The organism is Dokdonia sp. R86516 (genome assembly GCF_044596715.1).
Classification (GTDB): domain Bacteria; phylum Bacteroidota; class Bacteroidia; order Flavobacteriales; family Flavobacteriaceae; genus Dokdonia.
Genome location: NZ_CP138998.1, coordinates 1,702,734 through 1,760,404, shown reverse-complemented (window position 1 = coordinate 1,760,404; position 57,671 = coordinate 1,702,734). Strand labels below are relative to the sequence as shown.

The following is a 57,671-nucleotide window of genomic DNA, read 5'->3' as shown; positions in this document are numbered from 1 at the left end:
ACAAACACCATTGCTACTTATAACGCTGAAGACGCAACAGCTTTTACAATTGCAGAAACAGTTACTACAATCTCTGATGAAACTGACGGAAACGTTACATTCACAAATGAAGCAGGTGCAACAATCACTGTGGCTAAAGCTGACATCACAGATAACGCAGACGGAACGTACACATTCACAAACAATGATGGGTCTGATGTAATTATTGACACTAACGGTGTTGCTATCACAGATGTCATTGCTGGTAACCTTATCGCAACAGTAACAAACGCAGATGGAACAGCAGTTGAAATTGATGAAACAATCACAGACGTTACTGACTTAAATGCAGCGGCAGTCACAAACACCATTGCTACCTATAACGCTGAAGACGCAACAGCTTTTACAATTGCAGAAACAGTTACTACAATCTCAGATGAAACTGACGGAAACGTTACATTCACAAATGAAGCAGGTGCAACAATCACTGTGGCTAAAGCTGACATCACAGATAACGCAGACGGAACGTACACATTCACAAACAATGATGGGTCTGATGTAATTATTGATACTAATGGTGTTGCTATCACAGATGTCATTGCTGGTAACCTTATCGCAACAGTAACAAATGCAGATGGAACAGCAGTTGAAATTGATGAAACAATCACAGACGTTACTGACTTAAATGCAGCGGCAGTTACAAACACCATTGCTACCTATAACGCTGAAGACGCAACAGCTTTTACAATTGCAGAAACAGTTACTACAATCTCAGATGAAACTGACGGAAACGTTACATTCACAAATGAAGCAGGTGCAACAATCACTGTGGCTAAAGCTGACATCACAGATAACGCAGACGGAACGTACACATTCACAAACAATGATGGGTCTGATGTAATTATTGATACTAACGGTGTTGCTATCACAGATGTCATTGCTGGTAACCTTATCGCAACAGTAACAAACGCAGATGGAACAGAAGTCGAAATTGACGAAACAATCACAGACGTTACTGACTTAAACACTGCTACAAATACAAATCTTATTGGAACATATAACAATGAAGGTGCAACTCCTTTTGCTATTGAAGAGACAGTTACTTCACTAACCTTTGACGATACTACTAACGAGTTAGAGTTTATAGATGAAACTGGCACTCCAAACCCAGTAGATTTAAGCTCACTAGAACATACAGGAACTGAAGGTTCTATTTTCTTTGCAGGAGCAGACGAAACTCCTACTGAAGATAATGACCAGTTATTTTGGGATGCTGCAAATAATAGATTGGGAGTTGGTACTAATACACCAGATAACAAGCTACAAGTAACGGGAGCTATTCGTTCTGCAGGTTTTTTAAATTCTGATGGTAATGCTAGCGAACCTGCGTATAGATTTACAGATGACACAAATACAGGAATGTACAGTCCAGCAGCAGATGAAATAGGCTTTACAGTAGGAGGATTTGAAGCAATGAAAATCGATGAAGCAACAACCGGAAACACCGTTGTTATAATCAATCAGACATTAGATCTAGACGGACCTGTACTAGACGAAAATGATTTACCTGGAACAGCAGGGCAAGTACTAACAGCTACTGCAACCGGCACAGAATGGGCAGATGCCGCAGCAGAGACAGTAACAACTTTTGTACAAGACGACACCCCTACTACTACAGATGCTACAGCAACAGGAGAAATTACTTATACTGATGAAGCCGGTAATCCTTTTACCGCTCAGGTTGTAAGTGCAGATGCAGATAATGCACTCTCTGTCGGAACAGATGGTGGAGCATTTATGTCAGTCGCTCCTACGGTTTATTCAGTAGGAAAAGTGGGTGCTGCTGGTGGAGGAGCACTTTTTAATGCTACCGTAGTAAATACAGGTACAGGTACGTACCAAGTAACATTTACCACTGCACTACCAAATGCAAATTACATCATTCAGTTAAGCCAGCCAGGAAGAGCAGGCGCAGGAAATGATGATCCAGGTATATCATACTCAGGACAATCTGCAACTGGATTTACAGTTAATATTGGAGATAATGATAATGGTGGTTCTGATCGCGCATTCTTCAATTCAGAATTTATGTTTACCGTATTAACCATCCCAGGATTTTAAGGACTCCCCCCTACTATGAAAAAAGCAATTTTTATAATTCTCTTAAGTTTTTACGCTTTCGCGAAAGCGCAAACCACAGACCCTGCATATTTAATAAATGTGCAAAAAGCATCACAATCAGAAATAGACGCCTATGACCCGGCAGATCTAGAAATAGGTATGCTAGTATACAATACAGATGTAAATAGAATATTTGAATATACCACATCAGGCTTTTTAGCAATACTAACCGATGTCGATGTATCTGAAACAGTAACTACTTTTGTAGATAATGGTAACGGTACGGCCACGTACACAAATGAAAATAACACCGCTGTCACTGTAGGAATTGTAGGTCCACAAGGACCGGCAGGTGCAGATGGAGCAACAGGTGCAACTGGACCGCAAGGACCAGCAGGTGCAGATGGAGCTACAGGCGCAACTGGACCGCAGGGACCAGCAGGTGCAGATGGGGCAACTGGACCACAAGGACCAGCAGGTGCAGACGGAGCAACAGGCGCAACTGGACCGCAGGGACCAGCAGGTGCAGATGGGGCAACAGGCGCAACTGGACCGCAAGGACCAGCAGGTGCAGATGGAGCAACAGGTGCAATTGGTCCACAAGGACCCGCAGGCGCAGATGGAGCAACGGGTGCAATTGGACCACAGGGACCCGCAGGTGCAGACGGAGCAACTGGAGCGATTGGACCGCAAGGCCCCGCAGGTGCAGACGGAGCAACAGGTGCAACTGGGCCACAAGGACCAATAGGTCCAAAAGGAGCTGACGGTGCGACTGGCGCTACAGGACCGCAAGGACCACAAGGGCCAGCCGGTGCAGATGGCGCAACAGGTGCCACTGGCCCGCAAGGAGATGCTGGACCGCAGGGACCTACTGGTGCAACCGGAGCAGATGGCGCAACTGGACCAGCTGGACCTACTGGAGCACAAGGCCCTGTAGGACCTCAAGGACCAGCTGGACCCACAGGCGCTCAAGGAGTAGAAGGACCACAGGGACCCGTAGGACCATCAGGAACATACACCGGATTTTTTATTATAGACAACAGCACATTAACCACCACTGGAACATATAGCCAGAGTATATCTGGCATCCCTTTTGAGCCATCACAAGTTACTTTTAAGGCGCATCCTAATATAGGGTCGTTTAACATTAATGATGATAATGCGCTAGGAGCAAATAATACTGGATTGCTTGAAAACACCTTTGGCGCAATGAATGGATTTGCTCGAGCAGGCAGTCCTATTGCACAGGCGGTTATATTTTCTGGCGGAAGTGGTAGCTCTATTAATAACATATCTAGATATGCAAATAACACGCAATGTATAGGCTTAAGATATACTAACAATAACGGTAATAATCTAGGTGTTATCTCAGCATCTCTTGCTAGCTTTACGGCTACAGGTTTTAATCTTAATGTAACTTATACCATAGGAACAACAGGAGGCCCTGCTTTTAGTGATGACATACTTGATGAGTCAGTTATTGTGTTATTTACCGCCTACGAATAAAAAACTATGAAAAACAACCCTTTATATATAACTATACTTCTTGTTTTTGTTTATGCTTTCGCGAAAGCGCAAACCACAGACCCTGCATATTTAGTTAATGTACAGAAGGCATCACAGTTAGAAATTGACGCATACGATCCCGCAGATTTAGAGATTGGAATGCTGGTTTATAATACAGATGAAAATAGGATTTTTGAATATACAAATAATGGGTTTTTAGAGCTTCTTACAGAGAAGAATATATACACTGGATGGTTTATCATTTCTGGAGAAGGAGTGGTCACAGTAAGCGACATTCCATTTACGCCATCACAGGTAACCTTCTCGGCGGCAGCAAATGTAGAGAGTCGGGATATTGATTCTGATAATGGCGTAGGGAACAATGACAGAGGTATTGACAACTCTTTTGGGTCAATGAAAGGGTTTGCAAGAGATGATGACGGCACAATAACGCAACAAGTGATGTATTCTGGAGGACACGGAAATTCTATAAATGACAACTCTAGATATGCCAGCAGGAGCAACTGTATAGGCATACGCTACGGTGATCAAAATGGTAGTAGTCTAGGTAAAATAGAAGGAGCATTTACCTCTTTTACTGCAGATGGGTTTACTATTACTGTAAATTATACAGATGGTGTTATTACCGCAAATAGTACAAACGTTCTAGTAGATGTTCAACCTGGAGATGTAAATAATGAAGCACTACTCGTATTATACACGGCTTATAAATAATAAAAATCTAACAATATGAAAAGTTACCTATATATTTTCGGTGTTATATTTTCTATCGCTTTCGCGAAAGCGCAAACAGTAGATGCCCAGTTATTACAACAACTTAAGCACGACGATGGTGTAGGAACCTCTAATGTTACTGGAACACCTCTTGAGGGGACTATTATTTACGACGATAATCTAGACTCTATTTACTACAGAAACACTACACAATGGGTACGTCTACTAAGTACAAATGACCTTGGGTCAAATAACAGCAGTACTCCTACTCTTAACGTTACCAAGCAAACCATTGGTTATTCCTTTGCTGCTGCTCAAACAGCTGCAAATGGAACAAATAACTATAATACTAACTGTACTGTGACAAAAATTGCAGGAACAACTGGAAGATACAGTGTCGCATTTACATCTCCACACCCTAATGGAGCATCATACCCAATAACTCTAGGCATACAAGAAGATTTAACTAACAGAGACGGTCGCATCGCACAAGTAGTGACAGGCACACAGACTGCAAACGGGTTTGATGTATATATAGGCACTGGTGATAACGGTGGCACTGCAGATGTTTATGTAGAGGAAGTTTGGTATTTTAATGTAACAGCAGAGATTGAGGTTGTTACAGATGTATCCTTATCTGGAAGTACCTCACCCCCTAGTGGCGTGACCTCATTAACTTCTAGCGGAACTCCTACGGGAGACTTCACAAACATACAGCTCAATGATAACAATGCATTTTACTGGGCATTACAATTTAATGCGCCTAATGCTCCCGGGACATACAATTATGAAATATTACTAGATAATGTACCTTATGATATAGGTACTTTAAACCTAGGCAATCACACAGTAGTAGAGCAGGATAATCTAGATGGAACTTTTGACTATTTATTTACTAGCACTAGCCCTATAAATGGTAATAATGCTTATCGTGAGATATCTGCAAGCTCAGTTAATTTTGTTACAAGCACGGGAACAGGTACTTCTTGCGGTTGTATTACCTTTTACTTATTACCCTAAATTATGAATGATATAAAAACATATGCAATTGTAACATTAGTTCTTCTAGCTACAGCTTTAAGTACTTCTGTCACATATGCTCAAGAATCTTTGCACAACTTTGGTAATATGCAGATACATCAAGATGGGGCTATAGGTTTTCACGGTGATTTAATTAATGATGGAGACTTTGACAGTAATCTTGGTCTTGCTGGTTTTTACAATCCAACAGAAGAACTTTTTGTACTAGGTAATAACAAGCCTGTATTCTTCAACATGGAGGTAGATGTTCCAGAAGATCTCAACTTTGAGGTGTCTGTAGGTGTTACAAACTTTTTAGATTTTATAAACGGGAGAATTACGACCCCAAGAGAAGACTTAGGAATTAATCTTGACCTTACTAATGATGCAATTTACTTAGGAGAAAGTGATGACAACCATGTGGACGGTTATGTTACAAATCAAGGTAATCTAGAGTTTGACTTCCCTATAGGTGATGATTTTAAAATACGCCAACTCACAGTAGTTCCTCTAGATCCTGCTGGGGACGTGTATCAAGCAGCATATTTCTTTGAAGATCCTAATACTCCAAGTACGCTTTCTGGATCTTTTGATAGGGATTCTTTTCAAAACACATTATCTATTATTGACCCTAATGAATATTGGGATTTAAATGGCACACTACCCGTTCAAGCTAGACTTACTTGGGATGAGGACACACAGGTACCCGTACTAGCAGACGGCATTGAGTCTCTGAGAGTCGTAGGTTACTCTGAAGCTCTAAATAGATGGGTTGACTTAGGAAATACACAGATTACAGGAAGTGAAACTAATGGCCAGATTACATCTGACATCTTTGAGCCAAATGGTTTTTCTGCGCTTACGCTTGGGTCTGTTTTGAGAGGAGGAAGCTCTATAAATGTTTACACTTTCTTTTCTCCTAATGGTGATGGCATCAATGAAACTTTTGTCATAGAAGGATTAGCTACCAGTCCAGACAATGAACTATTTATTTTTAATAGATGGGGCGTAGAGGTTTTCTCAATGAAAAACTACGACAATTCCTTTGACGGAACCTCGCAGGGAAGGGTGACTGTATCTCAAGACGATAAACTGCCAGTGGGAACTTACTACTATGTACTCAAACTTAAAGATCAAAAAGATCTAGCAGGTGCATTTTATATAAATCGCTAAATATTTCCCAAAAACGGACTTTGTTAGGCTGCTTTGCGCTTTATTTATATTTTTAAATAAAAAAGTGATGACCATACAGCATAAAGAAAGAGAGGATAGAGGTGTCTTTTACATAAAGGGTGAAAATGGTATTATATCCGAACTCACATACTCTAAAGACGATAACTCTGTGATTACTATAGACCACACAGAGACAAAAATCCCACAAGAAGGGCAAGGTTATGCATCAAAACTTGTAGCTCGTACTGTAGCATTTGCAAGAGAACATAATCTTAAAATAAATCCGCTATGTCCGTTTGCAGAGGTTCAATTTGATCGTAACCCAGAATTTAAAGACGTGCTTGCTTAATGACTTCTATTCTGGAAACAGAACGTTTGTATTTAAGAGCATTTACCTATAAAGATGCTATGCATCTTTATGCAATGAATAATGATCCAGAGGTCATTAAATATACTGGAGATAGGGCATTCAAGAGTCTCAAGGAAGCCCAAGATTTCGTAAGTGAATATATTAGGTTGCGCACTATTAAAGCAACCAAAAATTCATCAAAAGAATCTTTAGCGAGATATGCTGTGATTAGAAAAGAAGATGATGCTTTTTTAGGATGGTGTGGGCTTAAACTTCACAAAGAAAAAGGAGCAGTAGATATAGGTTTTCGATTTTATAAAAAATACTGGAAGCACGGATATGCTACAGAAAGTGCCAGAGGTTGTATAAGCTATGCTTTTTCTAATCTACAATTACCATTTCTAATTGCTCACGCACATGTAGATAATGCACAATCTCGCAAAGTTTTAGAGAAGTGCAACATGATTGAAATAGAGAAAATTGATTACGACAATAATCCTTCAATCTTATATCGTCTAGACAATGAGGATTACACGCTTCGGGAAATTGTTGCTCAAGATACATGGCCAGTAAGACATCCTGTTTTACGAGCTGGAAGACCCCTTGAAGATGTATATATGGAGGCAGATGAAAAAGCTTCTACTTTTCATCTAGGTATGTATCATAAGCACACCATTGTAGGTGTAGCAAGCTTTATGGAAGACACTCATGAGGCATTTACAGGCGTCCAAACACGTTTACGAGGAATGGCTGTATTACCAGAATATCGCAATAAAGGAATAGCCGCACAAATACTTAATAAGGGTGAAGAAATCTTAAAGAAAAGAAAACGCACCATCTTATGGTTTAACGCTCGTACTATTGCTCTCGGCTTTTATAAAAATCTAGGTTATACTATGATAGGGGAAGAATTTGATATTCCGCAAGTAGGCCCTCATGTTAGAATGAAAAAAGACTTAATATGAACAGACGCACATTTTCAAAATTAACATTGCTAGGAGCCGTTGCTGCTTCCCTCCCACTTCCCGCAACGACTTCAATTTTTCAAGGTATTTCTGAAGATGAATTACTTGGTAAAGGTGCTCCACTTCTTACTAAGACCTCAGCATACCGACTTCGGCCGGAAGCTGCAGTTGCTTATGAAGAGATGAAAAGTGCGGCGCTTAAGGAAGGAATCAAATTCCAGGTAGTATCTAGCTATAGAGACTATAACCACCAAAATAGAATCTGGGAACGCAAGTACAATCGCTTTCGCGAAAGCGGACTCAACCCTACTGCGGCAATTGAAAAAATAATTGAATACTCTACCATCCCTGGAACTTCAAGACATCACTGGGGCACAGATATAGATATTGTAGACGCCACTCCAAAAGTTTCTGGAGGACTACTCGTACCATCTAAATTTCATGGCAATGGTCCCTTCTGTAAGTTTAAAGAATGGATGGATAAGAACGCAAATACCTACGGCTTTTACTTGGTCTACACAGATGACCAAAATCGTAAAGGTTTTAACTATGAGCCTTGGCATTACAGTTTTAAAAGCTTATCTCTTGACTATCTTAAGAAATATCAAGAGTTGCCTATTAAAAACAAATTACAATCGGCTAAATTATTAGGAAGTGAGCATTTTACAGAGGCGTTTATAGATCGCTATCTTCAGGATAATGTAATGGATATTAATCCGGCTTTACTCACTTAAAGCAACTGGATTTCCTTGCGTTCTAGCAATGCTTCCTTAAAGTCAGAGCGGCTAGCTAAGGCTTTGCCTATCCATTGCTGTGCTTTTATTTTATCTCCTTTATGCTTGTAAATCTGCGCTAGACGCAAGTAAGCCCAGTCTTTTGGGACTCCGTCTTTGGCTGTATAATTATCAATATATTTATGTAAACAAGATATTCCTTGATCTAGGCCTATACCGTATTGACCAGCGATTTTTCCGAATTGATAATGCAATCTATTATCTTCCTTATGTTTACTCTGAGCAGCCTGCACTGTAGCAAGTGCATCTTCTGGTTTATTGTTTTTTTCGTAATGCTCTTGTAATTTTTGGTAGCAGGTTAGAGAGCCACCTACTTGAACTGCCTTTCTATAATTCACCTCTGCATCATTAGGACGATCATTATATTCTGCAATATACCCATGCGCTAGATACCCGTCTACCGGTGATATATTTGCAAGCTGATCTGCATATTTCATGGCTTTATCTTCACTTCCACCTATAATACTTGGTAATTGGATATAAAACTCAATAAGCGCCCATCTGGCTTCAATATGTTTTGGGTCTAGTGAAGCGGCCGTTTCAAACGACTTCTTTATATCACCTATCATGGTCGCCGCTCTCAATTTATTTACTGCTAGCGCTTTCATACCCATCACACCACCATATTTATAATGATAGTTTGCATTCTCAGGAGACTGCTCAACTAGTTGCTCATAATATGATATTGCTTCATTCCAGTTTTCGGCATAGCCTTCTATATCGCCTAGATATTCGATAGTTTTTGCATGAGTGGGATGCGTAGATAAGTATGTTTTGAAAAATGGTTTTGCTTGTTGATATTGTTCTTTCTTAAAAAGAGTTTCCGCTTTCGCGAAAGCGGTATCATTTTGCGCTACCACAAAAAGGGGAAAACACAATAAGAGAATCCATTTTATCATTTTAAAATTTTTATCAAATATATACCAATATGATGCCAAAACTGATTTACTTCTGAGGTGGATATTTACTTAAAATCTTTTCGGCCAGCTTCTTAAAATGAGCTTCCTTTTTTTCGGGAGATGCTTTTACCTTTACATCACTCTCGCTCGTTGCCTCCCATAAGGTAGCTTGCGTATTTTGAGCTTCATAAATGGTAAAAATAAGCTGTAAGTGCCTTTCGGCTCCTCCTATAGGAATCCCACCACTTACGCCAACTCCCACATTTCCTCCACCTCCACCAAGACCTACGCCAATGGTGTTTCTAGAGTTAGTCTCAAATTCGTCAGTTTTTATTTTGATGAAAATATCATTTTCTAGCGTTTTTACAAAACCTCGAGACTGCAATATGCTATCTGTATATTTTACGAATCTACGCTCGTCAAACTCTGATAAGCCCGATGGCTCAGAGAAGTCGTAATCGTAATTTTTATAACCAGCAATATCTTTCTTAGTATCGTAATCATAATCTACATATATCGTCCTACAGCTAGTGAGTATTAACGAGACGATAAGACATAAAAAAATCCGCATATCCTTTGTTTTGTATAAAGATAACAAAGGATTATGCAGATTGTTGTATTTAAACAGTTCTTAACTACTCATTCATCATTTTCCACAATGCATCTTTAAGCTCTACAAGACCTTGTTGTGCAACAGAAGAGATAAATAAGTATGGAATTGGAAGTTCTCTATCAAGCTCCTCAGAGACTTCTGCTTTAAGTTCTTCATCGAGCATGTCGCTTTTTGTGATTGCGATGAGTCTGCTTTTATCAAGTAATTCTGGATTGTACTTTTGAAGCTCGTTGAGAAGTACCTCATACTGCTCTGCAATACTATCTGCATCTGCAGGAATCATAAACAGCAGTGTAGAGTTACGTTCTATGTGACGTAAGAAACGATGTCCTAACCCTCTACCCTCTGCAGCTCCTTCTATAATACCAGGAATATCTGCCATTACAAAAGATCTAAAATCCCTGTAAGCCACAATACCTAAGTTAGGCTTAAGTGTAGTAAATTCATAGTTGGCAATTTTAGGCTTTGCCGCTGTGATTGCCGCGAGCAATGTAGATTTTCCTACATTAGGAAACCCTACAAGACCTACATCTGCAAGCACTTTAAGTTCTAAAGTAAGGTGTACTTCATAACCGTCTATTCCTGGCTGTGAGTGCCTAGGAGTCTGATTAGTACTACTTTTAAAGTGCCAGTTACCACGACCTCCCATACCACCTCTAGCGGCAATAAACTCTTGACCGTCCTCAGTGATTTCAAAAAGCACCTTATCAGTTTCCGTGTCTTTAATAGTTGTTCCTAGTGGCACCTCGATATACTCATCTACTCCGTCATGACCCGTAGATCTTGATTTTGCACCATTACCTCCGTGACCGGCACGCAGGTGTTTCTTAAATTTTAAGTGTATGAGTGTCCACAGGTTAGTATTTCCTTTGATAATGATATGACCTCCACGACCACCATCACCACCATCTGGGCCACCCTTCTCAATAAACTTCTCACGGTGTAAATGCGCAGACCCAGAACCTCCATTTCCTGAGGTTGTGTGAATCTTAACGTAGTCTACAAAATTTCCTTCTGTCATCTTTCGGCTAGCCTTTAATTTCTTTAATAATATATAAGTACACTAGTACTTTTTATAAGGTGTCAATCACCTTACTTAATCTGTCTGTAATCTCACTTACTGTACCCACGCCATCAACTCCGTGATACTTGTTTTGCTTCTCGTAGTATCCTTTTAAGATAGCAGTTTCTGCGTAGTATACTTTAATACGGTTGCGTATCACTGCCTCATCTGCATCATCTGCACGCCCAGAAGTCTTACCTCTTTCTAGTAAACGTTGTACTAGCACCTCATCATCCACCTCTAAAGCAACCATTCCAGAAACCTCAGTATTCTTACTTTCTAGTAATTCTGCTAGTGCTTCTGCCTGTGCCTCTGTACGAGGAAAACCATCAAAAATAAATCCTTTAGCATCGGCATTTTTCTCCACCTCTGCATTAAGCATTTTTATAGTTACGCTATCTGGAACAAGCTGTCCTTTATCAATGTATGATTTTGCTAAGGTCCCTAGCTCTGTAGCATTTTTAATGTTGTATCTAAAAACATCTCCAGTACTTATATGTACTAGATTATACTTTTCTTTTAAAACTTCGGCTTGTGTTCCTTTACCGGCACCTGGAGGGCCAAATAAAACCAGATTAGTCATTGTAGATTCTTTAAGTTTATAAATGGATGTAAGATTACGTCCTAGACCATTATAGTCTAGACCATATCCTACTACAAAATCATTAGGTACTTCTAGCCCTATATAATCTATTTTATAAGGCTTTTTATAAGCCGCTGGCTTATAAAGTAAGGATGCTATCGTAAAAGAAGCAACCTCTTCGTCTTTAAGTATTTTTATAATGGTTTCAACAGTGTTTCCAGAGTCTACTATATCTTCTACCACAATCACATCGCGTCCTTTAAGTGATGGCTCTGCTCCCATTACGGTATGAATTTCATCACTTTGTTGCGTTCCTTCATAGCTAGCCACCTTTATAAAGCTCAATTCACAATCATGATCAAACTTTTTAATAAGCTCTGAGCTAAATAGAAATGCACCGTTAAGCACTGTAAGAAAGACAGGGCATTTACCCTTGTAATCTTCATTAAGACGCACAGCTACACCATTTACGGCATGTTGCACATTTGTTTTTGTAATAAATTCCTCAAACGAGAGGTCGTGTAGTGTGATGGTATTTTTCATAATAACAAAGGGCAAAGATACCAAGAGGAAATGACAATTTGCTCAAACCCAAAACCCAAATATCAAAAGGAGTTTTTTAAACCACTTCTCAAACTCCATCCTAAGGAAATTTGTACTTTTGAAAACAGTAATTAGATGCTATAAAAAATCGAGCTTTAGTGGTTAGTCTGCTGTGTTTGATCAAAGAAATAACTTTTAATTAGATCTCATAGGTCTGCACATAAAACCCCTTGAAAGGGATTTAATATTATGACAAACTACTTTTCTTCACAGTTTAAACTTGGAATTTTAGGCGGTGGCCAGCTCGGCAAGATGATGCTTTATGACACTAGAAAATATGATATCCAGACATATGTGCTTGACCCTAGTGATGATGCTCCTAGCAAGATTGCTTGTGATCATTTTGAGCAAGGAAGTCTGATGGATTACGACACGGTAGTCGCTTTTGGCAAAAAAGTAGATGTACTTACCTTTGAGATAGAAAGTGTAAATATCGATGCCCTTGAAGCACTAGAAAGAGAAGGGGTAAAGGTGTTTCCGCAGCCATCTGTGTTGCGCAACATACAAGACAAAGGGATACAGAAAGACTTTTATGCACAACATGATATTCCAACAGCGGGGTATACAAAGTACGCTTTCGCGAAAGCGGTAAAAGAAAACTTAAACACAGCATCAAGTGATATCGAGTTTCCATTTATCTGGAAATCATGCACGGGAGGATATGATGGAAAAGGAGTCTCTGTTGTAAGAACCGCCGAAGACTTAGACCACCTACCTCAAGTACCCTGCATCGCCGAAAAAATGATCCCATTTAAAAATGAGCTTGCAGTAATTGTAGCTCGTAGTGTATCTGGCGAAGTAAAGACATACCCTGTGGTAGAAATGGAATTTCACCCAGAAGCAAACCAAGTGGAGTATGTAATTTGCCCCGCTCGTATAGATGAGAATGTTGCAAATAAAGCTCGCGCAATAGCAGAGCAGGTTTCAAAAGCATTTGGCCATGTAGGTCTGCTTGCTGTTGAGATGTTTCAAACAGAAGATGATGAGATTCTTGTAAATGAAGTGGCTCCTAGACCACACAATAGTGGTCATTATAGTATAGAGGGAAGTTTTACAAATCAGTTTGAGCAACATCTTAGAGCTATTTTAGACTTACCGTTAGGAAACACAGATAGTAAAGTAGCATCTGTAATGGTAAATCTAGTAGGTGATGAAGGACATACAGGCACAGTAAAATATAAGAACATAGAACAAATTATGGCAATGGATGGTGTAACACCACACATTTATGGCAAGAAGGAAACAAGGCCTTTCCGTAAGATGGGACATGTTACCATTGTAGACCACGATCTTGTAAAGGCAAGACAAGTAGCTCAAGAGGTTAAAGAAAACATACGTGTAATTGCACAATAAAAAATTAGATATTATGAAAGTAGGAATCATAATGGGAAGCACTAGCGACCTGCCAGTAATGCAAGAAGCTATAGACTTCTTAAAAGAAATGAATATTGATACAGAAGTAGATATTGTGAGCGCACACCGCACACCAGAGAAGCTTTTTGATTATGGTAAAAATGCCCATACTCGCGGTATTAATGTGATTATAGCTGGGGCTGGAGGTGCTGCACACTTACCTGGAATGGTAGCTTCATTATCACCACTACCAGTAATAGGTGTTCCTGTAAAATCTCGTAACTCTATAGATGGATGGGATTCTGTCCTTTCCATATTACAAATGCCAGGAGGTGTACCTGTTGCAACTGTCGCGCTAGACGGAGCAAAAAATGCAGGTATTCTTGCTGCTCAGATTCTAGGGGCTAGAGATGGCGCAGTACAAGATAAAATAATAGCTTATAAAGAAGGGCTTAAGCAGAAGGTTATAGAAGGTGCAAAAAGCATTACATAGAAAAGACCACCTAAAAGGTGGTCTCTAACAATGCAGTATACTGGGAAATGATGACGTATTTATTAACCATTCTAAATATTAACCAAACCTTTTCTACACATTGATGGGGGAAATATCGTTTTAAACTAAAGTGAAAGTACTCTAGTTTTTTTCTATGTAAACAAACTTAAAAAATTCATTCTATTTATCGACAACATCACTACTTTTTTCGATAAAGTACATGTTTTCAAAAAATTACAAAATTAAAAGTCCATGTCGCTTACAAACAATCCGCTATTACAAGATTTTGATGAAGCTCCTTTTTCTTCAATTAAAGACGAGCATTTTAAGCCCGCCTTTGAAGAAGCAATACATTTAAGTCGTAAAGAAATAAACGATATCGCTACCAGCGACGAGCCTGCTACTTTTACAAATACCATCGCAGCCTTAGACTACGCAGGACAGCAACTAGATCGTATTTCAAGTATCTTTTTTAACTTAAATAGCGCCGAAACCTCTGAAGCTATTCAGAAAATAGCACAAGAAGTTTCTCCACTGCTTACAGCTTTTAGCAATGACATTACTCTTAACGAGCAGTTATTTGCTAGAATTCAAGATATATACGCTCAAAAGGACAGTTTAGACCTTACCGTAGAAGAAAAAACACTTCTCGATAAAAAATACAAGAGTTTCTCTCGAAATGGAGCCAACTTACCAGAGGATAAAAAATCCCGCTTACGCGAAATTGATACTGCGCTAGCACAATTAAAACTGAGTTTTGGCGAAAACATTCTAGCCGAAACAAACAGCTACGAGCTACATATCACCGATGAAAAAGATCTGGCAGGAATACCTGATAGTGCAAAAGAAGCATTTGCTGCCGAAGCTACTTCTAGAGAAAAGGAGGGTTGGATAGTAACACTTGATTACCCTAGCTACATTCCGTTTATGAAGTATGCAGATAATCGTGAGCTACGTAAGCAGCTATCACTTGCATTTGGGAGTAGAGCATTTAAAAACAACGAGCACGATAATCAAAAGAACACGCTGGAGATTGCAAATCTACGTCATGAGCGTGCACAGTTACTTGGGTATGCTACACACGCACATTTTGTACTAGAAGAGCGCATGGCAAAAACGCCAGAAAAAGTAATAAACTTTTTAAACGAATTGCTAGATAAAGCAAAACCTGCTGCCCAGAAAGAATTTGAACAACTAGAAAAATTTGCAAAAGAGCTTGATAACATCGACCGCTTAGAAAAGTGGGATGGTTCGTATTATTCTGAGAAGCTTAAGAAAAAACTTTTTAGCCTAGATGACGAGCAACTCAAACCTTATTTCAAGTTAGAAAATGTAATTGACGGAGTTTTTGAAATTGCGACACGATTGTTTGGACTTCAGTTTGAACAAGTATATGACGTAGATGTTTACCACAAAGAGGTGAAAACCTATCGTGTGACAGATGCAGATGGGAACTATGTTTCTTTATTTTATGCAGATTTCCACCCACGTAAAGGAAAACGTGGTGGAGCGTGGATGACTTCTTTTAAAGGTCAGAAAATAGAAAATGGTGTAAATGATCGCCCGCATATATCTAATGTATGCAACTTCACTCCTTCTACACCTAGCAAACCGTCATTACTCACATTTAATGAAGTGACTACGCTCTTTCACGAGTTTGGACACGGGCTACACGGTATGCTAGCAAATACTACCTACCCTAGCCTATCAGGGACTTCTGTGTACTGGGATTTTGTAGAGTTACCTAGCCAAGTGCTAGAGAACTGGTGTTATGAGAAAGAAGCTTTAGAGCTTTTTGCAACACATTATGAGACCGGTGAAGTAATCCCAATGGAATTAGTTCAAAAAATAAAAGATGCCGCTACCTTCCAAGAAGGAATGGCAACACTGCGCCAACTGAGCTTTGGCTTATTAGACATGTCATGGCATGGTGAAGATCCGAGTGGGATTAAGGATGTAAAAGCATTTGAAACAAAAGCGTTTGGAGATACTTCTTTATATCCTGACACTCCAGAGACGTGTATGAGTACAGCATTTGCACACATCTTTCAAGGAGGGTATTCTTCTGGATATTACAGCTACAAATGGGCAGAAGTACTAGATGCAGATGCGTTTGAATACTTTAAAGAAGAAGGGATTTTTAACAAAGATGTGGCAGCTAAGTTTAAGGATCACGTACTCTCAAAAGGAGGAACAGAGGACCCTATGATATTGTATAAACGTTTCCGTGGTCAAGAGCCTAAACCAGAAGCATTATTACGACGTGCAGGACTCATTTAAGTTCAAACATTAATCAGATTACAAAAGGAGCTCATTATATGGGCTCCTTTTTATTTTTCTCCTCAATCCACTTAGACATAAATTTGGTACTACGCATCGAGTGATGCAATAACATCTGCCCTGTAAAATTATTGAGTCGGCTGGTTTCTAGATTAGCCTTAAGAGTATTGATTCTTGTTATGAAACCTTCTTCAAAATTTACTTTTTGAAAATTTTTATTGATGATTTCTTTTCCTTGCTCCTGAGCTTTGCTCCAAACCAGCTCATCATTGTATAAGGTAATCGCCTCTCTTGCAAAAGTCGCATCATCGTCAGTTATGGCTCCACTCCACGGCAAACCTTGTTGCATTCCTTCTGCTCCTATTGTTGTGGTCACAGATGGGGTTCCACACCGCATCGCATCGATAAACTTTCCTTTTAAACCTGCCCCAAAACGTAGCGGAGCAAGTAATACACGTGCATTTAATATCACTTCATGCGCATCTTCTGCTCTTCCTTTTACAATAAATCCATCCTTCCTATTATGAAGTTGCATCACTTTTTCTGACGGATAAGCTCCATAGATATGTAACTCTGCAGCAGGAATTACTTTCCTAATTAATGGCCAGATATTCTTTTTGAGCGCTAGCGTAGCATCCCAGTTAGGGAGATGTATAAAATTACCTATCGCTATAAAATGTTGCCGCTCATTAAAAGGCTTAAAATTGGCTGGGGCTTTTGGTAACAAAAAAGGTACGTAATGTAAGAGTGAGCTAGGTACTTTAAAAAAGTCTTGCAATAATGCAATCTCTACTTGAGAAATCATTAATGTGAGATCACATCTATATATGGACGCTATTTCTCTTTTGGCAACATCAGACACAAGATCTTGTTCCCTGAAATCTCTATCCTCTTTTACTGCTTGCTGGCGTGCTTTTCTCAGGCAATGTAAATCTTCGGTGTCTAGTATTTTAATGGCTTCTGGACATTGTTCTGCGATGCGCCATCCAAATTGCTCTTCGGCCATAAATCGGTCAAAAAGGACGATATTGGGCTGGTACGCTTTCGCGAAAGCATTAAAAGATTCATCATTTACACGTATCTTTTGGGTAGTGATACCGAGCGTTTCTAGATCAAAAGCATTTTCTGAAACTCCCGCCGTGCTAGCATAAGTAATCTTCCAGCCCTTTGCTATCATTATATCTAATAGCTGCAACATCCTACTTCCCGCTGCCGAAGAGGTAGGCTCAACCCATACTGTAGAGATCACTAATACGTTCATAAAATCAAAAATACAGATAAGAATATTGCTTTGATTAAAAATATTCTTTCATTTATTATTGAAACTACAATAACATTCGTATATTTGATGTATGGAATTTAGTCAAGCAAAAAATAAGTTTATACAAACGTGGGGAGCCTTAGGATCTCAATGGGGAATTAATAAAACCATGGCGCAAATCCATGCACTATTGATGGTGTCACCAGAAGCACTTAGCATGGAAGATATCATGAGTGAGCTTCATATCTCACGCGGTAATGCGAGCATGAATTTACGTTCATTAATAGACTGGGGCATTATTTTTAAAGAATACAAAGCAGGAGAACGAAGAGAATACTTTGTAGCCGAAAGTAATATAGACGAGCTGGCAAGGAAGATTGCAAAGGAACGCAGCAAGCGAGAAATCAAACCAACGCTGAGAGTTTTAGAGGAAGTAAGCAATCTACAAGATACCGATTCTAAGGAAGCGGCTCACTTCAAAGCAAAAACAGCCGAGCTTCATGAGTTTGTCTCTAGAGCCGACAGCATGCTTGAAAAAATCACCGATTATAAAGAGAACTGGATTACTAAGACCATCTTAAAACTGATGAAGTAATACTTCTCAAACTCTACATAACAAGCACTGAAACATGTGCTTTTTATTGAATTAAATGTTTCATTCTTTTCTGAAAGTATAATATTATGGAAACCATCTACAAGATTAACAAAGTCATTGTAATCATTAACTTAATTCTAGCGTTAACCATATACTTTGGTATGCTGTTTTTACCTATTACTGGGATAGTACAAATAGCTTCTTTTGTTTACTTCTTATGCCATTGGAAAAACATCAATCCTAGATTAAAAAATCATTTTATTGGTTACGGGATATCAGTAGTAATTACACTATCTATCTTAAGTTGTATTAACTTTTTCAAATCTTCGAGTTTCTTTATTTGGATGCCTATGATTAGTGGAATTTGCCTTGCTATTTACTTTCTACTTCTTTCTAAATGGCAAATGGAGTATACATACACTCATCACAAACCTCAAAAATTTAATACTACATCATCATGAAAAAATTAATTATATCAGGTGGGAGAGGCTTTTTAGGGTCGCTCTTAACTGATTATTTCGGAAATAGCTTTGGTGAGATTGTTTTGCTTTCGCGAAAGCAAAAACCACAGCATAACAACGTGCGAACAGTATTATGGGACGCAAAAACATTCTCTGGCTGGGAGCGAGAATTTGAAGATGCAGATGTAGTTATTAATATGGCTGGACGCTCTGTAGACTGTCGTTATAATCAAAAAAACAAAGACCTCATCATGAACTCGCGTGTAGATACTACCACGATTATAGGCAAGGCAATTGCACAATGCAAAAATCCTCCTTCCACCTGGCTCAATTCATCTACAGCGACTATATATCGTCACTCGCTAGATAAGGAAATGACCGAACGCACTGGAGAAATAGGCACTGGATTTTCTGTAAGCGTGGCAAAAGCATGGGAAGATGCATTGTTCTCAAGCACGACGCCGCAAACGCGTAAGATTGCGTTGCGCACATCTATCGTGCTGGGCAAAAATGGCGGAGCCTTGCAACCAATTAAAAAAATCACCCAACTAGGACTAGGAGGAAAACAAGGTGATGGGAAGCAAAAATTCAGTTGGATTCATGAAGAAGACTTTTTACGTAGTCTTGACTTTCTAATCAATCATTCCCATATAAAAGGACCAATTAATATAGTGGCACCAAAGCCAACGACAAATGCACATCTTATGTCCATTGATGCGTGATACTCTTAGAATACCTTTTGGCATCCCTTCTCCTAAACCAGCGCTAGAAGTGGGCGCCTTTGTTATAAGAACAGAAACCGAATTATTACTTAAAAGCCGAAATGTAATCCCAGAACGATTACTAGAAGAGGGTTTTACATTTAAGCACGACCAACTAGACAAGGCTTTAAAAGATTTATTAATATGACCACTATACGCCTCACAACTAAAATAAATGCCTCTATAAAGAATGTCTTTGATAGATCACGTGATATTAATTTTCACAAAAAATCTGCGTCACAAACGCAAGAAAAGGTAATAGGTGGCATAACATCTGGACTTATAAATAAGGGGGAAACTGTTACTTGGCAAGGCAAACACTTAGGATTACGGCTTACTCATCAGAGTCTCATCACTGAACTTGAGTCGCCTAGTTATTTTGTGGATGAAATGGTAAAGGGCAATTTCAAAAACTTTAAACATGAACATTACTTTAAAGAAATGGGCAACACAACAGTAATGACAGATGTACTTTCATATAAAGTTCCTTTTAGCTTCATAGGAGAAATTTTTGACTACTTATTCATAAAAAGACACCTTACTCACTTTTTGCAAATACGTAATCAGGCTATAAAAAATAGTTTTTCCTGAATAAATTGAGTGACAAAAACATCTATTCCTACATAAGATCTCATCCCTTGATTATTCTAAAAATCAATATGCTAATCAGTTTTATGTTATTTTTGAAAAAATATACGACAGATTACTTATGTCCACTAACCAAATAGACCCCACAAAATGGGTAGACCAGTACTCGGACTACCTATTTAATTATACCATCGCCCGCGTGAATGATCGCGACATGGCAAGAGACTTAATTTCTGAGACTTTTCTCGCAGGTCTTAAGTCAATGAAAAACTTTAAAGGAGAAGCTACAGAACGCACGTGGCTCATTTCCATTTTAAAGCGTAAAATCATTGATCACTACCGCAAGACAAACTCTAAGAAAGGAAAGGCAGAAGTACATATTAACTATAAAGATGACGAAAGCGAGGGCGACTGGCTAGAAGAGCGCGTTGCAGACCCCTTTGACAAAACTGCAGAGGATAGTATAGAAAATGAAGAACTAGGCGAGGCTATTTTTAACTGCTTAGGTAAATTACCAGAAAAGCAAGCTCGCATTTTTAAGATGAAAACAATAGACGACTTTGATACTGAAGCAATTTGTAATGAATTTGATATTACTCCGTCTAACTTTTGGGTAATTATCCACAGAGCCCGTACAGCCATGGCAAGTTGTATGGAGAAAAATTGGCTATAAGTATCTAAAAAAATAAAAGTAAAAAAAATGAAATTTAAAACTGAATGTCAAGAGGCTAACCACATCTGCGACAAGAACCAGTATAAAGAAGCTTCCTTGCTAGAAAAGATAAAACTAAGCTTTCATCTTATCTACTGTAGAGCTTGTAGAAAATATTCTGCACGTAATGGAAAACTTAGTAAAGCTATAAAAAATCCATCGGTAGAAACAGTTTCTATGTCTGAAAAAGAACTCATGAAGCAACGCCTTCAAGAGCAACTTAAGCAAGTAAATAATTAAATAACAACGATAGACCTAACCAAAGTAGTGGGATTCCCTCTACCCAAAAGGATGTAAAATAACTCTTAGCTGAAGTACGCTTTCGCGAAAGCATAATGCAAACCACTACCACTACAACAATTATTGAGTGTGTAATTAACATCAGCATAGATAAGTCGTCCTTTAAGAAGTCTAGAATTAAAAATAAGAAAAGCCAAATCACACCAATGATTTTGGCTTTTTTTATGCCTACTACTTGAGGTAATGTACGTAAAGAGGCGAGGTCATAACTCGTATCTCTTATCTCAAATGGAATCATGAGAGCGATTACAAAAAGAAAGCGTTGTACACAAACAATCCACACATCCCAATACATCGAGAGACCTTGCTCTAGGACTGGTAATAACACCGTCACTCCTGCCCATACAAGACCTATGATGTAGATTTTCACACCAGAGATGCTTCTCAAATTCCCCTTATTATTATCTGTGCTTGTTGCTGGGAGAAAAAATGGAACTGCATACAGTAGCGTGATTAACCCCAAAATACCACAAGCCACCCACACTTCTAGTGGCAAAGAAAAAGCAGTGATCATCATACCAACCCCACAAAAAACAGAAAAAACTTGTATCGATTTTAATGATTTTGCTAGACTTCGATGGTGTAAACCAGCTATTTCGGCATATTTAACAAAATTATAGCCAGTCACTGTGCTAAAAAACAAAAATGCGAGCAACTCGTAATTAACGTTTATGTCTAAAGATAAGCAAGTCACCCACCCTAATGCAACTACGGCTAAGCTCACGTGGATACTACTGTTTATATAAAAGTCAAAAACACGTTTAAACAACTGCATTAGACAAAAATACTACAACTGTTAATAAGGTTGCATTTCGGTTGAAAACATTAGCTCGCTATGAGGCAAATAAGTCGTAAAAATCGATTTCGTTGCCTTATTTTTGTTCCACCTAAAAATATTCAATACGATGAATACAGATTCGTTTGCATTACGCCATATAGGCCCGCGTAGAAGTGATCTTAACGAGATGCTTAAAACCGTAGGCGCTGAAACTATTGAGCAACTCATTTTTGAGACCATTCCTGATAACATTAGACTTGAGAACAACCTTACGCTAGACCCTGCGCTAAGCGAGCATGAGTTTGCTGCACATATCACAGCACTGTCTAATAAAAACAAAGTTTTTAGATCTTTTATAGGTCTAGGATACAACCAAGCGATTACACCAGCGGTAATACAGCGTAATATTCTAGAAAATCCGGGATGGTATACGGCTTACACGCCTTACCAAGCAGAGATTGCTCAAGGACGACTAGAAGCATTACTTAACTACCAGACCATGATCACAGATCTCACAGGTATGGAACTTGCAAATGCATCTTTACTTGACGAGTCTACCGCAGCTGCAGAAGCAATGGCATTGCTATTTTCTGTACGTAGTCGTGATCAGAAAAAGGCAGACGTAAATAAATTCTTTGTATCTGAAGAGATTTTACCTCAAACGCTTTCTTTATTACAAACTCGTGCAACACCAATAGGTGTAGAACTAGTAGTAGGAGATCATGAGGAATTTAATTTTTCTAATGAGTTCTTTGGAGCCATCTTACAATATCCAGGTGTATCTGGTAAAGTATTTGACTATGCAGGTTTTGTAGCAAATGCAAATGCAGCAGATATTAAAGTAGCTGTAGCAGCAGATATATTGAGCCTGGTAAAACTGCGCGCTCCAGGAGAATTTGGAGTAGACGTTGTAGTAGGTACTACACAACGCTTTGGTATTCCATTAGGTTACGGAGGTCCTCACGCGGCATATTTTGCCACTAAGGAAGCATATAAAAGAAGCATACCAGGTCGTATCATTGGAGTAACAAAAGACACTGATGGTAAGCGTGCCCTACGTATGGCGCTTCAAACACGTGAGCAACACATCAAGCGTGATAAGGCAACTTCAAACATCTGTACTGCACAGGTATTACTTGCTGTGATGGCGGGAATGTACGGGGTATATCACGGTCCAGAAGGATTAAAAAATATTGCAAATAAAGTGCACAACACTGCAGCTACGGTAGCAGATGCACTTGAACAACTAGGATTGTATCAAACTAACGAGAGTTATTTTGACACTATCCAAATAAAAGCAGATGCTTCCAAAGTAGCTGCCGTAGCGCAAGAAATGGAAATCAACTTCCATTACCCAGACGCAGAGACTGTAGCAATCTCTATACATGAAGCTACCACCTTACAAGATGTAAATGATATCGTTTCCGCTTTCGCGAAAGCGTACTCAAAAGAAACTATCGTTGTATCTGAAATTGCCGAAGGAAACGCGATTCCTGCAAGTGTAGCTCGTGAGACTTCATTCTTACAGCTTCCAGTTTTTAACAGCTATCATTCTGAAACAGAATTGATGCGTTACATCAAAAAATTAGAGCGTAAAGATTTATCATTAAATCACTCAATGATATCTCTAGGTTCTTGTACGATGAAGCTTAATGCAGCGTCTGAGATGTTACCACTTTCTGATCCGCAGTGGGGGAATATGCACCCATTTGCACCATTAGATCAGGCAGAAGGATACCAGACTATGCTTAAAAAACTTGAAGATCAACTTACGGAGATCACTGGTTTTGCAGGTACATCACTACAACCTAACTCTGGCGCCCAAGGAGAATATGCTGGACTTATGGTAATACGTGCATACCACGAATCTCGCGGAGATAGCCACAGAAATATCTGCCTTATACCATCTTCTGCACACGGAACAAATCCTGCAAGTGCGGTAATGGCTGGTATGAAAGTAGTAGTTACAAAAGCACTAGAAAACGGAAACATCGATGTAGATGATTTACGTGAAAAAGCAGAAAAGCATAAAGACAATCTCGCTGCACTTATGATCACATACCCATCTACGCATGGAGTATATGAAAGTGCTGTAAAAGAAATCACATCACTCATACATGAGCATGGTGGTCAAGTATATATGGATGGTGCAAACATGAATGCACAAGTTGCCCTTACAAACCCAGGAGCAATTGGTGCAGATGTATGTCACTTAAACTTACACAAAACGTTTGCTATTCCTCACGGAGGTGGTGGCCCAGGAGTAGGACCTATATGTGTTGCAAAACAACTAGTTCCTTTCTTACCTACTAACCCAGTAGTTACTACTGGCGGTGAGCAGGCGATTACAGCAATAAGCGCAGCTCCATGGGGATCTGCACTTGCATGTCTTATATCTTACGCATACATCACTATGCTAGGTGAGCCAGGATTGCGTCACTCTACAGAGTATGCCATTCTTAATGCAAACTACATCAAAGAGCGTCTTGACGGCGCTTATCAATGTTTATATGTAGGAGAACGCGGTCGTGCTGCACATGAGATGATTATAGACTGTCGTCCATTTAAAGCTCATGGAATCGAGGTTACAGATATCGCAAAGCGTCTTATGGATTATGGTTTCCACGCTCCTACGGTTTCTTTCCCAGTAGCAGGAACTATGATGATAGAACCTACAGAGAGTGAAAGCAAAGAGGAACTAGATCGTTTTTGTGAAGCGATGCTTTCTATCAGAAAGGAAATAGACACAGCAAGTTCTGATGAGCCTAACCACATCATGAAGAATGCTCCGCATACCCTAGCAATGCTTACCGCAGACACTTGGGAGTTCACATATTCTCGAGAGCAAGCAGCTTACCCACTAAGCTACGTTGCAGAAAACAAATTCTGGCCTACTGTGCGTCGTGTAGATGACGCTTATGGTGATCGTAATTTAATATGTACTTGTGCTCCTATTGAGGAATACATGGAAGCATAAATGCACAATAATTGAAACATCTATTATTTTGATAAAAAATCGTCAAAATTGAGATGATCTCACTAAGTAAAGGTCAAAATCTAGTATTTTGACCTTTGCTATTTTATACATACATCAAGATTAATTTAATAACGGTAAAGTTCTCGCCGATAAGTAGCCAAAATCAGCTAATTATTATGGATTTCACAAAATAAGTAGGAACAGTAATCATCTCGGGCATTCCCATTCTGTTTCATTAACTTTACCTCCTTTCAAAATACCCTATATGGCAATTAAAATAACAGGTCTAGGCAGCTACATCCCAGAAGTCGTTACAAAAAATGACAATTTTCAAAAACATCAATTTTTGAACATGGACGGCTCTGCCATTACATCTGAAAATGGTATTATCATAGAGAAATTTAAAGCGATTACTGGCATTTCAGAACGACGTTATGCACCTGCTGGCATGCAATCCTCAGATATGGGAACGCAAGCAGCACTAAACGCTATTAAAGACTCAGGAGTAGATTCTGAAACATTAGACTACATTATATGCGCTCACAATTATGGTGACGTGCAAAAAGGATCAAACTTTAGCGATATTGTACCTAGTCTTGCATCACGTATTAAACACAACTTACGTATTCAAAACCCTAAGTGCGTTGCATATGATATTCTCTTTGGATGTCCAGGCTGGATAGAGGGTGTAATTCAAGCACAAGCTTATATCAAGGCAGGAATGGCCAAGAAATGTCTTGTAATTGGTACTGAGATGCTTTCTCGCGTGGTAGATGATCACGACAGAGACAGTATGATTTATAGTGATGGTGCTGGAGCATCTATCATTGAGCAAGATGATAGTGACACTGGCATATTATCTTTTGAGACAGCTACATTCACTTATGATGAGGCATATTTTCTTTTTAACGGATCTTCTTATAACACCGAAGCAGAACAGCAAACTAAGTACATAAAAATGTATGGTCGCAAGATTTATAACTTTGCGCTTACACAAGTACCTCAAGCCATGAAAACATGCCTTGAGAATAGTGGCTGTACAATAGCAGACATTAAGAAAATATTTATTCATCAAGCAAACGAAAAGATGGATGAGGCAATCGTAAGTCGTTTTTATAAACTTCACGACTTAGAAATGCCTGAGCATATCATGCCTATGAGCATAAATACATTAGGTAATAGCTCTGTTGCGACGGTTCCTACAGTATTTGACTTAGTGCGTCAAGGAGCTCTAGAAAATCACGAAATCAACAAAGGTGATGTCGTTATTTTTGCAAGTGTAGGTGCTGGAATGAACATCAACGCCATGGTATATCGCTACTAATAAAAGAAGCAACAAGGCTCTTTTCAAGTGTTACTAACTGTAAATCTTTATTAAACGTGTACGAAAACACTTTTCCAAACAAACGGTACAAGCACACCATCGACTTTCTCAAGGAAGTAATTCCTAATACAAATGAGCATATTCTTGATCTTGGTGTACGTAATCCATTTGTTGAATTTATGGAACGTGAAGGATACACTGTACAAAATACGTCGGGAGAAGATCTGGATATAGACACGGGTGCTGTACAAGAGTCAGACGCTTCGGTGATAACTGCTTTTGAGATTTTTGAACACCTACTCGCCCCCTTCAATGTCTTGCGTGATATAAAAGCAGATAAAATTGTAGCCAGTATACCCTTAAAATTATGGTTCTCCCCTGCCTATCGTTCTAAAACAGATATGTGGGACAGACATTATCATGAGTTTGAAGATTGGCAATTTGACTGGCTTTTTGAAAAAGCGGGCTGGGAAATTAAGAAACGTGAGAAGTTTACAAATCCCGTTAAAAAAATAGGCATAAGGCCACTACTTAGAATGATTACTCCCCGCTATTACTTGATTTACGCCGAACGCAAATCATAATGAATTTCTACATCGTCATACCTTGTCACAATGAGGCCGAGTTTATAAAACAAACACTAGACTCTTTAGTTGCACAAACATTGCCCCCCAAAAAGGTAGTTGTGGTCAATGATCAAAGTACAGATGATAGTGAGCAGATAATTTCCGCTTTCGCGAAAGCGCACTCTTTCATAGAACTGCTCAATACAACCAGCAGCGATATACATCTACCTGGCAGTAAAGTAATACAAGCCGTTCAAAAAGGTATAAACACGCTTGATGAAGACTATGATATCTTTTGCAAATTTGATGCAGATCTTATTTTTCCTGTAAATTACCTAGAGACCATTGCCCAAGAATTTGAAAAAAATCCTCGTATCGGAATGGTTGGCGGATTTTGTTATGTTGAAAAAAATGGAGATTGGGTCCTTGAAAACCTAACTAACAAAGACCATATACGTGGTGCACTTAAAGCGTATAGAAAAGAATGTTTTAAAGAAATAGGCGGTCTGAAACCAGCAATGGGATGGGACACCATCGATGAGCTTCTTGCAAAATATTATAACTGGCAGGTTATCACAAACGACACCCTGCATGTAAAACACCTGAAACCAACAGGCAATACCTACAACAAAGCAGCACAATTCAAACAAGGAGAAGCATTCTATGGAATGAGATACGGCTTTTGGCTCACTTTGATAGCCTCAATCAAGCTAGCAAATCGTAAAGGAAACCTGCTTTTAACTAATGATTATTTGCTTGGATATTTTCGCGCAAAGCGATCTAAAAAAAATCATCTTGTAAGTGCACAAGAAGGCACATTTATAAGAAACTTACGATGGAAAGGAATAAGATCTAAGCTTGGTATCTAATTCTTAACCTAATCTTTAAAATTGTCACTGAGACATTAATTACTTTTGCTTAAATTTTTACTACAATGAATATACAGTCTATATCAAAATATCTATCGCTATGTGTAATAGGTATGACCATATCTTGTGCATCTGTAAGCAGTACCGCACAAAATAAAAAACCTAAGAACATTATACTTATGATAGCAGATGGTACTGGTTTGAGCCAGATTTCTGCTAGTCAATATTACAACACGCAGCCGTCAAATTATGATCGTTTTAAAACGATAGGACTCATTAAAACTTCTTCGGCTAGTGATTTGATTACAGACTCGGCTAGTGGAGCTACGGCTTTTTCTACAGGTTTAAAAACTTATAATGGAGCTATTGGAGTTAATACAGACACCATCGCTGCACCAACTATTCTTGAAGATCTGGAAAAAAGAGGTTTTGCTACAGGTGTTATAGCAACTTCAACCATCACTCATGCAACCCCTGCAAGTTTCTATGCTCATCAAAAGTTTAGAAAGATGGAGTTAGAAATTGCCGAAGACATCGTCAACTCTGGCGTTGACTTTTTTGCTGGTGGAGGACGCAAATATTTTGAAAATAGAGAAGATGGAAATAATCTCGTAGCAACACTTGAATCTAAGGGGTACGAAATGTATTTAGACAGACTAGATCCAGCGTTATCAATGAAAAAAGATAAAAATTATGGTTTCTTACTAGCAGACAGTGGAATGCCTAAATTTTTAGATGGTCGCGGTTCTTTTTTATATGATGCTACTCAACTTGGCATCAAGAAACTTTCTCAAAACAAGAAAGGTTTTTTCTTAATGGTAGAAGGTTCTCAAGTAGATTGGGGCGGACATAATAACGACAGCGAGTATTTAATAAGCGAACTAATAGACTTTGACACGGTGATAGGTCAAGTGCTTGATTATGCTGAGAAAGATGGCAACACACTCGTTATTGTAACTGCAGATCATGAGACGGGCGGATTTACACTAGCATCAAAAGCGGGAGATTATAACACGATAGAACCATCATTTTCTACAGGTGGGCACAGTGCTACGATGGTGCCAGTTTTTGCTTATGGTCCTGGTGCTTCTGAGTTCATGGGAATCTATGAGAATACTGCTATTCATACCAAAATGAAAAAATTACTCAAACAGCAGTAGTCATAAACCTATCTTAAATACTATTTTAACAATCGTATTAATACCTACATTAGCCACTTAAACACAGTCAATGTCATACCTACACTCTATAGGTGAGTATTTCTTAATGATAAAAAACACCTTTGTAAAACCTACAAAGGGTAGAGTGTTGCGTGATCTTATTTTTAAGGAAATTGACGATTTGATTATAGGCTCTCTTGGTATTGTTGCATTTATCTCCTTTTTTGTAGGAGCCGTTGTTGCTATACAAACAGCGCTTAACCTTACCAATCCGTTATTACCAAAATCACTCATTGGGTTTGCAGCAAGACAATCCATAATACTAGAGTTTGCTCCTACTTTTGTGTCAGTAATTATGGCTGGAAAAGTAGGATCTTTTATCACTTCTAGTATAGGTACAATGCGCGTGACAGAACAGATAGATGCTCTAGAAGTTATGGGTATCAACTCCTTAAACTACCTCATCTTCCCGAAGATTGTAGCAATGTGCATCTACCCATTCTTAATCGCAATAGGAATGTTTTTAGGAGTCATAGGCGCATATACGGCAGCTGTTTATGGAGGTTTTGCACCTAGTAATGACTTTTTATCAGGACTTCAACAAGATTTTATTCCTTTTCAGCTTTTCTACGCATTTTTTAAGACGTTCTTATTTGCATTTTTACTAGCTACTATTCCCGCATACCATGGATACTACATGCGTGGCGGCGCTTTAGAAGTAGGTAAAGCAAGTACAACTTCGTTTGTATGGACCAGTGTTGCTATTATTCTCGTAAACTTTATAGTCACTCAATTATTATTAAGCTAGATGATAGAAGTAAAAGAAATACGAAAGTCATTTGGTGACAACGAAGTTTTAAAAGGCTTCTCAACCAAGTTTGAATCTGGTAAGACTAACCTTATCATAGGTACTTCTGGATCTGGTAAAACGGTATTCTTAAAAACTATGCTAGGCCTTTTTAAGCCCGACAGTGGACAAATAATTTATGACGGTAATCCATACTCACAACTTGACGATGAGCATCAACGAGAGCTTAGAGAGCAAATAGGGATGGTTTTTCAAGGTAGCGCCTTGTTTGACTCAATGACTGTGGAAGAGAACATCGCTTTCCCGCTCAAGATGTTTACAAAGATGAAAAAGAAAGAACGCATAGAAAGAGCAAATGTGGTCATCAACCGCGTTAATCTAGAAAATGCAAACCACAAGCTACCTTCAGAAATATCTGGAGGAATGCAAAAGCGTGTCGCTATCGCAAGAAGTATCGTAAACAATCCAAAATATCTTTTTTGTGATGAGCCTAACTCTGGGTTAGATCCTAATACTGCTACCGTAATTGATAATCTCATTAGAGAGATTACCATTGAGCAAAATATCACAACCATCATCAACACTCATGATATGAATTCTGTGATGGAAATAGGAGATCATATTGTATACCTTCAGAAAGGACACTTAGCCTGGGAAGGAACTAAAGATGAAATTTTTAAAACAGATAATGAGGACGTAACCAACTTTGTGTATTCCTCAAATCTTTTTAAAATGGTACGAGAAGCACAAAACTCTTAGAAGTTACGCTTTCGCGAAAACGTACTTATTACCTTAAGCAATATCAATAGCCGGTTAACAGTCTCTCTCACATACTGAAATAAAGTATGTTATTTTTTACTCCACACATTACCATTTACAACTACAGTATCAAGACTAAAACGCTCTTTCATCCATTGTCCGAGCTTCTGTTGTTGTTTATCTCTAACGCTTTGCGATAAGCTATCTGCCCACTCTACTCGCACTACCGTTAAGGTATCAATCCCTCCAGAAAAGTCTGTAGTAATCTCTGTAGCGTAACCAAATCGCTTAAGACCATCATAATTAATCTTTGCCTCATTGCGCATAGAAGCAAATGGCAGTGCTGTGCCTCTGAGCTGTGTGACCTCATTCTCTAAAAGACGTATTTGCTCATCCTTAGAACTCATTGCTTCTTGATTTTTTACATATAGATCCTCAAGAATACCAGAACGAACCTCAGTACTTAATCTTGCTGCCAGCTCACCACTTTGATCTGCCCCTTGATGCACAACTAAAGTACAATTCTCGCAGTCTTCGGTCTTTTTAAACTCATCCTCCCATTGAGCAATAAGGTTTTGAGGTACTAACTTCCCTATGAGATAAATATCAATGCGGCGCTTCTCGGCATCATCGGTTTCTTTTACAATTTCTGCTCCTTCGTATTTAATTGTATTTGTAACAAAGGCCTTTGCTTTAGTTATAAAAATTTGCTGATTAAGCAGTCTTAAAAACGTCCATACACTTGGCACTAAAACGAGTATAGCAATAAGCGTTGCCATACGTGTAGTACGCTTTCTATTTTTCTGGTTTGCATATTTAACCAGCGGAAACTTAAGAAGTTTTGATACTGTAAACGTCGCTAGCGCTATAAACACAGCGTTAATGGAGAAAAGATATAATGCTCCTAACGCCCAGTAAAGTCCTTCGCTATTTCCTATTATAGATTGAGAAAGTCCATACCCTACTGTACATAAAGGCGGCATTAAGGCAGTAGCAATAGCAACACCAAATATTACACTCGCTATGGTTCCAGACTTGGTCTTTGCAACAATAAGTGCAAGACCACCAAAAATCGCAATAAATACATCAAGAATAGTAGGCCAAGTACGCGCCATCAATTCTGGCGTTACTTCTTTAACCGGTGATAAACTAAAATATAAGGTAGCTGTAAGCACACTTAGCACTATCATCACTGCAAGGTTTACAAATGATCGCTTCATCATGATAGCGTCATTTATAGCTATAGAAAGACCTATACCAACTATAGGCCCCATAAGCGGGCTTATAAGCATGGCACCTATTACTACAGCGGCACTACTTACATTGAGCCCAATACTCGCAACAAAAATGGAAAAAATGAGAATCCACGCGTTATGCCCCTTAAAAGGTATGTCTTTACGAATAGCCTCTACCGTGGTAGATCTATCTGTATCTTCTCTTATATCAAGAAGGTCACTTAAGAACTCTTTTATGCTTTGCCAGAGACCCTTTGCCTCATCTCTCATATCCTCGTTAGGATCAATATTGAGTTCGCTGGGCTTTGGATCTGGATTTGCCCCTATATTATCTTTGTTTTCCACTATCCTAAGTTATTACCAAATTTAGATTGCACCTCATTGCGTATTTCTTTAATGTCTTGTTCTTTACTTTTAGGCACAATAACGAGAACATCTTCTTTTTCGACGATAATATAATCTTTAAGTCCGTCTACTACTACCACTTTATTACTTGCAGTTCTAATGATATTTCCTGAGGTATTTGTTGTGATGATACGCGCATTTACAACTGCATCCTTTCCAGAATCTCCCTCCATTTTATCATAGAGAGATCCCCAAGTACCTAGATCATTCCAATCAAAAGTTGCTGGAACCACTTTTACATTTTGATGCTTCTCCATCACTCCAAAATCGATACTTATATTTTCTGCTTTTGGATATGCCTCATTTATAAAATCCTGCTCTTCTGGCAGATTGTACACCTCATTACCCTCGTTAAGTAAATTGTACATCTCTGGTAAGAAAGATTTAAAACTGTTTACAACCGTTTTTACGCTCCATATAAACATTCCTGCGTTCCAGAGATATTCTCCACTGGCAACAAATTCCTTAGCAGTAGGATAGTCCGGTTTTTCTGTAAAACGTTTTACCGCTTTCGCGAAAGCGTTATCACTTTTATCATAGTTTATATAACCATATCCAGTATTAGGAAAGCTAGGCTGTATACCTAATGTTACAATGGTCTCTTCTTGTTGTGCTGCATCAAAAGCTTTCTGAAGATCTTCAACAAAGGCATCTTCATCTTCTATCCACGCATCACTAGGGGCGACGACCATCACGGCATCTGGGTTTTCTTTCTCCACCTTTAATGCAGAAAGAAGAATACACGGTGCTGTGTTGCGCATAGCTGGCTCAAGTACGATGTTTTTTTGTTTGATAGAAGGCAATTGCTCTTTTACAAGATCATTATAATCTGTATTAGTTAGTATGAGAATTTGGTCTTCTGGAACAATCTTAGCTAGACGATTAAATGTCTTTTGCAACAAGGTTTCCCCAGTGCCTAGCATATCATGAAACTGCTTTGGAAATGATTGTGTGCTCACTGGCCAGAACCTTGAACCTACTCCTCCTGCCATTAACAATGCGTAATAATTCTTAGTGTTCTCCATACTATTTAATCTATGATTTCTACCTCGGCGTTAGGCTGAAATAGATATGTTCTACCTGTACTTATCTCTATACATTCATAACGTTTTACACGCTTTCTGCCTTTTTTAAATATTTTCCCATTATAAATCTTGAATGTAGATCCCGTGGGCAACTCAAATATATAATTTTTATTACTAGGTGGGTCATAGTTCTTTAGCGCTACAGAAAGATGAGCATCTGTATCACTACTCGCTCTAGGATTTTTAAAATGTCGCGCTAAATAAGGTAATAAATCTACTGGAAATATTTCTGGTCTTATAAAAGGTAACATCAGGTATTGAAAAGTATGTTTCCATTCTTTACCATGAGGCTTGATTGCTCTACCATATTTTTTAAAAGCAACTAGATGCGCTATTTCATGAACTAAAGTGACTAAAAACCTGTATTTATTGAGACTTACGTTTACTGTGATTTGGTGCTGCCCATCTGCAAGTATTCTATAATCCCCGTGTCTTGTTACTCGTTCATTTACAATCTTGAGATAAACAGCATGCTCTTTTATCAAAGCAAAGACAGGAGCAGCCGCTCTTTCTGGAATATATTTTTTGAGGACTTCTACCACGTAAATTACAAATCGTTTTAAAGATCACTTACCACTTACGGTGTACTAGCAGAAACCTGCAATACTTTACCGTTATAGAACTGATTTCCTGTTAAGGCAAAATTAGACAGATAATCTGCCATTTGCATAGCCGTTAAGGGCGCCTCATAGCCAGGAAATGCTTCTTCTAACATTTCTGTCTGCACGGCACCTAGAGCCAGTACATTAAATGTTATGCCCTGTTCCTTATATTCTTCGGCTAAGAGTTCGCTCCATGTAATAACCGCTCCTTTACTTGAGCTATATGCAGCTAGACCCGGAAACTTCATGCTTCCTTGGATTCCGCCCATACTAGACACCGTTACTACATGTGCACCAGCTGTCATATATGGAAGTACCGTACGCGTTAACTCGGCAACGCCAAACACGTTTACTTTGTACACCATTTCAAAATCTGCAACGGTAGTCTCTGCAAATGGCTTATTAAGTAAAGCACCCGCATTATTTATGAGCACATCTACTCCTTCCCAATCACTTTCAATAAAATCTATGACTTTTTGAAAATGTGATTGGTCTGTAATATCAAATGGAAAAGCAGTGAGATTCTGTAAATTTAAATCTGCACAAGGAGTATGCTTTCGCGAAAGCGCAAGTACTTGGTGCCCTTCTTTTGCAAACTTCTTTGCAAGCTCAAAACCTATCCCTCTACTCGTACCTGTAATTATGATTCTTTTCATTAGTTCATTTTAATCTCTTTGTTAGGGCTATTTGCCATTCCCGTGATCCCTGGGATTAACTTTTTAATAAGTCCTTCCATAAAGTCGATATCCATTTTATCTGCTTCATCACCTACGCCATGATAGTGATCATAATTTGTAAAGTCAAATGAAGAAATAGTATGTGCAGGAATATTAAAATCTAAAAAGAAAGGATAGTTATCACTACGCTTGAAAAGATTAAATTCTTTTGCCTTTGGAAGAAAACCAACAACCTTTTCTCCTGCATATTGATTGAATTTTTCTGCAAAGTTAGATTTTTCATAACCTGAGGCATATAACGAGTGATCTTTACCCACCATAGGCACTCCTACCATCTCAATACTGATCATCGTGTATAAATCAATACCCGCAGCCTTGAGCCTGCTAGATAAGTCTTTTGACCCCAACAAACCTTTTTCCTCGGCAGAATAAAGAGTAAATATAATGGTACGTTTATTACTTTTTGCTTTAGTAAAATGATCTGTAAGCGCAAGTACCGTAGTGGTACCAGCAGCATTATCGTTTGCTCCGTTTGCTATGGTATCATCACCAACAGCTTTTGCAGTACCAATATGATCATAATGTGCGCCTATGATAATTACCTCATCTTTGAGCTCCGGATCATTTCCTTCCAGCACGCCTACAATATTAAATGCCTCAACACCATTTGCGTCAAACGGATCACGATAATTCTCAAAATAAGGTTTTATTCCAGCGTCTTTAAAGCGAGCTTCTATAAACTGTGCCGCCATCTCAATTCCTTTACTTCCCGTATCACGACCTTGAAGCTCATCTGAAGCTAGAAACTCCATCGTGCTTTTTACAGACTTCATTTTTTTGATGTCTGGCATAACCATCGTTACTTGGCTCGCTGGTGCAGTACTCACGTTTTCTCCCTTTACACCTACTAAAGGAGCGGGTGACCCACAGCCCACTAAAACAAGGGCTCCTACTAATACTAAGATATTTTTCATAAAGCTAAAGATAAAAAAACCCACGCAGTTGCGTGGGTTTATCATTCTATATTTGTTATTGACTACGCCAGCATTAATACTGGGTTTTCAATATACGTTTTAAGTGTTTGTAAAAATTGTGCTCCAGTTGCACCATCTACAGTACGGTGATCACAAGCAAGTGTAAGCTTCATAGTGTGTCCCACAGCAAGCTTTCCATCTTTTACCACAGGCTTCTCTACAATTGCTCCTACAGATAGGATAGCAGAGTTAGGCTGATTAATAATTGAAGTAAAATCTGTGATACCAAACATTCCTAAATTTGAAATAGTGAAGGTAGAACCTTCCATTTCTGGAAGAGTAAGCTTCTTATCACGTGCTTTTCCTGCTAGTACTTTTACCTCTGCATTAATTTGCTGCAATGTCTTTTCATTTGCAAATTCTACAACAGGGACAACAAGACCATCTGGAACTGCTACCGCTACACCAATATGTACATGGTGATTGAGACGCATTTTATCATCAAACCACTGAGAGTTTACTTGCGGATGCTGTTTTAATGCGATAGACGTTGCTTTAATGATCATATCATTAAAAGATACTTTTGTATCTGGTAGTGCATTAAACTGCTTACGGAAGCTCATCATATTCTCCATATTGAACTCTACGTTCAAGTAGTAATGAGGCGCTGTAAACTTAGATTTACCAAGTCCGCGAGCGATTGCTTTACGCATTTGAGAGTTTTCAATCTCTTCAAAACTCTCTTCACCTGTAGCAACAAATTGCTGCACTCCTGCTCCAGAAGATTGACTAGCACCAGGTGTGAAGTTTTCAACATCGCTTTTTACGATACGTCCATTTTCACCAGAACCTTTTACTTGCGCTAGGTTTATTCCTTTCTCCTCTGCTATTTTCTTTGCTAGTGGAGAAGCAAATATGCGTCCTCCGTTAGTATTTGTTGCAGGTTTTGAAGAACCAGAAGCAGAGCTTGTATTATTATCTTTCTTAGGCGCTGCCTTTGGAGCATCTGCCTTTTTATCAGCTTTTGGAGCCTCTTTCTTTTCTTCTTTCTTTGGAGCTTCTTTTTTAGTAACTCCGCCGCTTTTTACCACGCCAGAAACATCTGTTCCTTCTGGGCCTATGATTGCAAGTAGCGCATCAACATTTGCCGTCTCACCTTCATTAATACCTATGTGTAATAAAGTACCAGACTGGAATGATTCAAACTCCATAGTCGCCTTGTCGGTTTCTATTTCAGCAAGAATATCTCCCTCTTCCACTTTATCACCTATGGCTTTTAACCAAGTAGCAACTGTCCCTTCCTCCATCGTATCAGACAGACGTGGCATAGTTACTACGACAACTCCTTCAGGAATATCTGATCCAGCATCGGCAGATTCTTCTTCATCAGAAGATTCGTCATTGGCTTTATCTTGAGCTGCAGTCTCTTCTTTCTCATCAGAAGATGATGCTTGGTCTTCTCCACTTTTCGCGGAAGCGTCACCACCATTTAATAACCCAGAAATGTCTTCTCCTTCTTCACCAATGATAGCTAAAAGAACATCAACTTTTGCGGTTTGACCTTCTTCAATCCCGATGTGTAATAGCACACCTTCGTTAAAAGATTCAAACTCCATGGTTGCCTTATCTGTTTCGATCTCAGCAAGGATATCTCCTTCTTCTACTTTGTCACCTACTTTTTTAAGCCAAGTAGCAACTGTTCCTTCTTCCATCGTGTCGCTTAGACGCGGCATATTTATTACTTCTGCCATAACTTAAAGTCTATGAGGTATAAATGGATATTCTTCTTGATCGTACACTACATCGTACATCACGTTTACATCTGGGAACGGACTTTCTTCGGCAAATTTTTCACATTCTGCCACACGTGATTTTACACGTTTGTCCATTACCTTGATCTCTTCTTCGGTTGCGTATCCCTTTTCAAGAATAGTCTCTTTAACCTGAGTAATAGGATCTATTTTTTGATACTCTGCTACTTCGTCTTTAGTACGATAGTGCTGAGCGTCAGACATAGAGTGACCTCTATATCTATATGTTTTAAGTTCTAAAAATGTTGGACCATCACCACGGCGAGCACGCTCTATAGCCTCGTCCATAGCTTCGGCTACAGCAACTGGATTCATAGCATCTACAGGACCACAAGGCATTTCATATCCTAATCCTAGTTTCCAGATATCTTCATGGTTTGCAGTACGAGCCACAGATGTTCCCATTGCGTAACCATTATTCTCTACACAAAATACTACTGGAAGTTTCCAGAGCATTGCCATGTTAAACGTTTCATGTAAAGATCCTTGACGAGCTGCACCATCTCCAAAATAACAAAGTGTTACCGCTCCAGTTTTATTGTACTTATCTCCAAAAGCCATTCCAGCCCCTAAAGGTATCTGTCCTCCTACAATCCCATGACCTCCATAAAATCCTTTCTCACGAGAGAAGATATGCATAGAACCACCAAGACCTTGAGATGTACCCGTCGCTTTACCAAACAACTCTGCCATCACTCGCTTAGGGTCTACCCCCATACCAATAGGTTGTACGTGATTACGGTATGCAGTAATCATTTTATCCTTAGATAAATCCATTGCATGCAATGAACCTGCAAGGATCGCTTCTTGACCGTTGTATAGGTGAAGAAATCCGCGGACTTTCTGCTGTATATATACTTGAGCTAGCTTATCTTCAAACTTGCGCCAGAAGAGCATTTCCTCGTACCAATTAAGGTATGTTTCTTTGGTTATCTTTTTCATTTAAAAGCGTATAAATGCCGCACATTTTTGAGCGAATAACAAAAATAACCAATTAAGAAGATATGGTAAAGTTGATTTCAAAGAAAAATTACGCAAACGGTTTCGTAGATTAAAACTAGAGAGATCAAGCTTTCGCGAAAGCGTACTCAACACAAAAACAACAACTTAATTTATGATACCAAAAGGCCTAATCTAGCACTAATGAACCTTATAAATATTTTGAAGTAAACAATAGCGGAAGAATGTTTTCTAAAGAATCACTTTTTAAAACCTCTCCACGCTCTCCCATAAAATAGAGTGAAATAGGCATTTTTTGCTTTATTTCATACTCTGCAATTGCTTGTCTACAAATACCGCATGGTGGAATAGGCACCGTAGTCTCCTTATCTTTTGCTCTTGCCGTGATTGCCATAGAGACCATCGCTGCATCTGGATATTGTGAAGATGCATAAAAAATAGCCGTACGCTCTGCACACAGACCACCAGGATAGCAGGCATTTTCTTGATTATTTCCTGTGACTACCACTCCATTATCTAAAAGTAACGCGGCTCCAACTAAGAATTCTGAATATGGCGCATAGGCTTTTTCTCTTGCCTCAAAAGCAGCATCCATTAATGATGAAATCGCTTCTGGAAGTGAATCTTTTGAAGGGTACACATCTAGAAACGATTCAATTTTTATTTTTTTCATAAGCTTTTTTTGCTTTCGCAAATATCATGTTTTAATACTCGTCGTACTCATCTCCGAAATGAAAGGTAAGTCCAAAACGCAGCGTACTTTCTAGAGGACTAATAACAGATCCTGTTGAGAAAAGATAAGAAAGATCTACATCTATTGCGTTAAACTCAAAACCTGCTCCTAGTGTTGCAAACTTACGAGAACCTTTTAACTCACTTTCATTAAAATAACCAGCCCTCAACGCAAAAACATCGTTATAAGTATATTCTGTAGCAAGAGACCAAGTAACCTCCTTAAGCTCTTCACTAAATCCATCTGGCGCATCACCAAAAGACTGAAAGATTCCAGAGAAGAAGTTTACATCATCATCTTGACCCGCTAGGATCACGACGTCATCATCTTGAGTGATTTCTCCGTCTCCATTAGTATCTGCTCGACCACGAATAGGCGGTGTAGGCACTAGTAATTTATTAAATTCAAGACCAACAAAAATCTTATTATAACTATCTAGTATAAAATCAAATCCACCACCTAACTTTAGGTTTGTAGGTATAAAATTTTCTTGCCCAGCATCGTCATATTTGACCTTAGGCCCTATGTTTGAAATATTAAAACCTGCTCTCCACCTACCATCAAAATCACTATACACTTGCTCTTCAGACTGGTAATAACCTGAGATATCTACCCCAAAAGAACTCGCTGGACTTGCATCTGCAAATTGATCTAGTTGTTGCAAACGAAGGTTACTTTGCAAGAAACGTCCAGAAACCGCCATAGAGAACTGATCATCAAGTTTAAGCGCGTAGGTTGCATCTATAGAAAATTCATTAGGTTTTACATCAAGACCAGGATCTTGAGCACTGTTTCTCGTGTTGATAGTACCAAGACTAAAATATCTTACACTAGCCGCAAAAGCACTACGATCATCAATACGATTTGCATAAACCGCCTGCAGTAAACCTATATCGTTTACTAAGTTACCGAGATAAGGTGTATAGTTAATACCTACGTTATGTTTGTTAGGCAAGAATGCAAGTTTAGCTGGGTTCCACTGCACAGCATATGCATCTGGACTAGTAGCAACACCTTGCTCTCCCATTCCAGCCGCTCGCGCGTCTCCCGCTATTACCAAGAATGGCACTGCCGTTGTAATAGTATTAGGTTGATCTTGCGCTTGAAGGCTTGAGCCAAGTACGCTACATAAAACTACTCCTAATAGTGTAAAAACTTTATTCATATGTTGAGGCATTTAAAACAAATATAGACTTTTCTATGATTATGATTAGAGGATCACGAGCTTCTCTATTTTCTCCACTCGCTTGTTAGTTAACGTGGATTTAACAGTTATCTTATATACATACACACCTTTTCCTATAGCCTGACCAAAATCATCAAGACCATCCCACGTTATTGAACGTGACAAGAAACCTTCTGTAACAACTGTTTGATTAATGATTTTTACCACTTTACCGCTTACGGTAAAAATTTGAACCTGTACATCAAGAGGTTCAAAAGGGCGATTATGATTGAACCAAAATTCTGTATAATTAACAAATGGATTAGGATAGTTAAGTACATTTTCCAGCTCTAACTCTTCATCTCCCAAAACCACAAACTGCAGCTCTGCCGTAGATGAATTATTATACACATCCCATGCCTTGAATGACAAGGTATGTGGTCCAGGCTCTAAGTTTCTAATCTTACGAGCAGCAGTACCTTTCATAAAGTCATCTACATCTGTCTCATAAAAGTCATTCATTATAATAGGATTGGTCTCATCGCCATCTATTATTGCCACAATATCATGACCTATACCACTAGCAGTATTGATCCCGTTTTCATCTTCTAGCTTTGCAAGTATAATAGGTAAGTCGTTTGTGATGCCTCCGTTTACAAAGTTTTCATCATTCATAAACAACTTAATTCTAGGGCCTAGGTTATCTTCTGGTGCATTCTCATTAAGACCTCCTATAATTATAGTTTCATCTACGCCCGTTTGATCTTCTAATACCCCTAATCGTTCTGAATAGAAATTAAGCCGACCATTACCTAGTGGTATTGCGGTATCTCGTGGCATTCTAAATGTAAATTCAAAATTACCGTTTGTCACAGATGCCTGCCCTCTATAAAGAATAGCACCTAGCGTTGTAAAATCCATAATTGCGAGCTCTCCACCTATTACCACACCATCATTACCCAGCGTCTGCCTATCTATACGTTTATCATATAAAGTAACTGCTAGTGTACCATTATAATCTGCAAGCGTCTGACCTCCTTGCGAAGTAACCCGACCATTTACCTTAACTAGGTCAAGCGCCTTTAACACAGGAAGCTCAGCCCCTACTGGCACATCATTAATCGCAGATAGTTGTATGTCTGGCTTAGGGAATGCAAGCTTCATCGCTGGATCACCTACAAAGAAAATTACCCTACGTAGCGGATCTGATATTCCATTTTTTGAGGCTCTAATATTCTCGGCTACACTTTTTACTTCGTTTGTACCAAAGGAAAATAGCTGCTCTACTAATGAGTTATTAAAATTAACCCCAAGAGTCACCGTGATTTCTCTCGTAGTTGTTACAAGACCTACCGCCCCACCATCGGCATTCCAAAACAAGGCTTCTCCTCCTGTAGGACGTTCAGGATTGTCAAACTTTCCAAACTCACACGTAACAGTTACCACAAGCGGCAAACGTGCGCCATTATCTAGGTTGTCAATTTCGTTTTGTGTCACTATAGCTTCGGCCGCGAGAAGTTCTTCCCCTCCATGACCTAGATATGTCACTACAAGCGAACCTACCTCAACGGCATTTTCAATAGCTTCGTTTACTTGAGGATATCTGTCTCCCCCAGCAGATGATTGCTGTTGAAACGCATCACTATGTATTTTTATAACATTTACAAAAGGTTTCTCTACACTAATTTGATCTCCCAGATTATCTAAAGTTCCTTGCAACTGAGCAAATTCAAAAACCTCATCCACATCATCAGACACTAACACAAAATTATTACGCCAGCGTCCATACGACTCGCGAGCATCATAATTAATGATTTTATCAACCACCGTAGAGGCTAGACTCGGCGAGTCTGCAACAATACGCCCCACGGCCACGTCTAACTTATCTGACGCAATCATTGTACCTTCAGATGGATCTAATGAGCCATAAAAATCATCACTCATGAATGAACGCACTAGACTAAAACTATCAAAGGTTTGATAGGTAGGCATCACATTATTATTCCCCGTAATTCGGTCTTTATAATCTACAGAAGTATCACCAAAAAGGCATACATATTTTAATCGTCCAGCATCTGAGGATGCATTATCATAGACATATTTTATGAAGTTTCTAATCGCCCCTATATCTGCCTTACCTCCACCAAATTCATTATAAATTTGCTCAAGTGTAACTGTCTTTACATTGAGTCCTCTAAAATTTCTATTATGTTGCGCTAGTCTTTCCGCTTGAGACAACAAGGCACTACCTGTAATCATTAAGTAATCTACATCTTCAAAATCACCACTATTGTTTTGGAAAATAGTTCCTTTCAAATTTTGATTAGCTAACTGCGTATTTCCGCTTTCGCGAAAAGGCATCAAGTAATCAGATGGGTGAACTGCCACAAATGATTTTTCTGTACCTAGCAAACTTTTGAAAGAGACATTCTGCTCCCCATCTAGCTCCAAAGCTCTTATTTCGGTTTGATTTGTTACATCCCAGATTTGAGTATAATCTTGCATATTACTCAATGAATACGCACCCACTCCTGACTGCATGCCTGCATCTGGATTTCTAAACGTAAATTGTTTTCCAGTACCACTTAAGCGTGAGTCTACGTCGAGACTTATAAAATCAAGGTATCCCACACTAGACGGGTTACCATTATTATCATAAACTAACGTCACCACCATCTCACTACTTGAAACAGGCACCTCTACATTAAGAGAGGCGCCTCTAGCTAGTACAATATCATTAATGGCAAGAATATTTACAGACCCTACAGAAGCACCATTTACAAGCACATCAAAAGATGTTACACTTTCTGATGTAGCGGCCACTTCAACTCTCAAAATGGCTGTTTGTCCAAGCAATGCATTTTCAAAATCAAAATCAAAAGACTGCTCATTCTCAAAACTAAAGCGCTCTCCAAACCAGCGCCTACCTATTTTAACTAAGCTTACCTCATCCTCCTCATGAAACTGATACTCTTTATAGGTATCATAAGTTACAATCTCAACTCCAGATGGCTCTGCATAAGGACGTACGCGCTGTCCATTTGCCCCACTAGTTGTTATGTAGTAATATGATCTATCCTCGTATGGATTTATATGAGTATCTAACTCTTCATGATATTTTCTTGTACTTTCCCCATAAAAGAGTATGCGATCATCATTATCAAAAGTTCCATCGCCTCCTCCCAACACTTGAATAGGAATTTCTCTAAGATCAAAATTCTCATTATCACTATTGCGTAATGGCAAAGGAGAACCTCCGTAACCATACACTTTTATCTGCTCAGGATTAATTCCATTAACATCGACCCCTAAACTCTGCAAAAAAACTCTATCAATAGTATGTATACCAGACTCTTCAACGTAAAATTTATAGTAGTCTCCAGTAGCTAATAATGAATTACTTATCACAAGCGGTGCTCGTTGGAATTGTTGCGCTTTCGCGAAAGCGAATATCACATCACCAGAAACCACCCTCATGATCTGGCCATTCTTTTTTACAAAAGGCGTGATCTCTAATACACCATAATTCTGATTGCGAGCTTTAGATGTGTAAAATTGATAACTCACTTCTGAGGATAGTTGCTTTTTATCAATCGCATTGAGCCAAGACTGAGGAACAGGCTCAAATCTTATATTTATAAATTTTGAAGATTGGGGATCAATCACATTTCTAGCATCCCACTGCATACTATACGTATACTCACCTCTCTCACTCACCACAAGATTCATTACTTCTAGAGAGCTGCCTTCTTGAGTGATTTTTAAAGCAGCTTCCCAGTTTATAATCATTTGCTCTGATTGTGCAGATGTACAAATCGTTATAAAAATTAAAAAAAAAGAGAGAAAAGTTTTCATTAGTAGGATAACGAAAGCCTGTACGGCTTATTATTAACTTATAGTAATAGTGTAGTTTTTTTACTGTAAACAATAATAAAGAATAAATAGCGCCGTTACTAATGAGTTAACCATAAGAATCGAACTTTTTTTTGGGCTCGCCATAGCAAAATGCTTGCACTTTAACGAGTTATTACTATCTTGCAACCCCAAATACATTTGAACATAATTACCTATGAAACTACACTTTGCATTAAAAATGCTGGCACTTGCCGTGATTTCGATTACAGTCTCAAGTTGTAGCAAATCAAACGATTACAAAGACAGCTCTAGAGGAACAGGCTGGAAAGTCGACGGTAAAAACGGAGGATTTAAGCTTAAAACAGACTACGAAGAGCAAGCCACTGGACCTGGACTTGTGTTTGTAGAAGGAGGTACTTTTACCATGGGTAAAGTACAAGATGATGTAATGCATGACTGGAATAACTCTCCAAACCAGCAACACGTCCAATCTTTTTACATAGATGAAACTGAGGTTACTAACGGTATGTATCTAGAATACCTAGATTACTTAAAGAAAGTATTTCCTCCAGAAGAAGAAAATTACCGCAATATTTACAAAGGTGCACTACCTGATACTTTAGTATGGAGAAACCGTCTTGGTTTTAATGAAACTATGACAGAAAACTACCTGCGTCACCCTGCATATGCAAACTACCCAGTAGTAGGTGTAAGCTGGATACAGGCAGTAGAGTATGCAAACTGGAGATCAAACAGAGTTAATGAGCTTATCCTTGAAGAGCAAGGTTATACTGCAAGAGGTGCTCGTTTTGATGTAGATGCTGGCTCAACGTTTGACACAGAAACTTACTTAAATGCTCCTACACTTACCTATGGTGGAAGCGATAGTCTTGCAAGAGGTGGTCGTTCTAGTGAGCGCCGCATGAAACAAAATGATAGTACGAACATATTTGTACAGCGTACAGATGGAATACTTCTTCCTAAGTACAGACTACCTACAGAGGCAGAGTGGGAATATGCAGCTCTTGGCCTAACTGAATTAAGAAGCTACAATGTATACCGTGGTCGTAAGAAATATCCTTGGGATGGATCTTATACTAGATCTTCAGATCGTCGCACGCGTGGAGATCATTTAGCAAATTTTAAACAAGCAGATGGAGATTATGGTGGTATCGCAGGATGGTCTGATGATAACGCAGATATTACCGCTGAAGTAAAAACTTACGAACCTAACGATTTTGGACTTTACGATATGGCCGGAAACGTTTCTGAGTGGGTAGCAGATGTTTATCGCCCTATTGTAGATGATGAGTTTAACGACTTTAACTACTACAGAGGTAACGTTTACACCAAAAATGCAATAGGTGAAGATGGTAAGGTAAAAATCGTTACTGTAGATTCTATCGTATATGACACACTAGCAAATGGAAGCATTGTCGCTAGAGATTTACCTGGAGAAATACTGCAAGTACCAGTAGATGAAGATGAGACTTACCTTAGAACACAATTCTCTACAAGTGACAACCGTAACTTTAGAGATGGTGACAGAAGATCTACAAGATATTTTGAATCTTTTAATGAAGATGTAGACAATCCAGACTCAGGTAAAAAAATGTACAACGCTCCACAACATAAAGTGGAGAGAGATGAAGAAGGAAATATGGAGCGTCGCTATGACGAATCTAACAACAGAACATCGCTAGTAAACGACGAAGTACGTGTTTATAAAGGAGGTTCTTGGAGAGATAGAGCATACTGGTTAGATCCAGCACAGAGAAGATTCCTTCCACAAGGAATGGCATCAGATGATATTGGTTTCCGTTGTGCTATGTCAAGAGTGGGATCAAAATCTAAAAAAGGAAAAAGAGCTAGATAACATTCTCTTTTTACAGTATTTTTAAAAGCCCTCTTGTGAGGGCTTTTTTCATATTAAAATTTTACTATCATTATGACCATTGCAGAGCTACACTTCCATTTTTTAAACAGTAACGGTGTTTGTACTGACACCAGAACTTTACAAGAAAATCAGATTTACATCTCTTTGAAGGGAGATAATTTCAATGGTAACAAGTTTGCAAAACAAGCATTACTAGATGGCGCTAGACTCGCAGTGATAGATGAAAAAGAATATGAAGCTGATTATACTGTGCTGGTAGACGATGCTCTTAAAACATTACAACAACTAGCAAATTACCATCGTAAATACCTTAACCTACCTATTATAGGATTAACTGGAAGCAATGGCAAAACCACTACAAAGGAGCTTATAAACTCAGTACTTTCTGAAAAATATGTGACTGTAGCTACTAAAGGAAATCTTAATAACCACATAGGAGTGCCACTTACACTCTTATCTATGGATACTACTACAGATTTAGGAATTGTAGAAATGGGCGCAAACCATCAAGGAGAAATTGCCATGCTATGCGAGATTGCCCAACCTAACTTTGGCTATATCACAAACTTTGGAAAGGCACACCTCGAAGGTTTTGGAGGGTTTGAAGGTGTTATAAAAGGCAAAAGTGAGCTTTATAATTATCTTAGAGATCACGAGGAAATGGCTTTTATAAACGACACAGACCAACTGCAAGTGGAAAAATCTAATGGCATTACTTTACAAACATTTGGCTCTACAGAAAGCAACTACCCTATCAGTTTAGTAGATGGATCTGAGAACCTCAAACTATTGTTTAAGAAAACCACTATCAATAGCCAACTCATAGGTATCTATAACTATACAAATATTGCTGTTGCTATTGCAATGGGCACCTATTTTGACCTATCTATTGATCAGGTTAAGTCAGGAATTGAAAAATACATACCTGCAAATAATCGCTCTCAAATTATAAATAAAGATAATTATAGTATTATTCTTGACGCCTACAACGCAAACCCTACGAGCATGGCGGCAGCTTTAGAAAATTTAAAGGCTACAAACACCACGACCATTGCATTCATAGGTAATATGTTTGAAGTAGGTGCCACCTCAAAAGTCGAGCATCAAGCTATGTTAGACTTAGCTAGTAATCTTAAGATTGACCAAGTACATGCCATAGGTACAGATTTTGGCGATTCGGCCCCTCATTTGAACCAAGAGGTTTATGAGGATTATAATGCTTTCGCGAAAGCGTACTCAAACAAAATTCCAACCGGAGCAACCGTACTTATAAAGGGTTCTAGAGGCATGAAAATGGAGCGAATATTAAATCTCTTAGAAAATTAACCCCAAAGATTCTCAATAGAGATAACTTTTGATTTTCTAAATATTAACTCTAGATCAATTAAAGATGTAATTCTTAACTTTAGGCGACTTCATTAATGAAGCTTCTCTCTATGGAAAAGAAATATATTATTGCATTTGATCAAGGCACAACGAGTACTAGAGCTATCATATTTGACCATCAAGGAACCATAAAAAACATTGCCCAAAAGGAACTTAAACAACATTATCCGCAACACGGCTGGGTAGAACACGATCCTATAGAGATTTTTGAAGCACAGCAAGCTACCTTCAAAGAGGTTATCGAAACGTCTGATATATCTATAGACGAGATTGCTGCGATAGGTATTACTAACCAGCGAGAGACTACCGTAGTCTGGGATAAGAATACTGGAAAACCTATATATAATGCTATTGTATGGCTCGATAAGCGTACTAAAAATATCTGTGAGCAATTAAAATCTCAAGATCTAGAAGAATATGTGAATAAGAATACGGGACTCATTATAGATTCCTACTTCTCAGGAACTAAGGTCAAGTGGATCTTAGATAATGTAGATGACGCTTTCGCGAAAGCGCAACAAGGCGACTTACTTTTTGGAACTATAGATACTTGGCTTATTTGGAAATTCACCAATGGTACTGTACATGCAACAGATCACTCTAATGCCAGCCGAACGCTACTCTACAATATTATAGACCTCAAATGGGATGAAAAGATGCTAGAAGCATTAAACATTCCAGCGTCTATGTTACCTAAGGTTCAACATAGCGCCTCAAATTTTGGAAACATAGTACTAGATGGTCACAGCATTCCTATTTGTGGAGTTGCTGGAGATCAACAAGCGTCGCTCTTTGGTCAGGGAGGTTACAAATCTGGAATAGCTAAAAACACCTACGGTACCGGTTGTTTTCTACTCATGAATACTGGAAAAAAACCTGTTACTTCAAAAAATGGATTGCTTACTACCTTATGTGCCAGCTTACCTAGTGGTAAAGTTAAATATGCTCTAGAAGGTTCCATATTTGCGGGAGGCGCATCTGTACAATGGTTACGGGATAAACTTGACCTCATAGATCATGCAAGAGACACAGAAGATATCTGTATGAATACAGCAGCTACAGATGATTTATATGTAGTTCCTGCTTTTGCAGGGTTAGGAGCTCCTTACTGGGACATGGATGCAAAAGGAGCAATTTATGGACTAACACTAGACTCAGGAAAAGACGATATCATAAAAGCTACCGTAGATTCGATTGCCTATCAAACACGAGATGTTCTCGATGCAATGATTGAAGATTCTGGCAAGCAAATGAAAGCGCTAAGAGTAGATGGTGGAGCCACTGCAAATAATTATCTCATGCAATTTCAATCAGACATTCTTAACATTGCTGTAGATCGTCCAGAGATGCTAGAAGTCACTGCACTGGGAGCTGCATTTTTAGCTGGAATTCAAGTTGGTATTTGGAACAAAAAAGATATTTCTAAAATACGTCAAGTAGATTCCATTTTTGAACCAACGATCACTGAGTATGAGCGCAACAAGAAATACACAAGCTGGAAAAATGCCGTAGCACGCACAAAGAGCACTACAAACCAGATGCTCACCACACAAGAAGAAACACCTATGCGCTTCTCTGTGCTAGACAGGCAGCGCCAGATAAGCCGTGCTCAAAAAGAAAAATTTGATCTTATTGTTATAGGAGGTGGAGTTACCGGAGCAGGGATTGCACTTGATGCGTCTTCTCGTGGTATGAATGTATGTCTTATAGAAAAGAATGATTTTGCTTCTGGAACAAGTAATAAATCTACAAAGCTTATTCACGGTGGACTGCGTTACCTTAAGCAAATGGAAATAGGACTTGTTCAAGAATCAGGTAGTGAAAGAGCCATAGTACACACCCTAGCTCCTCACCTTGTTGTACCAGAAAAAATGCTACTTCCACTTATAGAAGGTGGCACCTACGGAAAAATGATGACGGCAATAGGCTTAAAAGTCTATGACTTTCTTGCCAACGTAGAAGGCGATGATAAACGTAAAATGCTTAGCGCAGAAGAAACTGCTTCTAGAGAACCTTTACTTAACAAAAATCAACTAGTGGGTGGTGGTTATTATGCAGAGTATCGCACAGATGATGCACGACTTACCGTAGAGTTATTAAAAAAGGCTGCCAGCTACGGCGCTACTATTATTAACTACTGCGAGATGAAAACCTTTAAGTACGATGAGCAAGGAAAGATAAAAAGCTTACAATGTTATGATCACAATACACAAAGGAGCTTCAAATTAAAATCACAGCACTATGTGTCTGCTGCAGGACCATGGGTGGATCTTTTAAGGAAAAAAGACCACTCCATGAATAATAAGTATTTACATCTCACAAAAGGGGTTCACATTGTTTTTTCTAGAGAGCGTTTTCCATTAACTCAATCTGTTTATTTTGATGTACCAGATGGTCGTATGATTTTTGCCATCCCTCGCGGCAGGTCTACATACGTAGGAACAACAGACACCAACTATAACGGGAACCTCAACCGCGTAGTCGCCACTCAAGATGATGCAATCTACCTACTAGATGCGACCAATAATATGTTTCCAAGTGTTAATCTCACTATAGACGATATAGAGTCTAACTGGGCTGGACTAAGACCACTTATACATGAAGATGGCAAGGACCCTTCTGAATTGAGTCGTAAAGATGAAATTTTTGTATCTGAAACAGGATTGATTTCTATTGCTGGAGGTAAACTTACTGGATATCGTAAAATGGCGCAAAGGGTTATAGATCGCGTACTTAAAGATGTACCAGAAAAGAAGAAAGCCCATCTGGTAAAATCGCATACTGAAAAAATACCTCTTACTTCTGAGCCTTTAAATAATACAGCAGAAGTTGATATTTACCAACAAGAGATTAAAAAGCGCCTTGAAGAGGTAGGTATAGTAGATGAGTATCAAAGTTGGTACCTAGCAACTACATACGGGAAGCAGAGTGACACCATCATTGATAAGATGAGTTATTTCTTAAATGAAAATCCAGAAGAGCGCTTAATACGCGCAGAGGTATGGTACAGCATACATCATGAAATGACAAACAGTCTAGCTGACTTTTTTGTGAGACGTACGGGTAGATTATATTTTGACATATACTCTGTGCATCAATATCGTGACCTTGTACAAGAGGACATGATACGATACTTAGGCTGGGATGAGAAAAGAGTAGTACAAGAAAATGAATATCTCCATATTCTCTTAAAAGATGCTAGTGAATACTATGAAGAAGAATTTGAATAACACAAACGCTCAAAAACATTTCAAACTAACACACTAGCGAAAACGATATCGTAAAAAAGGTTCGTAATAGAACTCATAATATTATATTAAAAAGTCATATTTTACACGTTATATTAATAAATACCTAATTACATGGGACTCATTTCATTTCTTGGATTTACTTTACTTGTAGCAGGATACGCTTGGTGGAAAACACGTGGTACTGATGAAAAAAGTGCAGACGGTTACTACCTAGGTGGCAGAAGTCTAGGCGCACTCACAATTGCAGGATCACTATTACTTACAAACCTCTCTGCAGAGCAAATTGTTGGGCTTAACGGTCAGGCTTTCTCAGAAGGGATACTTGTAATGGCGTGGGAAACACTAGCAGCAATCGCAATGGTGATTACTGCGGTTTATTTCTTACCAAAATATATGCACAAAGGAATCACCACGATTCCAGAATTTATAGAAGAACGCTTTGATGAAAACACAAAAGCTATTCTCTCTGTATTATTTCTTATCGCTTTTAGTATTGTATTATTACCTACTATCCTCTACTCTGGATCTCTCGCCTTCAGCACTATGTTTGACTTACCTACTTTATTAGGCATGTCTGAAGGAGCAGTAATCTGGCTTTGTGTGTGGACAATAGGTGTTATAGGAATTATATATGCGATTTTTGGAGGTCTCAAAGCAGTAGCCGTTTCAGACTTAGTAAATGCCGTTGGTCTATTAATAGGAGGATTACTAATCCCATATTTTGGTCTCAAAATGATAGGTGATGGTAGTGTAGGTGCTGGTCTAAACGAGTTATGGACAGAAAATCAAGATAAATTTGATGTAACTGGAGATGTAACATCATCTATTCCTGTAGGGACTATTTTTACAGGTATGATGATTGCGCAGATGTATTACTGGGGAACAAATCAAGCTATTTTACAACGTGTTTTTGGAGCAAAAAGCCTTAAAGAAGGGCAAAAAGGGATGATGCTAGCGGCCTTTGTAAAGTTTTTAATACCAGTAATTGTAGTATTACCAGGTATCATAGCTTGGCACCTGTTTGAAGGGGATTTAAGCTCTGCAGATAAAGCTTATCCAGAACTTGTAAAAGAGGTGCTACCTCCAGCGCTTGTTGGTTTTTTTGCGGCTGTTTTATTTGGAGCTGTACTTAGTTCTTTTAATAGTTTATTAAATAGTAGTGCAACGCTATTTGGGTTTGATCTGTATAAAAAATTCTTTAACCGCGATGCTTCAGAGCATAAAGCGGTAAAGGCTGGAAAGCTTTTTGGAGTTGTTGTTGCTATTATCGCAATGATAATTGCTCCGTTTATTGCAAATGCACCTGCAGGGTTATTTGATTACATCCAGCAAGCCTTAGGAAGTCTTAGTGTTCCTATTCTTGCAGTAGTACTTGTAGGTATTGTAACAAAAAAAGTGCCCGCCATCGGTGCAAAAATTGTTTTAATAGCTGGGGTAATTATGTACGTATGTACCATATTTATGAGACCTAGCTATCAAGCAACCGCCCTTGCAGAGGCAGATGCAAATGGCATAACAGATGCTGCACAACTCGCAATCATAAAAGCGGAGGCATTCCCTCATTTTTTACATATTATGGGAATTTTATTTGTGGTAAATGTGATTATCATGCTCATAGTAGGCGCTATAAAACCTAAAACAGATATTTACGTACCTAAGCAAACAGAAGCGATAGATACTACTCCGTGGAAATATGCATACATCGTAGGCGCATTAATCGTATTACTGGTATTAAGCACCTACCTCATTTTTTAAATATGGTAGATATCCGCTTTCGCAAAAATTGGAAGTGGCATCATTAAGTACTTAGTGTTAATAAAGGACAGACAAGTTCAATTACTTTAGCAGATATCTAAATAGGTTATAGAATGAAAATTTTAGTAACAGGAGGTCTAGGTTTCATAGGGTCACACACAGTTGTTGAACTTCAACAAATTGGACACGATGTGGTAATTATTGACAACTGCTCAAATTCCTCAACAGAGGTGTTAAAGGGCATATCAAATATTACAGGTAAGACTCCGCTTTTTGAAGAATTTGATCTGCGTGACAAGTCAAAAGTACAAGACTTTTTTAGTCGTCATAATGATATCGCGGGTGTCATTCATTTTGCAGCATCAAAAGCGGTGGGTGAAAGCGTAAAGGAGCCTTTATTATACTATGAGAATAATCTTGTTACCTTAATTTACATATTACAAGAGTTACAAAAAAAGGAGAAGGCTTCATTTATTTTTAGCTCTTCTTGCACTGTATATGGTCAGGCAGACGAGTTACCTATAACAGAAAATGCACCTGTTAAACCAGCGGCTTCACCTTATGGAAACACAAAACAAGTAGGTGAAGAAATCATACGTGACATTTGTAGTATACAACCACACCTTAACGCTATCTCTTTGAGATACTTTAATCCCATAGGGGCACACCCTACTGCAGAGATAGGTGAATTACCACTAGGAGTACCTGCAAATCTGGTTCCTTTTATTACTCAAACTGGAATAGGGCTAAGAGAGGAGCTATCTGTTTTTGGTAATGACTACCCTACTCCAGATGGTACTGCTGTACGTGACTACATTCATGTGGTAGATCTTGCAAAGGCACATGTTATTGCGCTAGAACGGCTCATTAAAGAAAACAACACGTCTAATTATGAAGTTTTTAATGTGGGCACAGGTACTGGTAGTTCTGTATTAGAAGTGATCAAATCTTATGAAAAAGTAGCCAATAAACCTCTTAAATATAAGATTGTAGATAAACGAGAAGGTGATGTCACGGCTGCTTATGCAGATACAGATAAGGCTAATAATGTGCTAGGCTGGAAGGCTGAAAGCACGCTAGATGAAGCCATGGCTTCTGCCTGGAAATGGGAGCAAAAAATTAGATCCTGATAAGGATGATGTAATAATAAAAAAGCTCTCAGGAACACTGAGAGCTTTTTTTTATGTGCAGCTTTTAACAAGCACCTCTTAAAAAATTCCTGTTTGAGATAGCAAGTACTATTTATTCTTGTTCAAAGTCAATAGTTGCCTCAAAATCCTCTACATATTTAATATCTTCAAACCATCGGTTTGAACTTAGTACATCAAATGTAATAGCCGTTTCTTCTTGTGAAACTTTCTTAAGTTGCCAGATAATATTTGCGGCATCAGTTAAGCCTCCGTGAGCTAACTCATCTTTAAAAAGTCTTTTGAGAAGTGTGTTTTCTGGCATTCCTTGAGCTAGTATTCGTATAACTTGCTCTTCTGTATCTTCATTAAATACATCAAGCATCATACTACTCTTTACACTAAAAGTAACATTAAAATGTATCGCTTTAGGGTGTGGAAACTTTCCATTGTAGGCTTTGTATAAAATTTGCCCTGCATTAAAAAATGTTTCATGCATAGACAGGTCTGAGTATTCTTCCCATGGATGCTCATTAAGCATCTCATGCGATAGGTTTTCTCTTTGCCCTTTATTGAGTTCGTCTTTAAAAAGGTATTCTAATACGATTTCGGCAGCATCGTTGGTTTCATTATCAGATAGGGAAAGAAGCGCCATTTCTTCAAGCTCTGCAGCCGTCATACCTGTAGTATCTCCATAATCCATAATCTCCAACAGCTTCTTATAGTCATCCACACTCCAAGCGCCTGGAAGCTTTTCGATAGTTTTTACGTGATCTGGTGATACTTTAAAATTAATTTTCATAGTACATTATTTATTACTTGAAGGTATGCAAAAGCTAGTCTCGTTATAGTTAAGAATTATATAATTATTGCACCTCGATAAATTACCAAGTAATGCAATAGTAGTAGTCTCTAGTCCCGATTGCAATGTAAATCCCGCAGCTGTCTGGCACGGCCAGGCGCGAGGAATTGCAATGTAAAGCGGGATACTGCGATGCAAATACAAAATATCCAATCGCTCCTAAGTAAACTCTTTTAATTCAAGGAAGGGAATAATATACCATAAGCGAGGAAGTATCCACATTAAGGTTACTTGTAACTGCTCGTCTATTGTTGTGTACCAAAAGAGTAACAACATTATGAAAACAAAAAACAACTCCATTTTTAATCTCATTGAGATTTTTAGAAATACTACAAATCGCGTCTCAAAGCAACTATTTAAAACCAATTGCGAGACCAACTTTAACGACGACTATTACTGCGACGCAGAAAAAATATAAATACATCACACTAATAATATTCTAATTATAAAAATTTAAAATTATGAGCACATTTAATGTACCTACAAGAGCAGAAGTAAGCGAGACAAACCAAGGAATTTTTGACAATCTTAAAAAAGCAGTGGGGTTTGTACCAAACTTATATGCAACATACGCACACTCAAACAATGCACTTAAAAACTACCTCGACTTTGCAAATGCACCAAGCTCGCTTAAGGCTAAGGAAAAAGAGGTTGTAAATCTTGCTGTGAGTGAGGTAAATGGTTGTGAATATTGCCTTTCTGCACACACCGCTATTGCTGGTATGAATGGTTATACACCAGAGCAGATCTTAGAGTTAAGAGCTGGAAGAGCTTCTTTTGACACCAAGCTAGATGCGCTAGCTAGGCTATCTCAAAACATCACAGAAAATCGTGGCAACACGAGTGAAGAGGTTTTAGAAAACTTTTTTAACGCTGGATGGACAAAGGAAAATCTTATTGATACCATCTCATTAGTAGGAGATAAAACTATCTCAAACTACATTAATAATACTACCAAAATTCCTGTAGATTTTCCTGCAGTAACATTATTAGATAAGTCATAGGTTATTAGGTTGATTGTTTTAATTAAAGCTCACTTTACAGTGGGCTTTTTGACTTTTTAAAAGTTCCTGGCGGGACACCCGTGTGTTTTTTAAAAAATTTCGAAAAGTGACCAGCGTCATTAAATCCAATGTCATAGGAGACTTCTTCAACATTTTTATCTGAGAAAAGAAGTAAACGCTTTGCTTCTAAAATGATTCGGTCATTAATCACTTTAAGAGGTGATGCATCACCCATATTTTTAAAATGATTGGATAACGTTTTTGGCGATTTAAAGAGCAGCTCTGCATAATCTGAGACTTTATGCAAGGTTCTAAAATGTTGTTCTACAAGAATGTGATATTGCCTCACTAAATCAAACTGATTGCTAGGTACCTCTGGTTCTGGCAATTGGCTTTTTATATGCCTGCTAGAAGTTATAAGCAACCTTTTGAGCAGTACTCGCAACATCTCTCCTTGTATATGATCTCGTGTCTCAAACTCTTCTTGAATCATTAAAAACATAGCATCATAACTTTTGAGCTCCTTATCACTCAACGTTATTACTGGCGGTTGTGACGACCCATAAAAAAGAAAGCCGTTACAAGAAACCTCATCATCGTGCTCTCTTATGCAGTAAAATTCTCTATTAAAAACTAGCGCTAGTAGTCCATCACTCTGTGCAATCTCTAATACATTGAGTGGCGTGCAAAAGATAAGCTGTCCTTTTTCTAAACGAAGCGTATATCCACCTATTACAATATCCCTAGAAGCGTCTTTTGCCCATAGCACTTTATACATTCCTTTGTCTGAAAGCATTTGCTGCGATGGCGCGCAATTAAAGTCAGTAAGCACTAGTTTGCTATCCTCTTTTATAGATGTATATACGAGCTTCATAAATATAAATTAAGACAATGTACAAAATGTACAAGTGGCTAGGAAGTATGTCCATACTATACCAGGCAACCTTACGATAACTTTGTACAATCTTTAATCACAATAGCACTAACAGACTATTCTATAAAATAAATTTACTATGAAAACACTATACATCACACTGCTATCCATATTAATTACTGGCCAGACATTTTCACAAGATTACATCGCTAGTAATGGAAATAGGCTAACATCTTCTTCTAGACCATCGACCACTTTATCTTCATTTACTATTGAAGTGATAGATGACGAAAGCTTTAGTTACACAGAATTTTTAAATAAAAGCAAACAATCAAAATCTGTTTACAAAGTGGATGGAAAGCAAATCTCTAAAAAAGAATTGGTCAAAATTTTTAGAAAAGCAAGTAGAAAATCTAATGAGCAGCAGGAATTCAATAAGTATCTGGCTACCAATCACTCGAGCATTTATAGCCAACTCACACCAATGGAACTTAATGCTTTATACAGTAAATTCAGTAAGAAGACGATTACAAGGTATTTATCAACCTTGCCTAGTATTCTTTAAGTTTAGCTTTCGCGAAAGCGTCATTTAATAAAACCAAAAGTCTCGCCAAAGGACATTTATCGAGATGATAGTTATATTTTCATAATAAATAGTTAAACTTTTTATTGCAATAGTATTACTATCATATCTTTGCTGCATGGAACAACTGCATATACAAATCACTATTGACCCCGCCTTGTATACACGTAATCCCGAGACCACAGAACTGGGCCGGAATATCGTGAGTAAGAGTATCGAAATGATTGATGAGCTGGGCTTTGAAAAATTTACTTTTAAAAAACTAGGTGTAGCAATTAGCTCAAATGAAAGTTCTATTTATAGATACTTTGATAGTAAACACACATTACTGGTTTACCTGACAAGCTGGTACTGGAGCTGGGTAGAGTATAAACTTGTATTCTCTACTACAAATGTTTCAGACCCCGAGGTAAAACTCGGAAGTGCACTAGCGCTCATCACTAAAGATGCTACTCAAGACAGTGCAATTTCTTACGTGAATGAGATGTTGCTGCATCGTATCATCATCTCAGAATCTTCAAAGGCATACCATACAAAAGATGTCGATAAGGAAAATGCAAAAGGGTATTATAAAACGTATAAGCGTGTTGTGCAACGCATAAGCGACATTGTACTTGAGATTAATCCAGATTATGCCTTTCCTCACATGCTTATCTCTACTGTAATAGAAGGAGCACACCATCAACGTTATTTTTCTAAGCATCTACCTGCACTTACAAACGTAGAGGAAGGACAGAATACAATAGAAAAATTTTATAGAGATATGGTATTTAAAGCCATTAACTAAGATATTATTTAAACTAAAATCTCTGTTATGGAGATGAAAAACACCGTTTTTCAATGAAAGAAATGACACCTTGGCAACGATTTGTAAATATGCTCGAACTAGACAGACGAGATATTAAGCAAATTTTATTTTATGCAATTTTCGCTGGACTTGTAGCGCTCACACTACCTTTAGGTATACAAGCTATTATTAACC

The 57,671-nt window shown here is 38.5% G+C and carries 52 protein-coding genes (2 of these 52 cut by a window edge); 34 read left to right on the top strand and 18 right to left on the bottom strand.

Features of this window, described 5'->3' with window-relative positions; translation table 11 throughout:
- From SJY23_RS08020 to SJY23_RS07985, 8 genes are all read left to right on the top strand, one after another.
- Positions 1-2,100, top strand: partial view of a beta strand repeat-containing protein gene (locus tag SJY23_RS08020; RefSeq protein WP_396595946.1) — the 3' end only. Its footprint begins 7,938 nt before the window's first position; the window shows 2,100 of its 10,038 coding nt (coding positions 7,939-10,038); its start codon lies beyond the left edge, outside the window; it ends in the stop codon at positions 2,098-2,100.
- Positions 2,101-2,115: 15 nt separating this feature from the next.
- The gene (locus SJY23_RS08015; protein WP_396595945.1) at positions 2,116-3,606 is read left to right on the top strand and encodes a hypothetical protein; all 1,491 of its coding nucleotides are present in this window, start codon (positions 2,116-2,118) and stop codon (positions 3,604-3,606) included.
- Positions 3,607-3,612: 6 nt separating this feature from the next.
- Positions 3,613-4,341: a hypothetical protein gene (locus tag SJY23_RS08010; RefSeq protein WP_396595944.1), complete on the top strand. Its 729-nt coding sequence runs from the start codon at positions 3,613-3,615 to the stop codon at positions 4,339-4,341.
- Between the two features lie 15 nt (positions 4,342-4,356).
- Positions 4,357-5,361 carry a hypothetical protein gene (locus SJY23_RS08005; RefSeq protein ID WP_396595943.1) on the top strand — a complete coding sequence of 335 codons (1,005 nt, stop codon included), beginning with the start codon at positions 4,357-4,359 and terminating at the stop codon, positions 5,359-5,361.
- A 3-nt stretch (positions 5,362-5,364) separates the two neighbouring features.
- Positions 5,365-6,534, top strand: coding sequence for a gliding motility-associated C-terminal domain-containing protein (locus tag SJY23_RS08000; RefSeq protein ID WP_396595942.1), 1,170 nt, complete (start codon positions 5,365-5,367; stop codon positions 6,532-6,534).
- 67 nt (positions 6,535-6,601) lie between these two features.
- Entirely contained in the window at positions 6,602-6,883 is a 282-nt protein-coding gene (locus tag SJY23_RS07995; protein WP_035334458.1) for a GNAT family N-acetyltransferase, read from the top strand.
- Positions 6,883-7,848, top strand: a complete 966-nt coding sequence (locus SJY23_RS07990) for a GNAT family N-acetyltransferase (RefSeq protein WP_396595941.1) — start codon at positions 6,883-6,885, stop codon at positions 7,846-7,848. Before SJY23_RS07995 ends, SJY23_RS07990 begins: the two co-directional genes overlap by 1 nt.
- The gene (locus tag SJY23_RS07985) at positions 7,845-8,582 is read left to right on the top strand and encodes a M15 family metallopeptidase (RefSeq protein ID WP_396595940.1); all 738 of its coding nucleotides are present in this window, start codon (positions 7,845-7,847) and stop codon (positions 8,580-8,582) included. The genes SJY23_RS07990 and SJY23_RS07985 overlap by 4 nt, the downstream gene beginning before the upstream one ends.
- Here SJY23_RS07985 and SJY23_RS07980 read toward each other — a convergent pair.
- The 4 genes from SJY23_RS07980 to SJY23_RS07965 form a co-directional block, all read right to left on the bottom strand.
- Positions 8,579-9,541 (bottom strand): tetratricopeptide repeat protein, encoded by a 963-nt coding sequence (locus SJY23_RS07980; RefSeq protein WP_396595939.1) that lies wholly within the window; start codon positions 9,539-9,541, stop codon positions 8,579-8,581. The two genes, SJY23_RS07985 and SJY23_RS07980, sit on opposite strands and share 4 nt — an antisense overlap.
- A gap of 46 nt (positions 9,542-9,587) precedes the next feature.
- Positions 9,588-10,112 carry a DUF4136 domain-containing protein gene (locus tag SJY23_RS07975; RefSeq protein WP_396595938.1) on the bottom strand — a complete coding sequence of 175 codons (525 nt, stop codon included), beginning with the start codon at positions 10,110-10,112 and terminating at the stop codon, positions 9,588-9,590.
- Between the two features lie 64 nt (positions 10,113-10,176).
- Positions 10,177-11,175 carry a GTPase ObgE gene (gene obgE, locus SJY23_RS07970; RefSeq protein ID WP_396595937.1) on the bottom strand — a complete coding sequence of 333 codons (999 nt, stop codon included), beginning with the start codon at positions 11,173-11,175 and terminating at the stop codon, positions 10,177-10,179.
- A 52-nt stretch (positions 11,176-11,227) separates the two neighbouring features.
- Positions 11,228-12,343 (bottom strand): adenylate kinase, encoded by a 1,116-nt coding sequence (locus tag SJY23_RS07965; protein WP_081804619.1) that lies wholly within the window; start codon positions 12,341-12,343, stop codon positions 11,228-11,230.
- Positions 12,344-12,592: 249 nt separating this feature from the next.
- Between SJY23_RS07965 and purK the strand changes: the two genes are divergently transcribed.
- The 3 genes from purK (at position 12,593) to SJY23_RS07950 (ending at position 16,529) form a co-directional block, all read left to right on the top strand.
- Positions 12,593-13,756 (top strand): 5-(carboxyamino)imidazole ribonucleotide synthase, encoded by a 1,164-nt coding sequence (gene purK, locus SJY23_RS07960; protein ID WP_396595936.1) that lies wholly within the window; start codon positions 12,593-12,595, stop codon positions 13,754-13,756.
- 10 nt (positions 13,757-13,766) lie between these two features.
- On the top strand, positions 13,767-14,249 hold the full coding sequence (gene purE / locus SJY23_RS07955) for a 5-(carboxyamino)imidazole ribonucleotide mutase (RefSeq protein WP_035337860.1): 483 nt from the start codon (positions 13,767-13,769) through the stop codon (positions 14,247-14,249).
- Between the two features lie 252 nt (positions 14,250-14,501).
- A complete protein-coding gene (locus SJY23_RS07950; protein ID WP_396595935.1) occupies positions 14,502-16,529 on the top strand; it encodes a M3 family metallopeptidase in 2,028 nt (675 codons plus the stop codon).
- Between the two features lie 34 nt (positions 16,530-16,563).
- On the opposite strand, the gene SJY23_RS07945 is transcribed toward SJY23_RS07950, so the two are convergent.
- A complete protein-coding gene (locus SJY23_RS07945; protein ID WP_396595934.1) occupies positions 16,564-17,790 on the bottom strand; it encodes a glycosyltransferase family 4 protein in 1,227 nt (408 codons plus the stop codon).
- Positions 17,791-17,881: 91 nt separating this feature from the next.
- Between SJY23_RS07945 and SJY23_RS07940 the strand changes: the two genes are divergently transcribed.
- From SJY23_RS07940 to SJY23_RS07915, 6 genes are all read left to right on the top strand, one after another.
- On the top strand, positions 17,882-18,385 hold the full coding sequence (locus SJY23_RS07940) for a GbsR/MarR family transcriptional regulator (protein ID WP_396595933.1): 504 nt from the start codon (positions 17,882-17,884) through the stop codon (positions 18,383-18,385).
- Positions 18,386-18,842: 457 nt separating this feature from the next.
- Positions 18,843-19,568: a TIGR01777 family oxidoreductase gene (locus SJY23_RS07935; protein WP_396595932.1), complete on the top strand. Its 726-nt coding sequence runs from the start codon at positions 18,843-18,845 to the stop codon at positions 19,566-19,568.
- On the top strand, positions 19,540-19,755 hold the full coding sequence (locus SJY23_RS07930) for a DUF1731 domain-containing protein (protein WP_396595931.1): 216 nt from the start codon (positions 19,540-19,542) through the stop codon (positions 19,753-19,755). Before SJY23_RS07935 ends, SJY23_RS07930 begins: the two co-directional genes overlap by 29 nt.
- On the top strand, positions 19,752-20,198 hold the full coding sequence (locus SJY23_RS07925) for a cell division protein (protein ID WP_396595930.1): 447 nt from the start codon (positions 19,752-19,754) through the stop codon (positions 20,196-20,198). Before SJY23_RS07930 ends, SJY23_RS07925 begins: the two co-directional genes overlap by 4 nt.
- A gap of 118 nt (positions 20,199-20,316) precedes the next feature.
- Positions 20,317-20,868 (top strand): sigma-70 family RNA polymerase sigma factor, encoded by a 552-nt coding sequence (locus SJY23_RS07920; RefSeq protein WP_035334470.1) that lies wholly within the window; start codon positions 20,317-20,319, stop codon positions 20,866-20,868.
- 27 nt (positions 20,869-20,895) lie between these two features.
- On the top strand, positions 20,896-21,147 hold the full coding sequence (locus SJY23_RS07915) for a hypothetical protein (RefSeq protein WP_035334471.1): 252 nt from the start codon (positions 20,896-20,898) through the stop codon (positions 21,145-21,147).
- Here SJY23_RS07915 and SJY23_RS07910 read toward each other — a convergent pair.
- The gene (locus tag SJY23_RS07910) at positions 21,128-21,982 is read right to left on the bottom strand and encodes a hypothetical protein (RefSeq protein ID WP_396595929.1); all 855 of its coding nucleotides are present in this window, start codon (positions 21,980-21,982) and stop codon (positions 21,128-21,130) included. The two genes, SJY23_RS07915 and SJY23_RS07910, sit on opposite strands and share 20 nt — an antisense overlap.
- Positions 21,983-22,112: 130 nt before the next feature.
- On the opposite strand from SJY23_RS07910, the gene gcvP reads away from it, so the two are divergent.
- From gcvP to SJY23_RS07875, 7 genes are all read left to right on the top strand, one after another.
- Positions 22,113-24,962, top strand: a complete 2,850-nt coding sequence (gcvP, locus tag SJY23_RS07905; protein ID WP_396595928.1) for an aminomethyl-transferring glycine dehydrogenase — start codon at positions 22,113-22,115, stop codon at positions 24,960-24,962.
- Between the two features lie 265 nt (positions 24,963-25,227).
- Positions 25,228-26,286: a 3-oxoacyl-ACP synthase III family protein gene (locus SJY23_RS07900; RefSeq protein WP_396595927.1), complete on the top strand. Its 1,059-nt coding sequence runs from the start codon at positions 25,228-25,230 to the stop codon at positions 26,284-26,286.
- A gap of 56 nt (positions 26,287-26,342) precedes the next feature.
- Positions 26,343-26,870 carry a methyltransferase gene (locus SJY23_RS07895; RefSeq protein ID WP_396595926.1) on the top strand — a complete coding sequence of 176 codons (528 nt, stop codon included), beginning with the start codon at positions 26,343-26,345 and terminating at the stop codon, positions 26,868-26,870.
- On the top strand, positions 26,870-27,721 hold the full coding sequence (locus SJY23_RS07890) for a glycosyltransferase family 2 protein (protein ID WP_396595925.1): 852 nt from the start codon (positions 26,870-26,872) through the stop codon (positions 27,719-27,721). The genes SJY23_RS07895 and SJY23_RS07890 overlap by 1 nt, the downstream gene beginning before the upstream one ends.
- A gap of 65 nt (positions 27,722-27,786) precedes the next feature.
- On the top strand, positions 27,787-28,881 hold the full coding sequence (locus tag SJY23_RS07885) for an alkaline phosphatase (RefSeq protein WP_035334476.1): 1,095 nt from the start codon (positions 27,787-27,789) through the stop codon (positions 28,879-28,881).
- A gap of 70 nt (positions 28,882-28,951) precedes the next feature.
- A complete protein-coding gene (locus SJY23_RS07880) occupies positions 28,952-29,689 on the top strand; it encodes an ABC transporter permease (protein WP_035334477.1) in 738 nt (245 codons plus the stop codon).
- Complete coding sequence (locus tag SJY23_RS07875) at positions 29,690-30,448, top strand: ABC transporter ATP-binding protein (RefSeq protein WP_035334478.1); 759 nt, start codon at positions 29,690-29,692, stop codon at positions 30,446-30,448.
- An 89-nt stretch (positions 30,449-30,537) separates the two neighbouring features.
- Here the strand turns inward: SJY23_RS07875 and SJY23_RS07870 are convergent, their stop codons facing one another.
- From SJY23_RS07870 to porU, 10 genes are all read right to left on the bottom strand, one after another.
- Positions 30,538-32,028 (bottom strand): DUF389 domain-containing protein, encoded by a 1,491-nt coding sequence (locus tag SJY23_RS07870; RefSeq protein WP_396595924.1) that lies wholly within the window; start codon positions 32,026-32,028, stop codon positions 30,538-30,540.
- Positions 32,028-33,113, bottom strand: a complete 1,086-nt coding sequence (locus tag SJY23_RS07865; protein ID WP_396595923.1) for a mannose-1-phosphate guanylyltransferase — start codon at positions 33,111-33,113, stop codon at positions 32,028-32,030. The genes SJY23_RS07870 and SJY23_RS07865 overlap by 1 nt, the downstream gene beginning before the upstream one ends.
- A gap of 5 nt (positions 33,114-33,118) precedes the next feature.
- Positions 33,119-33,715: a SprT-like domain-containing protein gene (locus SJY23_RS07860; RefSeq protein WP_396595922.1), complete on the bottom strand. Its 597-nt coding sequence runs from the start codon at positions 33,713-33,715 to the stop codon at positions 33,119-33,121.
- Between the two features lie 35 nt (positions 33,716-33,750).
- Entirely contained in the window at positions 33,751-34,431 is a 681-nt protein-coding gene (locus SJY23_RS07855) for an SDR family NAD(P)-dependent oxidoreductase (protein WP_396595921.1), read from the bottom strand.
- Complete coding sequence (locus SJY23_RS07850; protein ID WP_396595920.1) at positions 34,431-35,426, bottom strand: M28 family peptidase; 996 nt, start codon at positions 35,424-35,426, stop codon at positions 34,431-34,433. Before SJY23_RS07850 ends, SJY23_RS07855 begins: the two co-directional genes overlap by 1 nt.
- Positions 35,427-35,488: 62 nt before the next feature.
- A complete protein-coding gene (locus SJY23_RS07845; RefSeq protein ID WP_396595919.1) occupies positions 35,489-37,177 on the bottom strand; it encodes a pyruvate dehydrogenase complex dihydrolipoamide acetyltransferase in 1,689 nt (562 codons plus the stop codon).
- 3 nt (positions 37,178-37,180) lie between these two features.
- Positions 37,181-38,179, bottom strand: coding sequence for a pyruvate dehydrogenase (acetyl-transferring) E1 component subunit alpha (gene pdhA / locus SJY23_RS07840; RefSeq protein ID WP_035334484.1), 999 nt, complete (start codon positions 38,177-38,179; stop codon positions 37,181-37,183).
- A 208-nt stretch (positions 38,180-38,387) separates the two neighbouring features.
- The gene (locus SJY23_RS07835; RefSeq protein WP_035334485.1) at positions 38,388-38,870 is read right to left on the bottom strand and encodes a cytidine deaminase; all 483 of its coding nucleotides are present in this window, start codon (positions 38,868-38,870) and stop codon (positions 38,388-38,390) included.
- Positions 38,871-38,901: 31 nt separating this feature from the next.
- On the bottom strand, positions 38,902-40,095 hold the full coding sequence (gene porV / locus SJY23_RS07830) for a type IX secretion system outer membrane channel protein PorV (RefSeq protein WP_396595918.1): 1,194 nt from the start codon (positions 40,093-40,095) through the stop codon (positions 38,902-38,904).
- A gap of 45 nt (positions 40,096-40,140) precedes the next feature.
- On the bottom strand, positions 40,141-43,884 hold the full coding sequence (gene porU / locus SJY23_RS07825; protein WP_396595917.1) for a type IX secretion system sortase PorU: 3,744 nt from the start codon (positions 43,882-43,884) through the stop codon (positions 40,141-40,143).
- 280 nt (positions 43,885-44,164) lie between these two features.
- Between porU and gldJ the strand changes: the two genes are divergently transcribed.
- The 5 genes from gldJ (at position 44,165) to galE (ending at position 53,369) form a co-directional block, all read left to right on the top strand.
- Entirely contained in the window at positions 44,165-45,826 is a 1,662-nt protein-coding gene (gene gldJ, locus SJY23_RS07820) for a gliding motility lipoprotein GldJ (protein WP_035334488.1), read from the top strand.
- A gap of 72 nt (positions 45,827-45,898) precedes the next feature.
- Positions 45,899-47,173 (top strand): UDP-N-acetylmuramoyl-tripeptide--D-alanyl-D-alanine ligase, encoded by a 1,275-nt coding sequence (murF, locus tag SJY23_RS07815; RefSeq protein ID WP_396595916.1) that lies wholly within the window; start codon positions 45,899-45,901, stop codon positions 47,171-47,173.
- 110 nt (positions 47,174-47,283) lie between these two features.
- A complete protein-coding gene (gene glpK, locus SJY23_RS07810; protein ID WP_396595915.1) occupies positions 47,284-50,463 on the top strand; it encodes a glycerol kinase GlpK in 3,180 nt (1,059 codons plus the stop codon).
- Between the two features lie 132 nt (positions 50,464-50,595).
- Positions 50,596-52,239: a solute:sodium symporter family transporter gene (locus SJY23_RS07805; protein ID WP_298326913.1), complete on the top strand. Its 1,644-nt coding sequence runs from the start codon at positions 50,596-50,598 to the stop codon at positions 52,237-52,239.
- A gap of 113 nt (positions 52,240-52,352) precedes the next feature.
- Positions 52,353-53,369: a UDP-glucose 4-epimerase GalE gene (galE, locus tag SJY23_RS07800; protein ID WP_396595914.1), complete on the top strand. Its 1,017-nt coding sequence runs from the start codon at positions 52,353-52,355 to the stop codon at positions 53,367-53,369.
- A 112-nt stretch (positions 53,370-53,481) separates the two neighbouring features.
- Here the strand turns inward: galE and SJY23_RS07795 are convergent, their stop codons facing one another.
- Complete coding sequence (locus tag SJY23_RS07795) at positions 53,482-54,168, bottom strand: hypothetical protein (protein WP_396595913.1); 687 nt, start codon at positions 54,166-54,168, stop codon at positions 53,482-53,484.
- Positions 54,169-54,505: 337 nt separating this feature from the next.
- Between SJY23_RS07795 and SJY23_RS07790 the strand changes: the two genes are divergently transcribed.
- Positions 54,506-54,646, top strand: coding sequence for a hypothetical protein (locus SJY23_RS07790; protein WP_225969325.1), 141 nt, complete (start codon positions 54,506-54,508; stop codon positions 54,644-54,646).
- Between the two features lie 43 nt (positions 54,647-54,689).
- Positions 54,690-55,232 carry a carboxymuconolactone decarboxylase family protein gene (locus SJY23_RS07785; RefSeq protein ID WP_396595912.1) on the top strand — a complete coding sequence of 181 codons (543 nt, stop codon included), beginning with the start codon at positions 54,690-54,692 and terminating at the stop codon, positions 55,230-55,232.
- A gap of 34 nt (positions 55,233-55,266) precedes the next feature.
- Here SJY23_RS07785 and SJY23_RS07780 read toward each other — a convergent pair whose 3' ends face one another.
- Positions 55,267-56,106, bottom strand: a complete 840-nt coding sequence (locus SJY23_RS07780; RefSeq protein ID WP_396595911.1) for a helix-turn-helix domain-containing protein — start codon at positions 56,104-56,106, stop codon at positions 55,267-55,269.
- A 139-nt stretch (positions 56,107-56,245) separates the two neighbouring features.
- On the opposite strand from SJY23_RS07780, the gene SJY23_RS07775 reads away from it, so the two are divergent.
- The 3 genes from SJY23_RS07775 to SJY23_RS07765 form a co-directional block, all read left to right on the top strand.
- Positions 56,246-56,671, top strand: coding sequence for a hypothetical protein (locus tag SJY23_RS07775; protein ID WP_396595910.1), 426 nt, complete (start codon positions 56,246-56,248; stop codon positions 56,669-56,671).
- Between the two features lie 136 nt (positions 56,672-56,807).
- On the top strand, positions 56,808-57,476 hold the full coding sequence (locus tag SJY23_RS07770; RefSeq protein WP_035334494.1) for a TetR/AcrR family transcriptional regulator: 669 nt from the start codon (positions 56,808-56,810) through the stop codon (positions 57,474-57,476).
- A 53-nt stretch (positions 57,477-57,529) separates the two neighbouring features.
- A protein-coding gene (locus SJY23_RS07765; RefSeq protein WP_396595909.1) for a peptidase domain-containing ABC transporter crosses the window boundary here: on the top strand, positions 57,530-57,671 show its start. Its footprint extends 1,517 nt past the window's final position; only the first 142 of its 1,659 coding nucleotides appear in the window; it begins with the start codon at positions 57,530-57,532; its stop codon lies off the right edge, out of view.

Excerpts from the sequence above, each read along its gene's own strand:
- SJY23_RS07975 (WP_396595938.1), bottom strand. The coding sequence starts at position 10,112 with ATGCGGATTTTTTTATGTCTTATCGTCTCGTTAATACTCACTAGCTGT.
- glpK (WP_396595915.1), top strand. The coding sequence starts at position 47,284 with ATGGAAAAGAAATATATTATTGCATTTGATCAAGGCACAACGAGTACT.
- SJY23_RS07875 (WP_035334478.1), top strand. The coding sequence starts at position 29,690 with ATGATAGAAGTAAAAGAAATACGAAAGTCATTTGGTGACAACGAAGTT.
- SJY23_RS07995 (WP_035334458.1), top strand. The coding sequence starts at position 6,602 with ATGACCATACAGCATAAAGAAAGAGAGGATAGAGGTGTCTTTTACATA.
- SJY23_RS07990 (WP_396595941.1), top strand. The coding sequence starts at position 6,883 with ATGACTTCTATTCTGGAAACAGAACGTTTGTATTTAAGAGCATTTACC.
- SJY23_RS07945 (WP_396595934.1), bottom strand. The coding sequence starts at position 17,790 with ATGAACGTATTAGTGATCTCTACAGTATGGGTTGAGCCTACCTCTTCG.
- SJY23_RS07775 (WP_396595910.1), top strand. The coding sequence starts at position 56,246 with ATGAAAACACTATACATCACACTGCTATCCATATTAATTACTGGCCAG.
- SJY23_RS08010 (WP_396595944.1), top strand. The coding sequence starts at position 3,613 with ATGAAAAACAACCCTTTATATATAACTATACTTCTTGTTTTTGTTTAT.
- SJY23_RS07885 (WP_035334476.1), top strand. The coding sequence starts at position 27,787 with ATGAATATACAGTCTATATCAAAATATCTATCGCTATGTGTAATAGGT.
- pdhA (WP_035334484.1), bottom strand. The coding sequence starts at position 38,179 with ATGAAAAAGATAACCAAAGAAACATACCTTAATTGGTACGAGGAAATG.
- SJY23_RS07935 (WP_396595932.1), top strand. The coding sequence starts at position 18,843 with ATGAAAAAATTAATTATATCAGGTGGGAGAGGCTTTTTAGGGTCGCTC.
- SJY23_RS07805 (WP_298326913.1), top strand. The coding sequence starts at position 50,596 with ATGGGACTCATTTCATTTCTTGGATTTACTTTACTTGTAGCAGGATAC.
- obgE (WP_396595937.1), bottom strand. The coding sequence starts at position 11,175 with ATGACAGAAGGAAATTTTGTAGACTACGTTAAGATTCACACAACCTCA.
- SJY23_RS07900 (WP_396595927.1), top strand. The coding sequence starts at position 25,228 with ATGGCAATTAAAATAACAGGTCTAGGCAGCTACATCCCAGAAGTCGTT.
- SJY23_RS08015 (WP_396595945.1), top strand. The coding sequence starts at position 2,116 with ATGAAAAAAGCAATTTTTATAATTCTCTTAAGTTTTTACGCTTTCGCG.
- SJY23_RS07985 (WP_396595940.1), top strand. The coding sequence starts at position 7,845 with ATGAACAGACGCACATTTTCAAAATTAACATTGCTAGGAGCCGTTGCT.
- murF (WP_396595916.1), top strand. The coding sequence starts at position 45,899 with ATGACCATTGCAGAGCTACACTTCCATTTTTTAAACAGTAACGGTGTT.
- SJY23_RS08005 (WP_396595943.1), top strand. The coding sequence starts at position 4,357 with ATGAAAAGTTACCTATATATTTTCGGTGTTATATTTTCTATCGCTTTC.
- SJY23_RS07930 (WP_396595931.1), top strand. The coding sequence starts at position 19,540 with ATGCACATCTTATGTCCATTGATGCGTGATACTCTTAGAATACCTTTT.
- SJY23_RS07880 (WP_035334477.1), top strand. The coding sequence starts at position 28,952 with ATGTCATACCTACACTCTATAGGTGAGTATTTCTTAATGATAAAAAAC.
- gcvP (WP_396595928.1), top strand. The coding sequence starts at position 22,113 with ATGAATACAGATTCGTTTGCATTACGCCATATAGGCCCGCGTAGAAGT.
- SJY23_RS07890 (WP_396595925.1), top strand. The coding sequence starts at position 26,870 with ATGAATTTCTACATCGTCATACCTTGTCACAATGAGGCCGAGTTTATA.
- SJY23_RS07855 (WP_396595921.1), bottom strand. The coding sequence starts at position 34,431 with ATGAAAAGAATCATAATTACAGGTACGAGTAGAGGGATAGGTTTTGAG.
- SJY23_RS07940 (WP_396595933.1), top strand. The coding sequence starts at position 17,882 with ATGGAATTTAGTCAAGCAAAAAATAAGTTTATACAAACGTGGGGAGCC.
- porU (WP_396595917.1), bottom strand. The coding sequence starts at position 43,884 with ATGATTATAAACTGGGAAGCTGCTTTAAAAATCACTCAAGAAGGCAGC.
- SJY23_RS07925 (WP_396595930.1), top strand. The coding sequence starts at position 19,752 with ATGACCACTATACGCCTCACAACTAAAATAAATGCCTCTATAAAGAAT.
- SJY23_RS07770 (WP_035334494.1), top strand. The coding sequence starts at position 56,808 with ATGGAACAACTGCATATACAAATCACTATTGACCCCGCCTTGTATACA.
- SJY23_RS07785 (WP_396595912.1), top strand. The coding sequence starts at position 54,690 with ATGAGCACATTTAATGTACCTACAAGAGCAGAAGTAAGCGAGACAAAC.
- SJY23_RS07790 (WP_225969325.1), top strand. The coding sequence starts at position 54,506 with ATGAAAACAAAAAACAACTCCATTTTTAATCTCATTGAGATTTTTAGA.
- gldJ (WP_035334488.1), top strand. The coding sequence starts at position 44,165 with ATGAAACTACACTTTGCATTAAAAATGCTGGCACTTGCCGTGATTTCG.
- SJY23_RS07980 (WP_396595939.1), bottom strand. The coding sequence starts at position 9,541 with ATGATAAAATGGATTCTCTTATTGTGTTTTCCCCTTTTTGTGGTAGCG.
- SJY23_RS08000 (WP_396595942.1), top strand. The coding sequence starts at position 5,365 with ATGAATGATATAAAAACATATGCAATTGTAACATTAGTTCTTCTAGCT.
- SJY23_RS07780 (WP_396595911.1), bottom strand. The coding sequence starts at position 56,106 with ATGAAGCTCGTATATACATCTATAAAAGAGGATAGCAAACTAGTGCTT.
- porV (WP_396595918.1), bottom strand. The coding sequence starts at position 40,095 with ATGAATAAAGTTTTTACACTATTAGGAGTAGTTTTATGTAGCGTACTT.
- purK (WP_396595936.1), top strand. The coding sequence starts at position 12,593 with ATGACAAACTACTTTTCTTCACAGTTTAAACTTGGAATTTTAGGCGGT.
- SJY23_RS07920 (WP_035334470.1), top strand. The coding sequence starts at position 20,317 with ATGTCCACTAACCAAATAGACCCCACAAAATGGGTAGACCAGTACTCG.
- SJY23_RS07865 (WP_396595923.1), bottom strand. The coding sequence starts at position 33,113 with ATGGAGAACACTAAGAATTATTACGCATTGTTAATGGCAGGAGGAGTA.
- SJY23_RS07835 (WP_035334485.1), bottom strand. The coding sequence starts at position 38,870 with ATGAAAAAAATAAAAATTGAATCGTTTCTAGATGTGTACCCTTCAAAA.
- SJY23_RS07965 (WP_081804619.1), bottom strand. The coding sequence starts at position 12,343 with ATGAAAAATACCATCACACTACACGACCTCTCGTTTGAGGAATTTATT.
- galE (WP_396595914.1), top strand. The coding sequence starts at position 52,353 with ATGAAAATTTTAGTAACAGGAGGTCTAGGTTTCATAGGGTCACACACA.
- SJY23_RS07845 (WP_396595919.1), bottom strand. The coding sequence starts at position 37,177 with ATGGCAGAAGTAATAAATATGCCGCGTCTAAGCGACACGATGGAAGAA.
- SJY23_RS07850 (WP_396595920.1), bottom strand. The coding sequence starts at position 35,426 with ATGAAAAATATCTTAGTATTAGTAGGAGCCCTTGTTTTAGTGGGCTGT.
- SJY23_RS07910 (WP_396595929.1), bottom strand. The coding sequence starts at position 21,982 with ATGCAGTTGTTTAAACGTGTTTTTGACTTTTATATAAACAGTAGTATC.
- SJY23_RS07795 (WP_396595913.1), bottom strand. The coding sequence starts at position 54,168 with ATGAAAATTAATTTTAAAGTATCACCAGATCACGTAAAAACTATCGAA.
- SJY23_RS07950 (WP_396595935.1), top strand. The coding sequence starts at position 14,502 with ATGTCGCTTACAAACAATCCGCTATTACAAGATTTTGATGAAGCTCCT.
- SJY23_RS07915 (WP_035334471.1), top strand. The coding sequence starts at position 20,896 with ATGAAATTTAAAACTGAATGTCAAGAGGCTAACCACATCTGCGACAAG.